The 53,625-nt window shown below is 66.5% G+C and carries 61 protein-coding genes (2 of these 61 running past the window's edge); 35 read left to right on the top strand and 26 right to left on the bottom strand.

The window, feature by feature from the left end:
- Together H5V43_RS13105 and H5V43_RS13110 are read right to left on the bottom strand one after the other, a co-directional pair.
- Positions 1–223: the 5' portion of a hypothetical protein gene (locus H5V43_RS13105; protein ID WP_025548253.1), read on the bottom strand. The gene continues 152 nt to the left of window position 1, outside the view; 223 of the gene's 375 nt are visible here — the first part of the coding sequence; the start codon lies at positions 221–223; its stop codon lies beyond the left edge, outside the window.
- A complete protein-coding gene (locus H5V43_RS13110; protein ID WP_025548252.1) occupies positions 220–900 on the bottom strand; it encodes an EI24 domain-containing protein in 681 nt (226 codons plus the stop codon). The genes H5V43_RS13105 and H5V43_RS13110 overlap by 4 nt, the downstream gene beginning before the upstream one ends.
- 110 nt (positions 901–1,010) lie before the next feature.
- On the opposite strand from H5V43_RS13110, the gene H5V43_RS13115 reads away from it, so the two are divergent.
- Positions 1,011–2,012: an adenosine kinase gene (locus H5V43_RS13115; protein ID WP_025548251.1), complete on the top strand. Its 1,002-nt coding sequence runs from the start codon at positions 1,011–1,013 to the stop codon at positions 2,010–2,012.
- Between the two features lie 39 nt (positions 2,013–2,051).
- Here H5V43_RS13115 and H5V43_RS13120 read toward each other — a convergent pair whose 3' ends face one another.
- From H5V43_RS13120 to tsaD, 3 genes are all read right to left on the bottom strand, one after another.
- On the bottom strand, positions 2,052–3,572 hold the full coding sequence (locus tag H5V43_RS13120; RefSeq protein WP_371873103.1) for a lipopolysaccharide biosynthesis protein: 1,521 nt from the start codon (positions 3,570–3,572) through the stop codon (positions 2,052–2,054).
- Positions 3,573–3,635: 63 nt separating this feature from the next.
- Positions 3,636–4,622, bottom strand: a complete 987-nt coding sequence (locus tag H5V43_RS13125; protein ID WP_044661191.1) for an NAD(P)H-dependent glycerol-3-phosphate dehydrogenase — start codon at positions 4,620–4,622, stop codon at positions 3,636–3,638.
- Entirely contained in the window at positions 4,619–5,653 is a 1,035-nt protein-coding gene (gene tsaD, locus H5V43_RS13130; RefSeq protein WP_025548249.1) for a tRNA (adenosine(37)-N6)-threonylcarbamoyltransferase complex transferase subunit TsaD, read from the bottom strand. Before tsaD ends, H5V43_RS13125 begins: the two co-directional genes overlap by 4 nt.
- Positions 5,654–5,698: 45 nt before the next feature.
- Between tsaD and hemC the strand changes: the two genes are divergently transcribed.
- From hemC to H5V43_RS13150, 4 genes are all read left to right on the top strand, one after another.
- Positions 5,699–6,637 (top strand): hydroxymethylbilane synthase, encoded by a 939-nt coding sequence (gene hemC / locus H5V43_RS13135; RefSeq protein WP_025548248.1) that lies wholly within the window; start codon positions 5,699–5,701, stop codon positions 6,635–6,637.
- Positions 6,634–7,302 carry a uroporphyrinogen-III synthase gene (locus H5V43_RS13140; RefSeq protein WP_025548246.1) on the top strand — a complete coding sequence of 223 codons (669 nt, stop codon included), beginning with the start codon at positions 6,634–6,636 and terminating at the stop codon, positions 7,300–7,302. Before hemC ends, H5V43_RS13140 begins: the two co-directional genes overlap by 4 nt.
- Positions 7,303–7,312: 10 nt before the next feature.
- Positions 7,313–8,197, top strand: coding sequence for a hypothetical protein (locus tag H5V43_RS13145; RefSeq protein WP_025548244.1), 885 nt, complete (start codon positions 7,313–7,315; stop codon positions 8,195–8,197).
- Positions 8,198–8,320: 123 nt separating this feature from the next.
- A complete protein-coding gene (locus H5V43_RS13150; RefSeq protein ID WP_025548243.1) occupies positions 8,321–9,070 on the top strand; it encodes an esterase/lipase family protein in 750 nt (249 codons plus the stop codon).
- A gap of 159 nt (positions 9,071–9,229) precedes the next feature.
- Here H5V43_RS13150 and gltX read toward each other — a convergent pair whose 3' ends face one another.
- Positions 9,230–10,558, bottom strand: coding sequence for a glutamate--tRNA ligase (gene gltX, locus H5V43_RS13155; RefSeq protein WP_025548241.1), 1,329 nt, complete (start codon positions 10,556–10,558; stop codon positions 9,230–9,232).
- 5 nt (positions 10,559–10,563) lie between these two features.
- Positions 10,564–12,225 (bottom strand): NAD+ synthase, encoded by a 1,662-nt coding sequence (locus H5V43_RS13160; RefSeq protein WP_193666679.1) that lies wholly within the window; start codon positions 12,223–12,225, stop codon positions 10,564–10,566.
- Positions 12,226–12,356: 131 nt separating this feature from the next.
- Here H5V43_RS13160 and H5V43_RS13165 point away from each other — a divergent pair, with 131 nt between their 5' ends.
- Entirely contained in the window at positions 12,357–13,292 is a 936-nt protein-coding gene (locus tag H5V43_RS13165) for a ribose-phosphate pyrophosphokinase (protein WP_025548240.1), read from the top strand.
- Positions 13,293–13,385: 93 nt separating this feature from the next.
- Here the strand turns inward: H5V43_RS13165 and H5V43_RS13170 are convergent, their stop codons facing one another.
- The gene (locus H5V43_RS13170) at positions 13,386–13,622 is read right to left on the bottom strand and encodes a hypothetical protein (RefSeq protein ID WP_025548238.1); all 237 of its coding nucleotides are present in this window, start codon (positions 13,620–13,622) and stop codon (positions 13,386–13,388) included.
- Positions 13,623–13,676: 54 nt separating this feature from the next.
- The gene (locus H5V43_RS13175; protein ID WP_025548236.1) at positions 13,677–14,105 is read right to left on the bottom strand and encodes a VOC family protein; all 429 of its coding nucleotides are present in this window, start codon (positions 14,103–14,105) and stop codon (positions 13,677–13,679) included.
- A gap of 127 nt (positions 14,106–14,232) precedes the next feature.
- On the opposite strand from H5V43_RS13175, the gene hisN reads away from it, so the two are divergent.
- Positions 14,233–15,018 carry a histidinol-phosphatase gene (hisN, locus tag H5V43_RS13180; RefSeq protein WP_025548235.1) on the top strand — a complete coding sequence of 262 codons (786 nt, stop codon included), beginning with the start codon at positions 14,233–14,235 and terminating at the stop codon, positions 15,016–15,018.
- 116 nt (positions 15,019–15,134) lie between these two features.
- Here hisN and H5V43_RS13185 read toward each other — a convergent pair whose 3' ends face one another.
- Positions 15,135–17,330: an AsmA family protein gene (locus tag H5V43_RS13185; RefSeq protein WP_193666680.1), complete on the bottom strand. Its 2,196-nt coding sequence runs from the start codon at positions 17,328–17,330 to the stop codon at positions 15,135–15,137.
- Positions 17,331–17,488: 158 nt separating this feature from the next.
- Here H5V43_RS13185 and rpmI point away from each other — a divergent pair, with 158 nt between their 5' ends.
- The 7 genes from rpmI (at position 17,489) to H5V43_RS13220 (ending at position 23,542) form a co-directional block, all read left to right on the top strand.
- Positions 17,489–17,692 carry a 50S ribosomal protein L35 gene (rpmI, locus tag H5V43_RS13190; protein WP_007689506.1) on the top strand — a complete coding sequence of 68 codons (204 nt, stop codon included), beginning with the start codon at positions 17,489–17,491 and terminating at the stop codon, positions 17,690–17,692.
- 14 nt (positions 17,693–17,706) lie between these two features.
- On the top strand, positions 17,707–18,069 hold the full coding sequence (rplT, locus tag H5V43_RS13195) for a 50S ribosomal protein L20 (protein WP_022682430.1): 363 nt from the start codon (positions 17,707–17,709) through the stop codon (positions 18,067–18,069).
- Between the two features lie 200 nt (positions 18,070–18,269).
- Entirely contained in the window at positions 18,270–18,890 is a 621-nt protein-coding gene (locus H5V43_RS13200) for a LysE family translocator (protein ID WP_025548232.1), read from the top strand.
- 60 nt (positions 18,891–18,950) lie between these two features.
- The gene (locus tag H5V43_RS13205; RefSeq protein WP_007689499.1) at positions 18,951–19,298 is read left to right on the top strand and encodes a GIY-YIG nuclease family protein; all 348 of its coding nucleotides are present in this window, start codon (positions 18,951–18,953) and stop codon (positions 19,296–19,298) included.
- Positions 19,299–19,320: 22 nt separating this feature from the next.
- Complete coding sequence (pheS, locus tag H5V43_RS13210) at positions 19,321–20,424, top strand: phenylalanine--tRNA ligase subunit alpha (protein WP_025548230.1); 1,104 nt, start codon at positions 19,321–19,323, stop codon at positions 20,422–20,424.
- On the top strand, positions 20,421–22,835 hold the full coding sequence (gene pheT, locus H5V43_RS13215) for a phenylalanine--tRNA ligase subunit beta (protein WP_193666681.1): 2,415 nt from the start codon (positions 20,421–20,423) through the stop codon (positions 22,833–22,835). Before pheS ends, pheT begins: the two co-directional genes overlap by 4 nt.
- The gene (locus H5V43_RS13220) at positions 22,832–23,542 is read left to right on the top strand and encodes a DUF4386 domain-containing protein (protein WP_025548228.1); all 711 of its coding nucleotides are present in this window, start codon (positions 22,832–22,834) and stop codon (positions 23,540–23,542) included. Before pheT ends, H5V43_RS13220 begins: the two co-directional genes overlap by 4 nt.
- Here H5V43_RS13220 and H5V43_RS13225 read toward each other — a convergent pair.
- Entirely contained in the window at positions 23,490–24,014 is a 525-nt protein-coding gene (locus H5V43_RS13225; RefSeq protein ID WP_025548227.1) for a hypothetical protein, read from the bottom strand. The genes H5V43_RS13220 and H5V43_RS13225 overlap by 53 nt on opposite strands.
- A 161-nt stretch (positions 24,015–24,175) precedes the next feature.
- Here H5V43_RS13225 and H5V43_RS13230 point away from each other — a divergent pair, with 161 nt between their 5' ends.
- A complete protein-coding gene (locus tag H5V43_RS13230) occupies positions 24,176–25,060 on the top strand; it encodes an aldose 1-epimerase family protein (protein WP_193666682.1) in 885 nt (294 codons plus the stop codon).
- A gap of 66 nt (positions 25,061–25,126) precedes the next feature.
- Positions 25,127–26,692, top strand: coding sequence for a peptide chain release factor 3 (locus H5V43_RS13235; protein WP_025548226.1), 1,566 nt, complete (start codon positions 25,127–25,129; stop codon positions 26,690–26,692).
- A 188-nt stretch (positions 26,693–26,880) separates the two neighbouring features.
- Here the strand turns inward: H5V43_RS13235 and metW are convergent, their stop codons facing one another.
- Both metW and metX read right to left on the bottom strand, forming a co-directional pair.
- The gene (gene metW, locus H5V43_RS13240; RefSeq protein WP_044661176.1) at positions 26,881–27,468 is read right to left on the bottom strand and encodes a methionine biosynthesis protein MetW; all 588 of its coding nucleotides are present in this window, start codon (positions 27,466–27,468) and stop codon (positions 26,881–26,883) included.
- On the bottom strand, positions 27,465–28,616 hold the full coding sequence (gene metX, locus H5V43_RS13245; protein WP_044661175.1) for a homoserine O-acetyltransferase MetX: 1,152 nt from the start codon (positions 28,614–28,616) through the stop codon (positions 27,465–27,467). The genes metW and metX overlap by 4 nt, the downstream gene beginning before the upstream one ends.
- Positions 28,617–28,673: 57 nt before the next feature.
- Between metX and H5V43_RS13250 the strand changes: the two genes are divergently transcribed.
- The 3 genes from H5V43_RS13250 to H5V43_RS13260 all read left to right on the top strand — a co-directional run bounded on the left by H5V43_RS13250 (position 28,674) and on the right by H5V43_RS13260 (position 31,697).
- Complete coding sequence (locus H5V43_RS13250; RefSeq protein ID WP_193666683.1) at positions 28,674–29,633, top strand: 2-hydroxyacid dehydrogenase; 960 nt, start codon at positions 28,674–28,676, stop codon at positions 29,631–29,633.
- Positions 29,634–29,694: 61 nt separating this feature from the next.
- Complete coding sequence (gene hisC, locus H5V43_RS13255) at positions 29,695–30,792, top strand: histidinol-phosphate transaminase (protein ID WP_048577880.1); 1,098 nt, start codon at positions 29,695–29,697, stop codon at positions 30,790–30,792.
- Positions 30,792–31,697, top strand: coding sequence for a prephenate/arogenate dehydrogenase family protein (locus H5V43_RS13260; protein WP_193666684.1), 906 nt, complete (start codon positions 30,792–30,794; stop codon positions 31,695–31,697). Before hisC ends, H5V43_RS13260 begins: the two co-directional genes overlap by 1 nt.
- Positions 31,698–31,735: 38 nt before the next feature.
- Here the strand turns inward: H5V43_RS13260 and H5V43_RS13265 are convergent, their stop codons facing one another.
- From H5V43_RS13265 to ftsE, 4 genes are read right to left on the bottom strand one after another with little or no spacing between them, the layout of a single operon-like run.
- A complete protein-coding gene (locus tag H5V43_RS13265) occupies positions 31,736–32,431 on the bottom strand; it encodes a lysophospholipid acyltransferase family protein (RefSeq protein WP_099186445.1) in 696 nt (231 codons plus the stop codon).
- Between the two features lie 15 nt (positions 32,432–32,446).
- Positions 32,447–32,977, bottom strand: coding sequence for a YdcF family protein (locus H5V43_RS13270; protein WP_044661170.1), 531 nt, complete (start codon positions 32,975–32,977; stop codon positions 32,447–32,449).
- The gene (locus H5V43_RS13275; RefSeq protein ID WP_193666685.1) at positions 32,974–33,888 is read right to left on the bottom strand and encodes a cell division protein FtsX; all 915 of its coding nucleotides are present in this window, start codon (positions 33,886–33,888) and stop codon (positions 32,974–32,976) included. The genes H5V43_RS13270 and H5V43_RS13275 overlap by 4 nt, the downstream gene beginning before the upstream one ends.
- Positions 33,888–34,598: a cell division ATP-binding protein FtsE gene (gene ftsE, locus H5V43_RS13280; protein ID WP_044661168.1), complete on the bottom strand. Its 711-nt coding sequence runs from the start codon at positions 34,596–34,598 to the stop codon at positions 33,888–33,890. Before ftsE ends, H5V43_RS13275 begins: the two co-directional genes overlap by 1 nt.
- A 169-nt stretch (positions 34,599–34,767) precedes the next feature.
- Here ftsE and H5V43_RS13285 point away from each other — a divergent pair, with 169 nt between their 5' ends.
- Entirely contained in the window at positions 34,768–35,604 is an 837-nt protein-coding gene (locus H5V43_RS13285) for an MJ0042-type zinc finger domain-containing protein (protein ID WP_193666686.1), read from the top strand.
- Positions 35,605–35,712: 108 nt separating this feature from the next.
- Here H5V43_RS13285 and H5V43_RS13290 read toward each other — a convergent pair whose 3' ends face one another.
- From H5V43_RS13290 to H5V43_RS13300, 3 genes are read right to left on the bottom strand one after another with little or no spacing between them, the layout of a single operon-like run.
- Positions 35,713–36,636 carry a pirin family protein gene (locus H5V43_RS13290; RefSeq protein ID WP_193666687.1) on the bottom strand — a complete coding sequence of 308 codons (924 nt, stop codon included), beginning with the start codon at positions 36,634–36,636 and terminating at the stop codon, positions 35,713–35,715.
- Complete coding sequence (locus H5V43_RS13295) at positions 36,633–37,340, bottom strand: glutathione S-transferase (protein ID WP_044662973.1); 708 nt, start codon at positions 37,338–37,340, stop codon at positions 36,633–36,635. Before H5V43_RS13295 ends, H5V43_RS13290 begins: the two co-directional genes overlap by 4 nt.
- A gap of 51 nt (positions 37,341–37,391) precedes the next feature.
- Positions 37,392–37,676, bottom strand: coding sequence for a BolA family protein (locus H5V43_RS13300; protein WP_044661165.1), 285 nt, complete (start codon positions 37,674–37,676; stop codon positions 37,392–37,394).
- Between the two features lie 44 nt (positions 37,677–37,720).
- On the opposite strand from H5V43_RS13300, the gene H5V43_RS13305 reads away from it, so the two are divergent.
- The 7 genes from H5V43_RS13305 (at position 37,721) to H5V43_RS13335 (ending at position 44,423) form a co-directional block, all read left to right on the top strand.
- The gene (locus H5V43_RS13305) at positions 37,721–38,338 is read left to right on the top strand and encodes a J domain-containing protein (RefSeq protein ID WP_193666688.1); all 618 of its coding nucleotides are present in this window, start codon (positions 37,721–37,723) and stop codon (positions 38,336–38,338) included.
- Positions 38,339–38,423: 85 nt separating this feature from the next.
- Complete coding sequence (locus tag H5V43_RS13310; RefSeq protein ID WP_193666689.1) at positions 38,424–39,710, top strand: Hsp70 family protein; 1,287 nt, start codon at positions 38,424–38,426, stop codon at positions 39,708–39,710.
- A gap of 88 nt (positions 39,711–39,798) precedes the next feature.
- Positions 39,799–40,806 carry a cobaltochelatase subunit CobS gene (gene cobS / locus H5V43_RS13315; protein ID WP_061940867.1) on the top strand — a complete coding sequence of 336 codons (1,008 nt, stop codon included), beginning with the start codon at positions 39,799–39,801 and terminating at the stop codon, positions 40,804–40,806.
- 1 nt (position 40,807) lies between these two features.
- Positions 40,808–41,230: an OsmC family protein gene (locus H5V43_RS13320; protein ID WP_193666690.1), complete on the top strand. Its 423-nt coding sequence runs from the start codon at positions 40,808–40,810 to the stop codon at positions 41,228–41,230.
- Complete coding sequence (locus H5V43_RS13325) at positions 41,227–42,012, top strand: tyrosine-protein phosphatase (protein ID WP_193666691.1); 786 nt, start codon at positions 41,227–41,229, stop codon at positions 42,010–42,012. Before H5V43_RS13320 ends, H5V43_RS13325 begins: the two co-directional genes overlap by 4 nt.
- Positions 42,012–43,838, top strand: coding sequence for a cobaltochelatase subunit CobT (cobT, locus tag H5V43_RS13330; RefSeq protein WP_061940874.1), 1,827 nt, complete (start codon positions 42,012–42,014; stop codon positions 43,836–43,838). Before H5V43_RS13325 ends, cobT begins: the two co-directional genes overlap by 1 nt.
- 114 nt (positions 43,839–43,952) lie before the next feature.
- Positions 43,953–44,423: a GreA/GreB family elongation factor gene (locus H5V43_RS13335; protein ID WP_193666692.1), complete on the top strand. Its 471-nt coding sequence runs from the start codon at positions 43,953–43,955 to the stop codon at positions 44,421–44,423.
- Positions 44,424–44,601: 178 nt separating this feature from the next.
- On the opposite strand, the gene H5V43_RS13340 is transcribed toward H5V43_RS13335, so the two are convergent.
- From H5V43_RS13340 to H5V43_RS13350, 3 genes are all read right to left on the bottom strand, one after another.
- Positions 44,602–45,093, bottom strand: a complete 492-nt coding sequence (locus tag H5V43_RS13340) for a Dps family protein (protein WP_048577868.1) — start codon at positions 45,091–45,093, stop codon at positions 44,602–44,604.
- A gap of 119 nt (positions 45,094–45,212) precedes the next feature.
- Entirely contained in the window at positions 45,213–45,779 is a 567-nt protein-coding gene (locus tag H5V43_RS13345) for a TMEM165/GDT1 family protein (RefSeq protein WP_193666693.1), read from the bottom strand.
- Between the two features lie 16 nt (positions 45,780–45,795).
- Complete coding sequence (locus tag H5V43_RS13350; protein WP_025552368.1) at positions 45,796–46,128, bottom strand: hypothetical protein; 333 nt, start codon at positions 46,126–46,128, stop codon at positions 45,796–45,798.
- 218 nt (positions 46,129–46,346) lie between these two features.
- On the opposite strand from H5V43_RS13350, the gene rpmG reads away from it, so the two are divergent.
- Positions 46,347–46,514, top strand: a complete 168-nt coding sequence (rpmG, locus tag H5V43_RS13355) for a 50S ribosomal protein L33 (protein WP_007687342.1) — start codon at positions 46,347–46,349, stop codon at positions 46,512–46,514.
- 311 nt (positions 46,515–46,825) lie between these two features.
- Here rpmG and H5V43_RS13360 read toward each other — a convergent pair whose 3' ends face one another.
- Positions 46,826–48,700 (bottom strand): PhoX family protein, encoded by a 1,875-nt coding sequence (locus tag H5V43_RS13360; RefSeq protein WP_193666694.1) that lies wholly within the window; start codon positions 48,698–48,700, stop codon positions 46,826–46,828.
- A 2-nt stretch (positions 48,701–48,702) separates the two neighbouring features.
- Between H5V43_RS13360 and H5V43_RS23785 the strand changes: the two genes are divergently transcribed.
- A complete protein-coding gene (locus H5V43_RS23785; RefSeq protein WP_255308956.1) occupies positions 48,703–48,825 on the top strand; it encodes a hypothetical protein in 123 nt (40 codons plus the stop codon).
- A gap of 72 nt (positions 48,826–48,897) precedes the next feature.
- Here H5V43_RS23785 and H5V43_RS13365 read toward each other — a convergent pair whose 3' ends face one another.
- Positions 48,898–49,260: a response regulator gene (locus tag H5V43_RS13365; protein ID WP_170825584.1), complete on the bottom strand. Its 363-nt coding sequence runs from the start codon at positions 49,258–49,260 to the stop codon at positions 48,898–48,900.
- A 78-nt stretch (positions 49,261–49,338) separates the two neighbouring features.
- On the opposite strand from H5V43_RS13365, the gene H5V43_RS13370 reads away from it, so the two are divergent.
- Genes H5V43_RS13370 through H5V43_RS13390 form a run of 5 tightly spaced genes read left to right on the top strand, consistent with a single transcriptional unit; the run spans position 49,339 to position 52,593 of the window.
- Positions 49,339–49,635 (top strand): DUF3572 domain-containing protein, encoded by a 297-nt coding sequence (locus tag H5V43_RS13370; RefSeq protein WP_044661152.1) that lies wholly within the window; start codon positions 49,339–49,341, stop codon positions 49,633–49,635.
- Positions 49,632–50,288: an HAD family hydrolase gene (locus H5V43_RS13375; protein WP_193666695.1), complete on the top strand. Its 657-nt coding sequence runs from the start codon at positions 49,632–49,634 to the stop codon at positions 50,286–50,288. The genes H5V43_RS13370 and H5V43_RS13375 overlap by 4 nt, the downstream gene beginning before the upstream one ends.
- Complete coding sequence (locus H5V43_RS13380) at positions 50,285–50,746, top strand: RidA family protein (protein WP_066552904.1); 462 nt, start codon at positions 50,285–50,287, stop codon at positions 50,744–50,746. Before H5V43_RS13375 ends, H5V43_RS13380 begins: the two co-directional genes overlap by 4 nt.
- Positions 50,730–51,455: a glycerophosphodiester phosphodiesterase family protein gene (locus H5V43_RS13385; protein WP_193666696.1), complete on the top strand. Its 726-nt coding sequence runs from the start codon at positions 50,730–50,732 to the stop codon at positions 51,453–51,455. Before H5V43_RS13380 ends, H5V43_RS13385 begins: the two co-directional genes overlap by 17 nt.
- Entirely contained in the window at positions 51,448–52,593 is a 1,146-nt protein-coding gene (locus H5V43_RS13390; protein ID WP_193666697.1) for a GNAT family N-acetyltransferase, read from the top strand. The genes H5V43_RS13385 and H5V43_RS13390 overlap by 8 nt, the downstream gene beginning before the upstream one ends.
- Before the next feature lie 187 nt (positions 52,594–52,780).
- Here H5V43_RS13390 and H5V43_RS13395 read toward each other — a convergent pair whose 3' ends face one another.
- Entirely contained in the window at positions 52,781–53,077 is a 297-nt protein-coding gene (locus tag H5V43_RS13395; protein ID WP_044661147.1) for an SEL1-like repeat protein, read from the bottom strand.
- A gap of 196 nt (positions 53,078–53,273) precedes the next feature.
- Between H5V43_RS13395 and H5V43_RS13400 the strand changes: the two genes are divergently transcribed.
- Positions 53,274–53,625, top strand: partial view of a multidrug effflux MFS transporter gene (locus H5V43_RS13400; protein WP_137709675.1) — the 5' portion only. Its footprint extends 923 nt past the window's final position; the window shows 352 of its 1,275 coding nt (coding positions 1–352); the start codon lies at positions 53,274–53,276; its stop codon lies beyond the right edge, outside the window.

A 53,625-nucleotide genomic window follows, 5' to 3' on the forward strand; every position in this document is an offset into this window, starting at 1 on the left:
GCTTGCGCATGGTGCTTTCGCGAATGTCGAGCCGGGGTTGGCCGAACAGGTGCATGAGCTGCTTCGCGTCCGATCCGATCAGCGGACCGGGGCGGGTGAAGGCGCTGGCCGGCGGACCGGCGGGCGGGCGGGCGATCTGGGTCGCGGGCGGCGGCACGACGCCTCCGCAAGCGGCGAGGGTCAAGAGCGAAGCCAGGACGAGCGCCGGATGAGGACGGGTCATGGCATGTTCCTTCGGGCACCGTGCAGCATGTGGACCGCCATAGCCGCGCTCCAGATCGGTGCAAGCAGGTTGAGCAGCGGCACGAGGAAGATCAGCGCCGAAGCGAGGCCCATGAGCCACCGGCTGCCGCGCGGGATCGGCGGCAGGTCGGGATGGCGGGGCTCGACCATGTCGGCCATGTCCCGGCCCAGCAGAGCGGCGTTCAGGATCAGGAACAGGCCCAGCGTGCCGATGCCGGTCGCCAGCAGCAGCAGATAGGCCGGCAGGGCAAGCAGGTTCCAGCCGACGGCCCGCAGGATGGAGCGCAGCGCGAAACGAAGGCTGCGGCCCCAGCCGACCGGCCGGGCGCGGGCGGCCGCCGCGGGGTAGCTGTCCCGTTCTACGGCAATGACGATGTCGTCGGCAAAGAGGCTCATGATCGCCATGGCGGTGGCGCGGAACAGCAGCCAGCCGGCGGCGATCACGCCGATGGCGGTCGCGGTCGCCTCCGCCACCCCGCCCCAGCCCGCGCCCGGCATCCAGCCATAATGCAGGCGGGCGGCGTGGATGCCGGTCCACAAGGCGGCGGCGAGGACCGCGAAGGCGAGCAGGGTCAGGAGCAGCGTCCTGAACAGCAGCCGGAGGGCGGCACCGTGGAAGATGGAAGGGAATGCGCGAAGGACGGCGGCAAGGACCATGACACCGCTATTCCCGCCCTGGCGCGCAGCGTCAATCAGCGCCGTTGCGCAGCGCGCCCCGGATCGGTAGAGACGGCGGGATTTTTCCCCTTATTCACGAAGGATTTTGCGTGACCGCTGCTGCCCCCACGCTTGATGTTGTCGCCATCGGCAATGCCATTGTCGACGTGCTCGCCCGGAGCGACGACGCTTTCCTGGCCGAACATGCCCTGACCAAGGGCGGCATGCAGCTGATCGACGCGGAAACGGCGGAAAGCCTTTATGCCGACATGGGCGCGGGCAAGGAGATCAGCGGCGGATCGGCGGCGAACACGCTGGCGGGGCTGGCCGCGCTGGGCAAGAAATGCGGCTTCATCGGGCAGGTCAATGACGACCAGTTGGGCGCCGTCTTCGCCCATGACGTGCGCGCGCTCGGCATACGCTACGATACGCCGGCGATGCAGGGCGACGTGCCGACGGCCCGCTGCCTGATCCTGGTGACGCCCGATGCGCAGCGGACGATGAACACCTTCCTGGGGGCGTCGCAGTTCCTGCCCGAGACGGCGCTGGACCTGGACCTTATCCGTTCCGCGTCCATCCTCTATCTCGAAGGCTATCTCTGGGATCCGGAGCAGCCGCGCGCGGCGATGCGCGCCGCCATCGACGCGGCGCGGGGCGCGGGGCGGAAGGTCGCCTTCACCCTGTCGGACAATTTCGTGATCGACCGCCACCGCGCCGACTTCATCAACCTGATCGACCAGGGGCTGATCGACATCCTCTTCTCCAATGAAGGCGAAATCCAGTCGCTGGCCGGGGTGCATGATTTCGACGCCGCCGTGGCCGCCATCGCCGCGAAAGTGCCGATGCTGGTCTCGACCCGCAGCGAAAAGGGCGCGATCGCCATGGTCGACGGCGTGCGGTACGAAGCGCATGCGGCGCCGGTGGCCGAAGTGATCGACACGACCGGTGCGGGCGACCTGTTCGCGGCGGGTTTCCTGGCGGGCCATCTGGAAGGGCTGGAGGTCGAGAAGTGCCTGAAGCTGGGGGCGGCGGCGGCGGCCGAAGTGATCTCCCACTGGGGCGCGCGGCCGGAGGACGACCTGAAGGCGATCCGGGCGAAGACGCTGGGGTAAGATGGGAGGCCGGGCGAAAGTCCGGCCTTTTCCTTTGCGTCAGGCCGGCTTCTGCTTTCGGAACAGCGCGCGGTCGTCGGGGCCGAACCCCCAGCGCCAGATGACGAAGCCGTAGACGCCGAGGATGGTGAAGACGCCGAAGACAAGCTCCACCCACTCGAAATGAGGTGGCAATGCGACGAAAGCCGCGCCAACGATGCAGGCGACGCCGGAAGCGCTGAGCAACGGCCAGCGCCAGGCGTTGACCCTGGCGCCCAGCAGGTTCGACAGCAGGCGCGCCTTGACCAGCGCACTGACGCCCAGCGCTATGCTGAGCGCCAGCGCCGGCGCGGCGGCGATGGCCATGTCGTGCAGGCCCAGGCGCCGCGCCACGAAGATCAGAGCGAAGCTGAGCGCCGCCTGAAGCCCGATCATCAGCAGCGAGATCATCAGATTGCGGTGCCGCGCGATATAGACCAGCGCCGATTCGCTGACCACGGCGGTCGCCGCCACGACTTCGGCCAGCAGCAGGAAGGCGAGCGCACCCGTTCCGCCGACGAAATGGGGGCCGACCAGCCCCATCACCGCTTCGCCCGGAATGCCGAGCGCAAGCGCGATGCCCGCCTGCGCCGCGATGATCCAGAAGCCGACCTGGCTCACCTGCCGCGCTATGGCGGTGAGATTGCCCTCCGAAAGATTGCGGGTGATGACCGGGCCCAGGATCGGGTCGAAGCTGGTCTTCAGTTTCTGGGGCAGGGAGGCGACCTGCTGCGCCACATAATAGATGCCGACCACGGCGGGGCTGACGAACAGGCCGAGGATCGCCATGTCCAGCCGGCGCGACCCCCATTCCACGCCGTCCGCCGCCGCCAGCGGCAGATTGCGGCGCGCCAGCCGCCACAGCCGTCCAAAATCCGGGCGCCAGCCATAGGGAATGCCGTAATGGCGGGTCATCGGAATGATCGAGGCGACCAGCGCGGCGATCATCGAGACCACATAGGAGAGGATCAGCCCGTCGCGGGTCGAATAATAAGCGAAGCCGAAGGCGCCGATGCTGATCGCCCAGGGTTCGATGATGGACCGGGCCCGCACCGTGGCGCCGATGTCGAAGCGATAGGCGCAGGCGGCCAGCGCCACGTCGGACCCGGCGACCGCGATCACGATCAGGGCGAGCAGGCGGTCGAGGCCGTTGATGCCGCTGTTCGGGAACATGGCCTGGGGGAAGGCGACCAGGAGCGCGCTGCCGATCAGGGAGGCGATCAGCGTCACCACCATGGCGTCGGTCACGACATGGCTGTGCGGCCGCTCGGTCTGGGCGAGCGCGCCCGCGAGGCCGCGTTTCAGGCCGAGCGTCGCGAGCTGGGCGACGAACTCCACCACCAGCACCGCATAGGCGAAGCGGCCCAGCGCGTCGGCGCCATACCAGCGGCCGGCGATGAACAGGAACGGCAGGCGCGCCGCGAGGCGGAGCAGGAAACCGAACACATTGGTCCGTCCACCCTTGGCAAGCGCCGCAATATCGTCCTGCTGCGCGGGAGAGGCCCCTTCAGCCGCCAAAGAATTATGATCCCCCTGTGACATCAATGCTGTCGCGTCATTTTGTGGAGCCGGACTGTAGCAACAAATGATGATAGGGCGATGAATTTATTCGGCGCGCAGCGGACGGGCGAGCAGCGCATCCATCACTTGGGCGAGCGGCGCGGCATCTTCCAGCAGGGCGCAGACCGCCTCGACCACGGGCATTTCGACATGGGCGGCGCGGGCGGCTTCCCGCAGCACGGGCGCGGTAAAGGCCCCTTCCGCGACGGTCCGGCGGTTGGCCAGCAGGTCGCTGGCAGCCCGCCCCTCCCCCAGCCCCTTGCCGAGCGAGAAGTTGCGGCTGTTGGTCGAGGAACAGGTAAGGACGAGATCGCCCAGTCCGGAAAGGCCAGCCAGCGTTTCGGCGCGGGCGCCCCTGGCCAGACCGAAGCGGGTCATTTCGGCAAAGCCCCGGCTGATCAGCGAGGCGCGGGCATTGAGGCCCAGGCCCGCGCCCTCCGCGACGCCGCAGGCGATCGCGAGGACGTTCTTCACCGCCCCGCCAATCTCCGCGCCGACGACATCGTCGGACAGATAGGGGCGGAAGGCAGGCCGCGCAATGCGGCCCGCAATCTTCGCGGCAAGAGCGGCGTCGGCGCAGGCGAGGGTGATCGCGGTGGGCAGGCCCCTGGCGACCTCATGCGCGAAGGTCGGCCCCGAAAGGACGGCGATGGGCGAGGTCGGCTGCGCTTCCATCGCCACCTCGGACATCAGCAGGCTGGTGCCCGCCTCGATCCCCTTGGAACAGAGGACGAGCGGCGTGCCCGCCGGCGCCTGCGCCACGACGGTGCGCAGATGCTGGGCAGGGCTGACGATCAGCAGCAGATCGCGGTCGGCCATGGCGGCCATGTCGCCGGTCGCCTCGATCGAGGCGCTGAGCGGGATATGGGGCAGGTAGAGCGGGTTCTGGCGGTCGCCGTTGACCGCCGCCACGACTTCGGGTTCCAGCGCCCAGAGGCGGACATGCCGCCCATCCGCCGCCAGCGTCTGGGCCAGCGCGGTGCCCCAGGCGCCTGCTCCGATGACGCCTGCCTTCAGGGAGGGAGCCTTCATGCTTTCACTCCTGCGCCGCGCGCCTTTTCCGCGCCGGGGTCCAGCGGCCAGCGCGGGCGCGCCGGGACCGTGAGGTCGTCGATCAGGCCCGCCGCATAGCGTTCCGCCCCGGCCCATGCGATCATCGCCGCATTGTCCGTGCAGAGCCAGAGCGGCGGCGCGACAAAGGGCAGATCGTGCTTTGCGGCGAGCGCTTCCAACGCGGCGCGGATCGACTGGTTGGCGGCGACGCCCCCCGCGACGACGAGGGCGGTGATGTCCTGAAGGCCCGCCAACTGCCGCTCGGTGCGGTCGATCAGGCAGTCGATGACGGCCTGCTGGAAGCTGGCGGCGATGTCCTCGGTCGAATATCGGCCGGACTGGGCCGCGCGCATGACCGCGCTCTTGAGGCCGGCGAAGGAGAAATGCGGCTCGGCGGTGCCGACCAGCGGGCGTGGCAGGGGAACGGCCCTCGAATTGCCATCGGCGGCGGCCTTCTCCACCGCTGGCCCGCCGGGATAGCCCAGTCCGAGCAGCTTGGCGGTCTTGTCGAAGGCCTCGCCGCTTGCGTCATCGATGGTGGTGGCCAGGCGGGCATAGTCGCCCGGCCCCCGCACATGCAGCAACTGGCAATGGCCGCCCGACACCAGCAGCAGCAGATAGGGGAATTGCAGCGTCGGATCGGCCAGGCGCGGCGAAAGGGCATGGCCTTCCAAATGGTTGACCGCGATCAGGGGCTTGTTCGCGGCATGGGCGAGCGCCTTGCCGGTGACGAGGCCGACCATCACGCCGCCGATCAGGCCGGGGCCGGCGGTGGCGGCGATCACGTCCACATCGCCAAGCGTAAGGTCGGCGTCCTTCAGAGCCGCCTCTATCAAGGGCGAAAGCGCCTCGACATGGGCGCGGGCGGCGATTTCCGGGACGACGCCGCCATAGGGGCGATGCGCCTCCTCCTGCGTGGCGAGGCGGTGGGCCAGGATCTTGCCCTCCGCCGTCACCAGCGCCGCCGCGGTTTCGTCGCAGCTTGATTCCAGGCCGAGGATGATCGTCATTGCCGCTTCCATCTAATGCCCGCGATCATTAGAGCAAGCGGGATCATGCAAAAGCCTTCCCGTCCGCCCCACACGCCCCTTCGCCTTGGCACGCGTGGCTCCCCGCTCGCGCTGGCGCAGGCCCATATGACGGTGGCGGCGCTGCGGGCGCGCCACGGCTGGGACGAGGGGGCGGTCGAGATCGTCGTGGTGCAGACCAGCGGCGACCGCATTCAGGACCGGGCGCTCGCGGAAATCGGCGGCAAGGCGCTTTGGACCAAGGAGCTGGACCGCGCGCTGGCCAGTGGGGAGATCGATTTCACCGTCCATTCGATGAAGGATGTGGAGACGATCCGGCCCGCCGAAATCCGCATCGCCGCCATGCTGCCCCGCGCCGATGTGCGCGACCGCCTTGTGGGCGCGGACAGTTTCGCGGCGCTCCCCGAAAGGCCGGTGGTGGGCACCAGCTCGCCGCGCCGGGCGGCGCAGGTCAGGCGGCTTCGGCCCGACGCGGAGGTCATCCTGTTCCGCGGCAATGTCGCGACGCGGCTCGCCAAGCTGGAAAGGGGGGAGGCGCATGCGACCCTGCTGGCGGCGGCCGGGCTCGACCGGCTGGGCCAGGGCGATGTGGGCGTCACCATCCCCGTCGAGGTCATGCTGCCCGCGCCGTCCCAGGGCGCCGTGGGCATCGAGACGCTGAGCGACAATGAAGCGGTGCTCGATCTGCTGGCGTCGATCAGCGACGCCGACACCTTCGATTGCGTGATGGCGGAGCGCGCGGTGCTGGCCGGGCTCGGCGGCACCTGCCATTCGCCCATTGCGGCGCTGGCCCGGCTGGAGGATGGGCGGGTCCATCTGCGGGCCGAGATCATCAGCCCCGACGGGCAGGAGACGGTCAGCGATGCGCTGCGGATCGGGCGGGACGATGCCGCCGCCGCGGAAAGGATGGGACGCGCTTTGCTGGACAGGGCCAGCCCGACGCTGCGGGCTTTGTTCGAGGCGTGAGGCCCCTCGTCATCCTGCGGCCTGAACCGGGGGCGGGCAAGACCGCGGCGCGGGCGGCGGAACTGGGGCTGAAAACGCGGGTCTTTCCGCTGTTCGCGCCCCGGGCGCTGCAATGGGAGGCCCCTGCCCCGGAAAGATTCGACGCCCTGTTGCTGACCAGTGCCAATGCGACCCGGCTGGCGGGGGAAGGGCTGGCCCGCTATCGGAAGTTGCCCGTCTATGCGGTCGGACAGGCGACGGCGAAGGCGCTGGAGGAAGCCGGATTCGCAGATGTCGTCGCCGGGGATGGCGACGGCACCTCCATTGCGCGGCGGATCGCGGCGGACGGGCATGGCGATGTGCTGCATCTGGCGGGGCGGACGGTGGCGCCGATCGACGCGGGCGCGCTGCGGATCGAGCGGGTCGTCGTCTATGAAATGCTGCGGACCGGCGATGAGGGATGGGCGGAGCGGCTGGAGGCCGGCAGCGTCCTTCTGGTCCATTCCCCGCGTGCCGGCGAATTGCTGGCGCGCCATGTGGGTCCGGGGCTGCGCAGATCACTCCACCTGATCGCCATCAGCCCTGCGGCGCTGGTCGCCTGCGGCACCGGATGGGCCAGCGCTCAGGCGCCCGATAAGCCCGATGATGAGAGGATGCTGGCCCTTGCCGTCCGATTATGCGAATGATTCGCCTCATATGGAAGAAAAGCCCTTGATGAGCGACACGGATGGCCCGTCCGGCGGCGTAGCGGCGCCGCCCCCGGCGCGACGCGGATCCTGGCTGCTGGTGCTGCTGGTCTTGCTCGCCTTTGCGGTCGGGGTCGTGCTGACCGTCCTCGCCCTGCCGCGCATCCAGCGGTGGAATGCACCGCAACGGCCGTCGGTGCTGAGCGATCCGTTGCTGAATGCCGCCGCGCCGGGCGTGCCGATGCGGCCGCTGTCCGCCGATGCCGGGCAGATGCTGGACGCGCGCGTCGTGCAACTGGAGGAACGGCTCAACCGCATCACGGTGGAGGCGCAGGCGGCGTCGGGCAACGCGGCGCGCGCGGAGGGCCTGCTGGTCGCCTTCGCGGCGCGGCGGGCGCTCGATAGCGGGACGCCGCTCGGCTATATCGAGGGCCAGTTGCGCCTTCGTTTCGGACAGGCGCAGCCGCGCGCGGTGGCGACCATCATCAACGCCGCGCGGGAACCGGTGACGCTGGCCGACCTGCGCGCCGGGCTGACGGCCCTGGCCGACCGGGTCACCGTCCCGCCCGCCGACGCGAGCTGGTGGGAAGCGCTGGAACATGAGGCGCGGGAGATCATCACCATTCACCGGGCGTCCACCCCCTCTCCCCGGCCGCAGGCAGCGCTGGACCGGGCGCTGCGCTATCTGGACGGATCGCAGGTCGGCGCGGCTCTCGCCGAGGTGGAGCAGATGCCGGGACGCGCGGCGGCAGACCGCTGGATGCAATATGCGCGGCGCTACATGGAAGCGCGGCGGGCGCTGGACCTGATCGAAACGGCCGCGATATTGGAGCCGCGCCAATTGCGAGCGGCCGACGGCGCGCCGGTGGCGCAGACCTCTCCATTGGCGCCCTGATCCTTCCATAAGCCACTGTCACAAACGGCGAACCGTTCATGCCCGTGGACAAATCTCCATGGACTCGGGAGCCTGTGTCATGAGAATGTCATTTTTCCTGTTGGAAGAAGGAAAGACATTTTCGTGCCGCCCTATGCCGACGCCATTGCCAGTTTCTGGAAGAGCCGCCTGGCCAGCGGACCTCGCGCGGCCGAGCGGCCGTCGCTCCAGCATCTGTTGGGTAATGCATCGGTGCCTTTCGATCTGGCGCGGACACGGGCGCAGGCTGCCCAACTGGCGCGGGCCATCCATGGCGATGGGCGGCAGGTCCTGCTGATCCCGGGCCTGCTCGCAAGCGAGCAGCGGATGGAGCCTTTACGCGCCGTGCTGAACGCGGCGGGTTATGAGGCGCATGGCTGGGGCATGGGCCGCAATTTCGGACCCAAGCCGGACAGTCTGGAACAGATCGACCGCCGGGTGGACGCCATAAGGCGTGAGACCGGAGCGCCCGTCACTCTGGTGGGCTGGAGCCTGGGCGGGCTGTTCGCGCGGGAATATGCCAAATTCGCCATGCATAAGGTCGGCGGCGTCGTGACGATGGGTACGCCCTTTTCCGGCGATCCCCGCGCCAATCATGCGTGGCGGCTCTACCAGCTCGTTTCCGGATTTCCGGTCGACCGGCCGCCCTTCACCTGCCGGCGTGAGGAAAAACCGCCGGTGCCGACCGTGGCGCTCTGGTCGCGTCGGGATGGCGTGATACTGCCCCAATGCGCCAAGGGGCGCGTCGGCGAGCGGGATCGGGCAATCGAGGTCGACTGCACCCATATGGGCTTCGCAGCCGCGCCGGAAGGGATTTTGGCCGTGGGCCGGGCGCTGGAGCTTATGCAGCGGTAGGGCTTTCGGAGCGCCGGGATAGTGGCCCGGGTGGAGAGCGGACAGGCCTGCTTTCTCCCACCGGTCTTGCTTGGGACTGTGGCGCAAAAACAGGCATAAAGGGCTTCGACAAGCTCGGCCCGAACGGTCTTCTGGTCCGCTCCTCACCAAATCTCCCGATCAGACCGACAGACGCGCCAAGGCTTCTTCCCGCCCGATCAGCGGCAGGAGCTGGCCCATGTCCGGTCCATGGTCCAGTCCGGTCAGTGCCCGGCGCAGCGGCAGGAACAGCGCCTTGCCCTTGCGGCCGGTTTCCGACTTCAGCGCTTCGGTCAGGGTTCGCCAGATGGCGGCATCGAAGCTCGCCTCCGCCAGCCGGGCATGCGCCAGGGCCAGGAAGTCGCGATCTTCGTCCGCCGGGAATGGCGCGTCGATCGGGCCGGTGACGATCCGCCACCAGTCAGCCGCCCCCGCCACGGTTTCCAGATTGGGGCGGATGGCCTCCCAGGCCGCTTCGTCCATGCCCTGGAGCAAACGATCCGCAACAGCCGCATAGGGCAGCAGGTGGACGATCTTCTGGTTGAGGCTCGCCAGTTCCCCTTCATCGAAGCGCGCTGGCGCACGGCCGAAATGGGCGAAGTGGAAGCTGTCGATCAGCGGTTGCAGGTCCGTAAAGGGTTCCACCGGCATGGCACTGCCCAGCCGCGCCAGCAGGGAGGCGATGGCCATCGGTTCAAGACCGCTCTCGCGAAAATGCGCGACGCCAAGCGACCCCAGCCGCTTGGAAAGCTTGCCTTCGCTCCCGGTCAGCAGCGCTTCATGGGCGAAGGCGGGCAGTGTCGCGCCCAGCGCCGCGAACATCTGGATCTGCGTCGCAGTGTTGGACACATGGTCTTCCCCGCGCAGAACATGGGTGACGCCCATGGCGATGTCGTCGATCACCGACGGCAGCATATAGAGCCAGCTTCCATCGGCGCGGCGGATCACCGGATCGGACAATAGTTTCGGGTCGAAGCGCTGGTCGCCGCGGATCAGGTCGGTCCAGCCGATGGGCAGGTCATGATCCAGTCTGAAGCGCCAGTGCGGCCGACGCCCTTCGGCTTCATAGGCCGCAATCTGGTCCGCGCTCAGGGACAGCGCCGCCCGGTCATAGACCGGCGGCAGGCCACGACCCAGCAGCACCTTGCGGCGCAGGTCCAGTTCCTGCGCGGTTTCATAGGCCGGATAGACATGACCCGACGCCTTGAGCGCTTCGAACTTTTCCTCATAGAGGGCGAAGCGGTCGGACTGCTTCTCCTCCCCGTCCCAATGCAGGCCGAGCCAGTTCAGGTCCGCCTTGATGCCATCGGCATATTCGGGGCGCGAGCGTTCGAGATCGGTGTCGTCGAGGCGCAGCAGGAACTGGCCGCCATATTTGCGCGCGAACAGCCAGTTGTGCAGCGCGGCGCGGATATTGCCGACATGGAGGTTGCCGGTGGGCGACGGAGCGAAGCGGGTGATGACTGTCATGCGGTCTACAGCGTGCGGAAGGCGTTGGTGATCGGGTAGCGGCGGTCGCGGCCGAAATTGCGGATGCCAAGCTTCACGCCCGGGGGCGACTGGCGGCGCTTATATTCCGCGACATAGAGCAGCCGTTCGATACGGGCGACCGTGTCGCGTTCGAATCCGCGGGCGACCAGTTGCTCGACCGACAGTTCCTCCTCCACCAAACCGTAGAGGATGGGGTCCAGCACCTCATAGGGGGGCAGGCTGTCCTCGTCCTTCTGGTTGTCGCGCAATTCGGCGCTGGGCGGCTTGGTGATGACGCGCTCGGGCATGACGGGGCCATTGGGGCCGAACCCCTCGCCCAGCGACGGGACATTCTCGTTGCGCCAGCGGCAAAGGTCGAACACCGTCGTCTTATAGGCGTCCTTCAGCACCGAATAGCCGCCCGCCATGTCGCCATAGATGGTGGCATAGCCGACCGACATCTCGCTCTTGTTGCCGGTGGTGAGCAGCATATGACCGAATTTGTTGGACAGGCCCATCAGCGTCACGCCCCGGATGCGGGACTGGATATTCTCCTCCGTCAGGTCGCGCTGGCGGCCGGCGAAGACGTCGGCCAGCATCGCATCGAAAGCCTCCACCGCGGGTTCGATGGGGATGCTGTCGTAGCGGACGCCCAGCAGGCGGGCGCATTCGATGGCATCGTCCAGGCTTTCCCGGCTGGTGAAGCGCGATGGCATCATCACGCACCACACCCGGTCGGCGCCCAGCGCGTCCACCGCGACGGCAGCGGAAAGGGCCGAGTCGATGCCGCCCGACAGGCCAAGCACGACTCCGGGAAAGCGGTTCCCGTTCACATAGTCGCGCAGGCCCAGGACCATGGCGTTGTAGATGTCGGCGGGGCGATCATCGAGCGCGTGACGCTCGCCGGGAAGGCAGACCCACTGGCCTTCCCATTTTTCCCATTGCGTCAGGACCAGCGCCTCTTCCCAGTCGGGAAGCTGGTGCGCCAGGCTGAGGTCGCCGTTCATGACGAAGGAGGCGCCGTCGAACACCAGTTCGTCCTGCCCGCCAACGCGGTTCAGATAGACGAGCGGCAGGCCGGTTTCACGAACCCGGGTCCCGGCGACGGCGTTGATGCGGCGGTCGTCCTTGTCGACCTCGAACGGGGAGCCGTTGGGGCTGATCAGGATTTCCGCGCCTTCCGCCCGCAAATGGGCGGTGACGAAGGGAAACCAGATGTCCTCGCAGATCGGGACGCCGATGCGAACGCCCCGGAACTCGATGGGCGCGGGCAGCGGACCGGGGGCGAACAGGCGCTTTTCGTCGAAGGTGCCGTAATTGGGCAATTCCCGCTTCTGCCGGATGGCGGTGACCGCGCCATTCTCCAGCAGGGCGACGACATTGAACAGGACGCCTTGCGACGCCACGACCGTGCCCACCAGCATGGCGGGGCCGCCGTCGGCGGTCGCCTGCGCCAGCCGGTCCAGCTCATGATTGGCCCGGTCCACCAGCGCGGGCTTCAGCACCAGATCCTCGGGCGGATAGCCGATCAGTTGCAGTTCGGGATAGACGATGAGGTCCGCCTCCATCGCCCGCGCACGCCATTCCAGCATCGCGTCGGCATTGGCGGACAAGTCGCCCACCGACTGCGTCATCTGGGCCAGGGCTATCACGAGTTTGTCGGTCATGGTCCGCGCCCCTAGAGCATTTTGCAGCAGCGCGCAAAAGCGCCTTTTCAGGAGGGGCCTCCGCCGCTAAAGGGGCCGCGTTCCGACAGCGTCACCAATTTGTCACGCCATTTAGTTCTAGGGGTTTGGCCATGAAGCTCATGACCGGCAATTCCAACAAGCCGCTCGCGGCCGCCATCGCCGACTATATCGAGATTCCCCTGACCGACGCGAGCGTCCGCCGCTTCGCCGACGAAGAGGTTTTCGTGGAAATTCACGAGAATGTCCGCGGCGAGGACGTGTTCGTGATCCAGTCGACCAGCTATCCGACGAACGACAATCTGATGGAGCTGCTGATCATGATCGACGCGCTGAAGCGCGCGTCGGCCAAGCGAATCACGGCGGTGGTCCCCTATTTCGGCTATGCCCGGCAGGATCGGAAGCCCGGCCCCCGCACGCCGATCTCGGCCAAGCTGGTCGCCAATCTCATCACCACCGCAGGCGCCAACCGCGTACTGTCGGTGGACCTGCACGCCGGGCAGATCCAGGGCTTCTTCGACATTCCGACCGACAATCTGTTCGGCGCGCCGGTCATGTCGGCCGACATCCAGGCGCGCTTCGGCGACCGCAACCTGATGGTCGTGTCGCCGGACGTGGGCGGCGTGGTGCGCGCCCGCGCCCTTGCCAAGCGGCTGGACAACGCCCCCCTCGCCATCGTCGACAAGCGGCGCGAGCGCGCAGGCGAATCGGAGGTCATGAACATCATCGGCGACGTGAAGGGCCGCTTCTGCGTGCTGATCGACGACATCGTCGATTCGGCGGGCACGCTCTGCAACGCCGCAGCCGCGCTCAAGGCGGCGGGGGCTGAGGAGGTGGCCGCCTATGTCAGCCATGGCGTGCTGTCGGGCGGCGCGGTGGCGCGGGTCGAGGCGTCGGAACTCAAGGAACTGGTCATCACCGACTCGATCCAGGGTACGGATGCGGTCTGCGGCGCGAAGAGCATCCGCCATCTGCCGATCGCTCCCCTGTTGGGCGAGGCGATCAAGCGCATCGCGGACGAAAGCTCCGTTTCCAGCCTGTTCGACTGAGATCGCCGCCAGGAAGCCGAAAAAAGGCTGCCGATGATCCCATCGGCAGCCTTTTTCATGTCCGTTCGGCAAAGTCGCGCGGCGCGACTTTGCTCAGTTGCGCGGAAACAGCAGCAGCGGCAGGCTGCACACCAGCGCCATCGCCAGGAAGATGCGCTGGCTGAGTGAAATGCCGAGCGGCTTGTCGCGCCACAACCAGGGGCAGGTCAGCAGGGCCAGCATGAACAGGATGTTCGCCAATGCGGGCGAACCGTCGGCCGGCAGATCCTGCCACAGCGCCAGCCCTCCGAACAGGGCCATGAAACTTACAATCCAGCCGACCAGCGCCACCAGCAACTCCTTCGAGACATATCGAAGGATAGGACGGCGCGAACCGCCGGAAGTTTAGGCGGAATGCGCCCAGGGGTCGTAAGTGCCGAAGCTCCAGACATTGCCCTCTGGATCGAGCGCTTCATAGCCGCGACCGGGATAGCCGTCATTGTCGTGCGGCTCGCTGACCACGACGGCGCCTTCATTCCGTGCGTGAAGGCAGTGGGCGTCGGCGTCGGGCACGACCACATAGATGCAGGTGGTGACGCCGCCCAGTTCCCTGGGCGTGCTCCAGCTATAGAGCGATTCCATCGCTCCGTCGCGGACGCTGCCCAGCATGACCATGCCCTCCCCCAGCACCAGCTGGGCATGATGGACGATGTGCGGGTCGTCCACATCTTCGTAGCTGGCCTGCACTTCGAAACCAAAAGCCCGGCAGAGAAACCGGATGGCGGCGGGCGCATCGGCATAGCGCAGGCCGGGGATGACGGGGGAACCGGGCATCACATCCCTCCTTCAGGGAATCGGAGAGGCCCAGCCTATCCTTTAACTTCGCCCGTCGCGACAGTCCTTTGCATTTTCACGGCGGTCGACCGTTCCGCCGGGCGGGAAAATGCTCTAGGCCCATGGCATGACGACCCGCGACGATCTGGCCCTTGCCAACCGCCTTGCCGACGCCGCCCGCGCGGCGATCCGCCCCTTTTTCCGCGCGCGCTACGACATGGAATTCAAATCCGACAAGTCCCCTGTGACGGAGGCGGACAGGGCTGCGGAAGCAGCGATCCGCGCGATCCTGGAGAAGGAACGACCGCAGGACGGCATCATCGGGGAGGAATATGGCGCGAGCCGCGAGGATGCGGAACGGGTATGGATCCTCGATCCCATCGACGGTACGCGCAGCTTCATCGCCGGGCGGCCGATCTTCGGCACGCTGATCGCGCTGACCCAGGCGGGTTGGCCGACCGTCGGGATCATCGACCAGCCCATTGCGGAGGAACGCTGGGCGGGAATGATGGGGCAGCCGACGACCTTCAACGGCAAGCCGGTGACCACCCGCGCCTGCCGCGCCCTGGACGAGGCGATCCTGGCCTCCACCGCGCCGCAGCTTTTCCCGGGCTGCAGCGGCGAGCATTTCTCACGCCTTGCGGGGCAGTGCCGCGACACCGTCTGGGGCGGGGACTGCTATAATTATGGGCTGGTCGCGTCGGGTCATGTCGACATCGTGGTCGAGGCGGGTCTCAAGCTGCACGATCTGGCGGCGCTGGTGCCGGTGGTGGAGGGCGCGGGCGGGCGGATGTGCGACTGGACCGGCGAGCCGCTCACGCATGACAGCGACGGTCAGGTGATAGCGCTGGGCGACGCCGCGCGGCTGGATGACGTGCTGGAGGCGTTGGCCGAGGGGCATGAGGGTCATTAGGGCGCTAATTATTTCAGGAGGGTGTATCACTCGTCCAGCTCGGACGGCGATCTGTTAGCTGGGAAATGAGCCTATCGCCGCTCAGCACCCCGCGATTGGTGCAGGGCGCCAGTGCATCAGAAGATGCCCAGGAATTTCTTCTTCTGGCTCTTATTTTCGCGGGCATTGCCCTTACCGGCTTCATCCTTGGCCGTGGTGCCGCGGCCGACATCGTCGCGGGGCTTGCCGCCCTTGGTGCGCTGGGCGGCGGCCGTCGCGCCGGCAAGGACCGGACCGCAGGCAGCGCTCTTCGCATCCCCGACATCGACGAAGGCAAGTACCGAGGCAAGCGGCGTGGCGGCTATGCCGAGCGCCGCAGCCGCGCCGCCGCGCGCGACCAGTTCGGGGCTGATCACGTCGATGCCCGGCTTGGCGAAATATCCGGTGATGCCGACAGGCGACTGACCCGAGAACAGGCTGAACTTCTTGCCGTCGGCGCGGAAGGCGAGGTCCAGGCTTTCGTTGCGAAAGGAGAAGCCGCCCCTGCCCAGCATCACATTCTTGCGCGTGTCGATGATGATCGGATCGGCGGCGGCCACGCCGTTGCGCACGGTGAAGGCGATCAGGCCGCAATTGATCTCCACCGGGTCCTTCAGCTTCTTCTGGAACATCTTGGTGATGAAGGTGCCGATGTCGAGTTCCGCCAGTTGGACGTTGCGCGCCCACATGGAGCCCGCCGGCAGGATCACGGCGATGCGACCGTTGGACGTGCTGAGCGAATCGTGCAGCGTGTTGCCGAGGCCGGTCATCTGGACGCGCGCCTTGATCGTGCCGGTGGTGCCGGATTCCTCCACGCCCCAGCGGGAAAGCAGCTTGCCCATAGGCGTGGGCGACAGTCGGATGTCGTAGCTGGTGCGAACGGGTTCTGTCCGGGCATTGATGCTGATGTCGGAACTGACATGACCGCCCGACATGTCGAATGTCAGCGGCGACAGCCTGAGCAGGCTGCGGTCGAGCGAGAGCGTCAGGCCGATATTGGACACCGGCAGATTGTCGGCGCGGACCCGGCGGACGTCATAGCGGACGCGCGCATCGAAATTGCGCAGCGCCTCCACCCGCAGCGGCGCGTCGGGCAGGACGCGCGGCGTGCCGCCCACCGTCTGGATCGCGCCCGCCTTGCCCTGCCTCTCCAGCCGCTGGGGGTCATAGCCGATGAACGGGCCGACATCGACGATGTCGAGGCTTTGGGTGGCGAGGTCGGCCTTCAGCAGCAGGCGGTCGTCGGGCAGGGACACGGTCATGCGCCCCGCCAGATCGCTGTCGCCGAAACGGCCCTTGAGATGGGTGAACCGCCACTCCTCGCCAGCCTTGGTCAGCGCGGAGGTGAAGCGATAGGCGCGCGTTTCGGGAATGGCGACGCCCAGGAAATCGAACAGCCGCGCAAGATTGGGGCCATGGGTGAGCAGGCGCAGGTCCGCCCCCTCGATCTCCGTCGCGCCGGGAAGCGTGCCGCTGACCTCCAGCACGGTCGCGCCAGCCTCGGCCCGGAGGGCAAGCCTGTTCCGGCCGCCCGTCACCGTCTGGTTGGGCGAGAGCAGACCGCCGCGCAGCCTGAAGGGGCGGCCCCGCATCGTGCCCGTGCCGGAAAAGCGCACGTCGCTGGCAAAGCGGGTGTCCTGCGCCCTCACCGTCTCGAATCCGATGTCGGCGTCGAGCTGCATGCGGGGGTCGCGATAGCGCAGCGTCGTACCGGCCAGGAGGGCGCGGCGGATCAACGGCAGGTTGAGCGGCTCGCCCTTCCTGCCGGGATCACCGAAGGTCCATGTGTTGCTCCTGCCGTCGCGCGACCATTCCAGATCGGCGGCGGCATTGCGCAGTTCGAGCCAGCGGACCTTGTACTTGTCCCCGAAGAGAAGGCTGAGGGGCGCGATCCGGCTATCGATCAGATCGGCGCGGAAAAAGGCGGGCCGGCTGGCCCAGGGCGTATTGGCGACGGCGATATGCTCGGCGCGGAACTTGATCGTGATGGGGTCGAAATAGAGCTGGAAGTCGCCGCCGACGCGCACGGCGCGTTCAAGGCGGTTGCCGAGCATCCGTTCGAAGGGATGCTTGAGGAAGCGGCCCTTGGTGATGAAGAGCATGAGCCAGAGCGCGAAGAGAATGCCGACGATCCAGAGCAGGATGCGCACCGGCAGGGGGAGCCTTCGCCAGCCCTCTCTCGCGCGCTGGACATAATGGCCCGTGCCGCGGGGGCGCGGCATTTCGCTTGTCGGCCTATCCGGCCGATCGGGGCTTGCCGGCATGTCCGGCCGGAGGGGATCGGCGTCGGCCATGGCGGTTCAACGCCGATCCGCCTTTTTGGGTCCGAATCGCTTGCGTTCGGGGATGCTTCCGACTATGGGCCGCCCTTCGCGATATTTGGAAGGACCGCCCGGCTAACTAGGGCTGCCGTGGCTGTCCGTAATCGTCGCGCTTTGAAAAGGAGACGAAAATGCCCAAGCTCAAGACCAAGAGCGGTGTGAAGAAGCGCTTCAAGTTCACCGCTTCCGGCAAGGTCAAGCACGGCGTCGCTGGCAAGCGTCACCGCCTGATCAGCCACAATGCGAAATATATCCGCCAGAATCGCGGCACCTCGGTCATGTCCGACGCCGACGTGGCTCATGTGCGCCTCTGGGCGCCCTATGGCCTGAAGTAAGGGAGGGCTGACCAATGGCACGTGTCAAGCGTGGTACGACCACCAAGGCGAAGCATAAGAGGATATTGGATCAGGCGAAGGGCTATTATGGCCGTCGCAAGAACACGATCCGCATCGCCCGTCAGGCCGTCGAAAAGGCCGGCCAGTACGCCTATCGCGACCGCAAGGTCAAGAAGCGGACCTTCCGCGGCCTGTGGATCCAGCGCATCAACGCCGGTGTCCGCGCCGAGGGCCTGACCTATTCGCAGTTCATGCACGGCCTGAAGCTGGCCGGCGTGGATCTGGACCGCAAGGTCCTGGCCGACATTGCGATGCACGAAGGCGAGGCGTTTAGCGCCATCATCGCCCAGGCGAAGGCTGCGCTGCCCGCGGCCTGAGCTTAGAACGGTCGCAAGATCGTCCAAAGGGGCGCCGGGGCAGATGCCTTCGGCGCCCTTTTTGATTGGCGTGAACCCCCATCTCCGCTCACCCTGGGCGAAGTCGAAGGTTCTGCTGAGCCGCAGGCGAACGGTTTCGCCAGGCTCAAGCGCTGGCTTCGGCTTCGCTCAGCCCGAACGGTATTGAAGGAATATCCCTCATGTCGCTGCATGTCTGGTGGCTTTATGTCACGGCGGTTTTCCTGATCTCGGCCACGCCGGGACCGAACATGCTGCATGTGATGACGCAGAGCATTCATCATGGCCCGCGTCGCGCGCTTGCCACCATGGCGGGGCTGATGAGCGCGATCCTGCTGTGCCTGATCGCCTCCGCGCTCGGGCTGGGGGCGTTGCTGAAAGCCTCTCCGCGCCTGTTCGACGGGTTGCGCTATGCAGGTGTCGCCTATCTGATCTGGCTGGGCGTCAAGGCCTGGCGCGCGCCGGTGGGTGAAGCAGGCGAGGTGGGCGCCACGCGGGCGCGGTCGCTGCGGGCGCTCTATGGCACCGGGTTGCTCACCGGCCTCAGCAATCCTAAGCTCATCATCTTCGCGGCCGCGCTGTTTCCGCAGTTCATCGATACCGATCGGCCCTTTGCGGTGCAGCTGGGCATATTGGTGGCGAGCTTCGTCGCCATCGAGTTCGGCTGGCAGTGCGTCTATGCGCTGGGTGGCATGAAGCTCGCCCGCTGGCTGGCGCCCGCGAACCGGCAGCGGTTGTTCAACCGGGGAACGGGGTTGATGTTCATCGGCTTCGGCGGGGCGTTGCTGGGGGCGCGGGCGTAAGTCCCCGCTTTTCCACCTCGTCATTCCCGCGAAAGCGGGAACCCATCTCCCGAGGAATGCATGAAACGCGAAATCAGCCCAACGGTCTACATATTGGCGAGCCGCCGAAATGGGACGCTGTACACCGGCGTTACCTCCGACCTTGTAAAGCGTCTATACGAACATCGAAACGGCTTGATTGAAGGCTTCACGAGCGACTACGGCGTCAAGCGCCTTGTCTGGTTCGAAATGCATGACGCGATCGATGGCGCGATATTGCGGGAAAAGCGGATCAAGAAATGGAACAGGCAATGGAAGATCGAGCTGATCGAGGCTGGAAATCCCGAATGGGATGATCTGGCCCTGGCTTTCGGCTTTGAACCCCTCCGCGAGAGGGCAGGAGATGGGTTCCCGCTTTCGCGGGAATGACGGGAAAGTGGAACGACGTTCGATGACTGAGATTGCCAATCTGAAAGCCGGCCTGATCGCGGATATTGCCGCCGCCGACACGCTCGACGCGCTGGAGGCGCTGCGGGTCGGCGCCTTGGGCAAGAATGGCGTGGTGACGGGGTTGCTCAAGACGCTGGGCCCGATGAGTCCGGAGGAGCGGCTGGAGAAAGGCCCCCCGATCCAGGATTTGCGGGAGAGCGTGACGGCGGCGCTGGCGGAAAGGAAAGCGGCGCTGGAGCAGGCGGCGCTCGATGCGAAGCTCGCGGCCGAGAAGATCGACATGACCCTGCCCGCCGACACCGGTCCACAGGGGTCCGTGCATCCGGTCAGCCAGGTGATGGACGAACTGGCGGAGATTTTCGCCGATCTGGGCTTCTCCGTGGCGACGGGGCCGGAAATCGAGGACGACTGGCATAATTTCACCGCGCTCAACATTCCGGAGACGCATCCGGCGCGGGCGATGCACGACACTTTCTACTTCCCCGACACCACCGATGGGAATGGGGACGGGAAGAAGATGCTGCTGCGCACCCACACCTCCCCAGTGCAGATCCGGACCATGATGAACGGCGAACCGCCGATCCGCATCATCGCGCCGGGCCGCGTCTATCGGTCGGACAGCGACGCGACGCATACGCCGATGTTCCATCAGATCGAGGGGCTGGTGATCGACAAGGGCATCACGCTCGGTCATCTCAAATGGACGCTGGAGACTTTCCTGAAGGCCTTTTTCGAGCGCGACGACATCGTCCTGCGCCTGCGGCCCAGCTATTTCCCCTTCACCGAACCTTCGGTGGAGGTCGACGTCGGATATACGCTGGTGAACGGCCAGCGGGTGATCGGGGGCGACGGCGACGCGCCGGGTGGCGGCTGGCTGGAGGTGCTGGGCAGCGGCATGGTGAACCGGCGGGTGATCGAGGCCTGCGGGCTCGATCCGGATGAATGGCAGGGCTTTGCCTTCGGGACGGGCGTCGACCGGCTCGCCATGCTGAAATATGGGATGAACGACTTGCGCGCTTTCTTCGACGGCGATCTGCGCTGGCTGAAACATTATGGCTTTTCGGCGCTGGATGTGCCCACTTTGAGCGGGGGAGTGGGCGCATGAAGTTCACGCTGAGCTGGCTCAAGACGCATCTTAATAGCGATGCGGACCTGCCGACGATCCTCAAGGGGCTGACGAACATCGGTCTTGAGGTCGAGGGCGTGGAGAATCCGGCGGAGAAGCTGGGCGCCTTCCGCATTGCGAAGGTGCTGACGGCGGAGCGTCATCCGCAGGCGGACAAGCTGCAGGTGCTGACCGTGGATGCGGGCGACGGCCCGTTGCAGGTGGTCTGCGGCGCTCCCAATGCACGCGCCGGGCTGGTCGGCGTGTTCGGGACCGAGGGCGCGGTGGTGCCGGTCAACGGCATGGTGCTGAAAAAGACCGCCATTCGCGGCGTCGAATCCAACGGCATGATGTGCTCGTTCCGGGAGCTGGAACTGGGCGAGGATCATGACGGGATCATCGAACTCAGCGCCGATGCGCCGGTGGGACGGGTCTATGCGGAATGGGCGGGGCTGGACGATCCGGTCATCGACGTGTCGATCACGCCCAACCGGCAGGACTGCATGGGCGTGCGCGGCATCGCGCGCGACCTGGCGGCGGCGGGGCTGGGCACGCTGAACGCGCTGATCGTGCCGACGATCGAGGCGGCGGGGCCCGGGCCGGACGTGCGGATCGAGGATGCGGAGGGCTGCCCCGCCTTCTTCGCCCGGACGGTGCGCGGCGTGAAGAACGGCAGTTCGCCCGAATGGATGGCGAAGCAGTTGAAGGCCATCGGGCAGAAGCCGATCAGCACGCTGGTCGACATCACCAATTACATCATGATCGATCTGGGCCGGCCGCTGCACGTCTATGACATGGCGACGCTGAAGGGCGGGCTGGTGGCGCGGCGCGGCAGGCCGGGCGAGCAGGTGCTGGCGCTGAACGGCAAGACCTACACGGTCGATGAGAGCATGACCGTGATCGCCGACGACGAAGCGGTGCACGACATTGGCGGCATCATGGGCGGCGAGCATTCGGGCGCCACGGAAACCACGACCGACGTGCTGATCGAATGCGCCTATTTCACGCCGGAACGGATCGCGGTGACGGGGCAGAAGCTGGGGCTGACCAGCGACGCGCGCGGACGGTTCGAGCGTGGGGTGGACCCGGCCTTCCTGGACGACGGCCTGTCGATAGCGACCTATCTGGTGACGCATCTGTGCGGCGGCAGCGCCAGCGAGGCGACGCGCGCCGGCAGTCCGCCGCTGGCCGTGAAGACCGTGACCTACGATCCGGCGCAATGCCTGGCGCTTGCCGGCGTCGACGTCGCGGATTCGGAGCAGAAACGCATTCTTGAAAGCCTGGGATTCGAGGTGGAAGGCAATGACGCCACCTTCGAATATCAGGACGGCGTGCCGGTCACGACCCCTGCCACATGGACCGTGACGGTGCCGAGCTGGCGGCGTGATGTCGACGGCTGGCCCGACATCGTCGAGGAGGTGGTGCGCATCGTCGGGCTGGATCAGGTGCCCTCCACCCCCCTGCCCCGCGCCCCCGGCGTCGCCAAGCCGACCGCCACGCCGGAACAGGCCATCGAACGGCGCGTGCGCCGGACGGCGGCGGCGCGTGGGCTGGCCGAAGCGGTCAACTGGTCCTTCATTTCGGAGAAGGAGGCCGCCGCGGTCGGCGGCGGGGCATGGACCCTCGCCAACCCGATTTCGGAGGATCTGAAGGTCATGCGTCCTTCCCTGCTGCCCGGCCTGCTTTCGGCCACGCGGCGGAATGTGGACCGCGGCGCGGCTTCGGTGCGGTTGTTCGAGCTGGGCCGCCGCTATCTGGCGGACAAGGAGCGGCCGACCGTCGGCTTCGTGCTGGCGGGCGAGAAGGTGGCGCGGGGCTGGCAGACCGGGAAGGCGCAGCCCTTCTCCGCCTTCGACGCCAAGGGCGAGGCGATCGCGCTGCTCACCGCCGCGGGCGCGCCCGTCGCCAATCTCCAGAGCTTCGGCGAGGCGTCGGGCGCCTATCATCCGGGCCAGTCGGGCACGTTGCGGCTGGGGCCGAAAACGGTTCTGGCGGAGTTCGGCGTGCTGCATCCCAGCCTCGCCAGGCAGTTCGGGCTGACCGGCGCGGTGGTCGCGGGCGAGATCTTCCTCGACGCGATCCCCGCCCGACGGGCCAGCGGCTTCATGCGCCCGCCCTATGCGCCGCCGGCCTTGCAGGCGGTGAAACGCGATTTCGCGTTCCTCGTCGATGAGGCTGTCGAAGCCGACGCACTGGTCCGTGCGGTCAGGAACGCGGACAAGAAAGCGATCGTTGACGCGCGGCTGTTCGACGTCTTCGTCGGCCCCGGCGTGGATGAGGGCAAGAAGAGCCTTGCCGTCGAGATCACGCTGCAACCCGGCGACAAGAGCTTTTCCCAGGAAGAGCTGGACGCGATCAGCGCGGCCGTGGTGAAGGCGGCGGAAAAGCTGGGCGGCACTCTGCGGGGATGAGGCTGTTCGCCGGGATCGAGGGGAAAGCGCGGCTTGCCGGTCTCTTCCTTCTCGGCGGCATGGCGGCGCGCGGCGTGGGTGAGGCCATGATCCGCGCCGCTCTGGTCGTGCCCGGTTCCGGGCGGGAAACGGCGCGGAACATAAAGGACTTTCCCTGGGCCTATCGCGCGGCGGAGGCGACCGATCTGGCGATGGCCTGCGCCATGCTGGGGGCGACCGTACTGCTTTATGCGCTGTTCGCGCCGGGCGGGAGGCATGTTGCGCGGATGGCGGCTTTGCTTTCCGTCATCGGCATTGCGACGCTGGGGGCAGGCAGCCTTCTCTCCATCGCGCCGCTCATCCTGCTGGACGGGGCGCCGCATCCGGGCATCGGCATGGCGCAGACCTATTCGCTCGTGGAACTGACGCTGCTGCTGCGGGATCAGGTTCAGCACGTCGCACGCATCTTCCTGGGGCTGTATCTGCTGCTGATCGGTCTGCTGGCTTTCCGCTCGCGGCGGTTTCCCCGCGCATTGGGCGCGGCGCTGATGTTCGGCGGCTCGGTACAGGCGGTGGCGCGCCTGATGGCGCTGATCGCGCCGGACCTGGCCGACGCGACGGTGATTCAGGCGGACATCGTGGCGGTGCTGGCGGAGGCGGTCTTCGCGCTATGGCTTATTTTTTCGGCTCGTCGGCCTTTTCCTGCGCCGTCGGCGGCGGACTCATGATCTTGCAACCCTTGGCGTCGGCCAGGCCGCGCAAATAGCCGCGCCGGGCTATGCCGGCGGTGACCGCGGCTTCCAGACGACGCTCGGCAGGGGCGGCGCCGCTGATCTCCCGCACCAGGCCGCGAAAGGGGATGATCGAATTGACGATCGTCTTGCCGACCGCTTCGGCTATCTTGCCGGTGCGGTTCTCATTCGCCTTCTGCCCCACGGTGAAGTCGGGGCCAAGCACCGCGTTGAGTTCGTCGAGCGAGGTCTTGAGCGCCTTGCAGCTCCGCAAGGGCGGGCGCTTATAGGGGTCTTCGACCGCCTGCTGGAGCACATCGGGAATCTTGTCCTTGTCGATGCCGACATCCCGCGCGGGCTGGGTCGCGATGGTGCCCGCCTTCTTCAACGTGTCGTCCTTCTTCTCCTGTTCCTGCGCCAGAGCGCCCGTCGAACAGAGCAACAGCGCAGCCACGCCGATCCATTTCATCCGATTTCTCCCTGCTGCTTCTTCAACCCCTTGAGACTGGGCGTGGTTCCGCGCCGGCCTGGCCGCTCCGGACTCTTTCTTTTCCGCGATTTCCTGACCGGCGGTCGGTTCCGGTCGCCGGGAAATCGCTCTATGCCGGACGGCAAGGGAGATTGCAGCATATGGCGCACGCATTCATCACCATCGATTCAGGCGATCTGAGCGCCGTCGTCAACCCGCTGGGGGCGGAGCTCTGGTCGGTGAAGGACCGGCAGGGGCGCGAATTGATGACCGATGCGGACCCGCGCTGGTGGACGGGACACGCGCCGTTGCTCTTCCCCTTTGTCGGGCGATCGCGCGGGGATGCCTATCGCTTCGAGGGGCGGGATTACGCGATGCCGCAGCATGGCTTTGCGCGGCGCAGGGCTTTCGCGCTGGTGGAGCGGAGCGGTGAGGCCGTGACCTTCCGGCTGGAGGCGGATGCGGAGACGCGGGCGGTCTATCCCTTCGACTTCCGGCTGGACATGCGCTTCGCGGTCGAGGGAGCGGCGCTGCGGATGAAGGCGACGGTGGCCAATAGCGGCGAGGGCGACCTGCCCTTCTCCTTCGGCTATCATCCTGCCTTTGCATGGCCGCTGCCCTATGGCGGGGCGGCGGAGGATCACCGGGTGCTGTTCGAGAAGGCGGAACCCGCGCCGATCCGCAAGGTGGGGGACGAGCCGGGCCTGATCGCGCGGGAAAGCATTGCTTCGCCCGTGGATGGCCAGGTGCTGGCGCCCACCCATGCGATGTTTGAGGGCGACGCGCTGGTCTGGGACCGGCTGGAGAGCCGCAGCCTGTTCTGGGGCGTGCCCGGCAGCAAGGGGCTGAGGATCGATTTTCCCGATACGCCTTGGCTGGGACTGTGGCAAAAGCCGGGCGCGCATTATCTTTGCGTGGAACCCTGGGCGGGGATGGCCGATCCGGTGGGTTTTACCGGAGACGTTTGGGAGAAGCAGGGGATCATGCGGCTGGCGCCGGGGAAGGAACGGGCCTTCCGGTTGGACGTGACGGTGGTGGGCGGCTGAATTCGAGTTGCCTTCCAAAAACGGCCTTACTGGCGCGGCGGCAAAGAATCGCTATATGGGCCGCCCATGAGCATTCCTTCCCGCCGTACCTTCGCCATCATCTCGCACCCCGACGCAGGCAAGACCACGCTGACCGAAAAGCTGCTGCTGGAAGGCGGCGCGATCCATCTGGCGGGGGAGGTCAAGGCGCGCGGGGCGAACCGGCGCGCGCGGTCCGACTGGATGAAGATCGAGCAGCAGCGCGGCATTTCCGTGACCAGCTCCGTCATGACCTTCGAACGCGACGGGGTGACGTTCAACCTGCTCGACACGCCGGGGCACGAGGATTTTTCCGAGGACACCTATCGCACGCTGACGGCGGTGGACTCGGCCGTGATGGTGATCGACGCCGCGAAGGGCATCGAGCCGCAGACGCGCAAGCTGTTCGAGGTGTGCCGGCTGCGCAACGTCCCCATCATCACCTTCGTCAACAAGGTGGATCGTGAAGGGCGCGACGCCTTCGCCCTGCTGGATGAAGTGGCGGACGCGCTGGCGCTGGACGTGTGCCCGATGAGCTGGCCGGTCGGCATGGGCGGCGAGTTCGAGGGGATTTACGACTTCGCCCGGAACCGCCTGCGCCAGCCTTCGGGCGCGAGCAAGGAATTTGAAGGGAAGGAAGCCTCCTTCTCCGGCATCGACGATGATGCTCTGGCCGGGCATCTGTCCGGACAGGGGCTGGCGCGGCTGCGGGAGGAGGCGGAACTGGCGGTGGGCGGCTATGCCGATTTCGACCTTGCCGCCTATCGCCATGGCGACCTGACGCCGGTCTATTTCGGGTCGGCGCTCAAGCTGTTCGGCGTGACCGAACTGATCGACGCGCTGGCCGCCCATGCGCCGCCGCCGCGTGCCCAGCCCGCCGAGCCCGCGCCCGTCGAGCCGGAGAATAGCGAAGTCACCGGCTTCATCTTCAAGGTCCAGGCCAATATGGACCCGCAGCATCGCGACCGAATCGCCTTCATGCGGCTCTGTTCGGGCAAGTTCCGGCGGGGCATGAAGCTGACGCCAAGCGGCAGCGGCAAGCCGATCGCCGTGCATTCCCCGATCCTCTTCTTCGCGCAGGACCGCGAGATTGCGGACGAGGCCTTTCCGGGCGACATCATCGGCATTCCCAACCATGGGACGCTGCGCGTCGGCGATACGCTGAGCGAGAAGGCCGGGGTCCGCTTCACCGGCCTGCCGAACTTCGCGCCTGAAATCCTGCGGCGCGTCGTGCTGAAGGACCCGACCAAGACGAAGCAGCTCCGCAAGGCGCTGGATGACCTGTCCGAAGAGGGCGTGATCCAGGTCTTCTATCCGGAAATCGGGTCGAACTGGATCGTCGGCGTGGTCGGGCAGTTGCAGCTCGACGTGCTGATCTCCCGGCTGGAGGCGGAATATAAGGTCGCGGCCGGGCTGGAGGCTTCGCCCTTCGACACGGCGCGATGGATTTCGGGGGACGACGCCGCGATCAGGGACCTGGTGTCGTTCAACGGCGCCAATATGGCCAAGGATCGCGACGGCAACCTCGTCTTCATGGCGAAGAGCGCCTGGGACATCGGCTATCAGCAGGAGCGGCACCCCAAGGTCAAGTTCAGCGCGACCAAGGAGCGTTGAACGGGGTACGGCCGAATTTGGCCAATTCGAGACATTCCCCTCCCGCAGGCGGGAGGGGTTAGGGGTGGGTGCGAGCGCAGCGAGCTTCCAGCTTAGCCGTTGAAAACTCACGCTGATGTCGCGCCAGCCCACCCCCTAGCCCCCTCCCGCCTGCGGGAGGGGGAATGTCCTGATTCCACCCCTCCCGCTCACCGCCGCAGCAGGAACACCGCATGTTCCGCGAACAGATTGGCGTTCGCATGGGTGGTTTCCCGGTCGCCCTTCAGGAACCATTGGCCGTCTATGGTCCAGCCGCGATCCTTCACCAGGGCGCGGAAATCGTCGACCGTGACATGGTGGATGTTGAGCGTATCGTACCATGTGTCGGGCAGCAGGCGCGTCACCGGCATGCGCCCGCCCCAGAACAGCGACAGCCGCCCGCGCCAATGGGCGAAATTGGGGAAGGATACGAAGGCCTGACGGCCAATGCGCAGCAGTTCCTCCACCACGCGGTCCGGGCGTCGGGTGGTCTGGAGCGTCTGGCTCAAGATCGCATAGTCGAAACTGGCTTCGGGATAAGTGACAAGGTCGGTGTCGGCGTCCCCCTGCACCACCGAAAGTCCCCGGCCAACGGCGGCGGCGACATTGTGCGGGTCGATTTCAAGGCCGCGCGCGTCGACCCGTTTGGTGTCGCGCAGCGCCGCCATCAGCGCGCCGTCGCCGCAGCCCACGTCCAGCACCCGCGCGCCGGGGGTCACGGTACGGGCAATCAGGGCGAGGTCGGGACGCAGGCTCATGCGCGGCCGCCCTTCAGGAAGCCGTCCACCACCCGGTTCAGTTCCGGGCATTCCAGCAGGAAGGCGTCATGGCCGAACGGGCTGGAGAGTTCGACGAAGCTCGCCTGCGCGCCGCCGGCATTGAGCGCGTGGACGATCAGGCGGGATTCCGCCGTGGGATAGAGCCAGTCCGTGTCGAAGCTGACGAGGCAGAAACGCGCCCTGGATGCCGTAAAGGCCTTGGCAAGGCTGCCGCCATGATCCTCCGCAATGTCATAATAGTCCATGGCGCGGGTGATGTAGAGATAGCTGTTGGCGTCGAACCGCTCGACGAAGCTCAGCCCCTGGTGGCGCAGATAAGATTCCACCTGGAAATCGGCGTCGAAGCCGAAGGTCTTGGACCCATTCGGGTTTTCCGGGCGCCCCTGAAGACGACGCCCGAATTTCTCCGTGAGGCCCGCTTCGGAAAGATAGGTGATGTGCGCGGCCATGCGCGCCACCGCCAGGCCCGCGCTGGGGATCGCGCCGTCCGCATAATAATCGCCGCCGCGCCAGTTGGGGTCGGCCATGATCGCCTGCCGCCCGACTTCGTGGAAGGCGATGTTCTGGGCGCTGTGTCGCGCCGTGGAGGCGATGACGACGCAGCTTTCGACGCGTTCCGGATAAAGGGTGGGCCAGATCAGCGCCTGCATCCCGCCCATGGAACCGCCGATCACGGCATGAAGCCGGTCCACGCCCAGATGATCGAGCAGCATCGCCTGGGCGCGGACCATGTCGGCGATGGTGATCACCGGAAAGCGCATCGCATGGGGATCGCCGGTCGCGGGGTCCAGGCTGGCAGGCCCGCTGGAGCCCATGCAACTGCCGATGACATTGGCGCAGACGATGAAATGACGGGCGGGGTCGACCGGCTTCCCCTCCCCCACCAGCCGCCACCACCAACCGGGCTTGCCGGTGACGGGATGGTCCGAAGCGACATATTGGTCGCCGGTCAGCGCGTGGCAGATGAGGATGACGTTGGAACGGTCCGCGTTCATCCGCCCGTAGGTTTCATAGGCGATGTCCACCGGCCCCAGCGCGGCTCCGCTGTCCAGCCGCAGCGGGCCGGGCAGCCGCGCCTGCCGGCGCAGGCCGAAACGGGTGTCATCGGGAAAGGACGCGCTGGCCATATCGGTTCGGGCTAGGACCGGGGCCGGGCTCTGTCAATCGGCCCTTCCTTCGCCTAGATGACGGGCATGACCGACCATTCTTCCATCCCTATCCTCACCTATGGCCCGCTCTATCCCTATCTGGACGACGGGCTGGCACGGCGCTTTGCGGTTCACGCCCTTGCGGCGGATGCCGATCCGGATGCGCTGCCGCCCGAAGCGCGGGAGGCGCGAGCGCTGGTATCCTTCGGATCGGTCGGCGCCTCCGCGGCGATCATGGACGCCTTGCCGAAGCTGGAGATGATCGGGCTGTTTTCGGTTGGCTATGACAAGGTCGATGTCGATCATGCACGGGCAAAGGGCATCCGCGTCACCAATACGCCGGACGTGCTGACCGATGACGTGGCCGACCTGGCGGTGGGGCTGCTCTATGCGACGGTGCGCAATATCGCGGCCAATGACCGGATGGTGCGGGCCGGGGATTGGGCGCGGGGCGTGAAGCCGCCGCTGTGCGGGCGCGTGACGGGCAAGCGGATCGGGATTTTGGGACTGGGCCGGATCGGGCGCGCCATCGCCCGGCGGCTGGAGCCGGTGGCGGGGGAGATTATCTACCACAGCCGGCGGGCGGTGGCGGATACGACCTGTCGCTATGTGGCCGATGCGCTGGATTTCGCGCGGCAGAGCGATGTCGTCATTGTCGCGACCTCCGGCGGGCCGGAGGCGCGCGGGCTGGTCGATGCGGCGATGCTGGATGCGCTGGGCCCCGAGGGCGTGATCATCAACATCAGCCGGGGCAGCGTGATCGATGAGGACGCGCTGGTGGCGGCGCTGGGGGAAAGACGGATCGCGGGCGCGGGTCTCGACGTGTTCGCGAACGAGCCGCATGTGCCGGAAGCGCTGTTGGCGATGGATCATGTGGTGCTGCAACCGCATCAGGGCAGCGCGACCGTCGAGACGCGCAAGGCGATGGCCGATCTGGTGCTGGCCAATCTGGATGCCTGGGCGGCGGGCGAGCCCCTGCTGACCCCCGTGGTGTGAGAAGCGGACGCCCGCATCCAAGCGCTTTGCGTTTCGCTTCGATGACGCTAAAGCGCGGCGCATGACAAAGCCTGCCCCCAAAGACTGGATCCTCGGCATTTCGCCCTATGTTCCCGGCAAGTCGGCCGCCGATGACGGGCGACCGCTGGTGAAGCTGTCCGCCAATGAAAATCCGCTGGGCACCGGGGAAGCGGCGCGGGCCGCTCTGGTGGCGGCAACGGCGGATCTGGCGACCTATCCCGATCCCGGCGCAGCCAGGCTGCGCGAGGCGATCGCGGCGGCGCATGGGCTGGACCCGGCGCGGGTGATCTACGGCACCGGGTCGGACGAATTGCTGCACATCGCGGCGAGCGCCTATGCCGGGCCGGGGGACGAGGTGCTCTACGTCCGCTACGGCTTTTCTGTGTACGACATCGCGGCGCGGCGCGTGGGGGCGACGCCGGTCATCGCGCCGGACGCCGATTACGCGACCGATGTGGATGCGCTGCTCGCGGCGGTGACGGAGAAGACCAAGGTCGTCTTCCTCGCCAACCCCAACAACCCGACCGGCACCATGACGTCGCGGGAAGAGATTGCGCGGCTGCATGCCGGTCTGCGGCCCGACATATTGTTCGTGCTGGATCAGGCCTATGCCGAATATCTGGACGCGGACGAGGATGATGGCGGGCTGGAACTGGCGAAGAATGCCGCCAATATGTTCGTGACCCGGACATTTTCGAAGATTTACGGGCTTGCCGCCGAGCGGATCGGCTGGGGCTATGCCAGCGCCGAGGTGATCGACGTGCTGCACCGCATCCGCGCGCCGTTCAACGTGACGACGGCCGGGCAGGCCGCTGCGGTAGCGGCGATCGAGGACGCCGCCTGGGTCGAGGCGAGCCGGACACATAACCGGAAATGGCGCGAATGGCTGGCGGGCGAGATCGCCGCGCTGTCCAACCATGGGCTGCGCGCCGTGCCGAGCAAGGCGAATTTCCTGCTCATCCTGTTCGACGGCCGGCTGACGGCCGAGGCGGCGATGAAGGGCCTGTGGGACGAAGGCTTCGCCACCCGCTGGCTGCCGGGGCAGGGTCTGCCCAACGGACTGCGCATCACCATCGGCACCGAGGATCAGATGCGCAAGGTCGCGGCCAAGCTGCGCGCCATGGCGGAAGCCGCCTGATGCTGCCATTCTCGCGCGTCACGATCATTGGACTGGGCCTGATCGGCTCCTCGCTGGCGCGGGCGATCCGCGAAGCCATGCCGACTGTTCGCGTGACGGGCCATGATGCCGATGCCGGCGTGCGGGAGATCGCGCGGGTCATCGATCTGTGCGACGACGTGACCGATACGGCGGGCGCTTCGGTGACGGATGCCGACCTGGTCGTGCTGTGCGTGCCGGTGCGGGCCATGGGCGCGGCGGCGGCGGAGATTGCCGACGATCTGCCTGCGGAGGCGATCATCAGCGATGTCGGCTCCTGCAAGGCCGATGTGCTGGCGCAGTTGAACATTGCCTTGCCGGGGCGCACGGTCATTCCCGCCCATCCCGTCGCGGGCACGGAGAATAGCGGGCCGGAAGCGGGCTTCGCCTCCCTGTTCCGGGGCCGCTGGTGCATCGTGACGCCGCCCGCCGACGCCGATCCGGCGGCGGTCGAGCGCGTGTCGGAGCTGTGGCGGCGCGTCGGCGCGGATGTCGAGACGATGGACCCGGCGCATCACGATCTGGTGCTGGCGGTGACCAGCCATCTGCCGCACCTTATCGCCTATACCATCGTCGGCACGGCCAGCGATCTGGAGGATGTGACCCAGTCGGAAGTCATCAAATATTCCGCCGGCGGCTTCCGCGACTTCACCCGCATCGCCGCGTCCGATCCGACCATGTGGCGCGACGTGTTCCTGGCGAACAAGGATGCGGTGCTGGAGATGCTCCAGCGCTTTTCGGAGGATCTGTCGGCCTTGCAGCGGGCGATCCGCTGGAATGACGGGGATGCGCTGTTCAACCTGTTCACCCGCACGCGGGCGATCCGGCGGTCGATCATCGAACAGGGGCAGGACGATCCCAAGCCCGACTTCGGGCGTTCACATTGAATAGCGGCGTACGCCTGCCTTCGCAGCAGCATATCGGCTTATAAAGGCTCGTTCAGCGCATTGATGGCCGCATGGACGCGAGCTTCCGCTTCCCGTCGATCCAGGCCGGGCGGAACGATCTCGCCCACCTTGTAAGTGATCGTGCCGCTGCGCTTCATGAACCTGCCGCGGGGCGAGACGCGGCCGCTGTCGACCGCGATGGGCACGACCGGCAGGCCCAGCAGCACGTAGAGCCCGGCGAAACCGGCGCGCAAGGCCGGGCTTTCGCCATGAGGAACGCGGGTGCCTTCGGGGAAGAGGCAGATGGCGCGGCCCTCCGCCGTGGCGGCCTTGGCGGCGGCGCGCAGGGCGCGCAGCGCGCTCGCCCCGGCGCTGCGTTCGATGGGGATCAGGCCATAGCGGCGGGCGATGCCGCCCCAGAGCGGAATGTCGAACAGCTCGCGCTTGGCGGCGATAGCGGGACGATCCAGCAGGCAGAGCAGGTCGATCGTCTCGAACATCGATTCATGCTTGAGGATGTAGAGATAGGGACCGTTCTCCAGCCTTCCCTCGACCCGGACCTTCTGCCCCAGCAGCCAGCGCGCGCAGCCCCGATGGAAGCGGCTCCACGCGGTGGCGACGCGGGGAATGGAGCGGGGCGCGACCAGATTGACCGCCATGGCCGCAAGGACGAACAGCAGCGATCCCGGATAGAAGATCGACATGAAGGCGAGGGATCGCAGCGCGGTCAGCATGTCCGGTTGAACCGTTCAGATACCAATAAGCGCCGCCGCCCGGCGCAGCAGATATTTATTATATTCACGCGCCAGCATGGTGAGGCTGGGGCGGCTGGGCACGGCGTCGTAGACCAGCGTGACCCGTTCGGGCAAGGCCTGCCGCAGTTCGAGCGCGGAACGCCGCATGTGCCAGTCGGTGGTGATGAGGCGCACCGTCTTGAAATCCCGCCGTTCCAGCCAGTGCGCTGTCTCTATGGCGTTGGACCGGGTGTCGATGGCTTCGCGGCCAAGCGTGATGCAACAGGAGAAGAGGCGTTCAGGCGCCTTATATTGCGCGGCCAGCTCCGCCGGGCGGACCGAGCGGTCGACGCCTGAGATCAGCATCCGCTTGGCCGCGCCGTCCTGAAGCAGGGAAAGGCCGCGGTCGATACGCCCGGCCCCGCCGGTCAGCACGACGATCGCGTCGGTCTGGCGACCGTCCAGCGGCTGGGGCAGGAAGATCGCGAACCAGGCGAAGCCCAGCATCCATCCCAACAGGGTGACGGCGATGAAGCGGACGATCACAGCAGCCGCCCCAACGACCGCAGCACCGTCCAGCGCGCCGCGATCCGCGCCAGCAGCACGCAACCCATGGGTATCGCGGCCAGCGCGGCCCAGCTTGTCCACGGCAGCTGGACGCCGCTCAGCAGCTCCGATCCCGTCGCCAGCAGCCGCGCGCCCAGCAGCAGGATCACCAGCAATGCGCAGGCAAAGCCGAGCGCGCCCCCGAACAGCGCGTCGAGGCCGATGCGCCGCTGGAACAGCCGGGCGATCTGCACGTCGGTCGCACCCATCAGGTGCAGCACGTCGATGGTGCCGCGATGGCTGTCATGCGCGGCGCGGGCGGCAAGGACGACCACCGCGCCGGTCGCCAGCGTCATCAGCACGATGATGCCCGCGGCCAGCCAGCCAAGCGCGGAAAGCAGATCCGCGAGCGGCGCGAGGAAGGCGGCATGGGGTTCGATGCGGGCCTTTGGCGAGAGGGCATGGAGCTGTCGGCGGAGCCGCTCGACCTTTGCGTCCGTCTGGCCCGGCGTGAGTTCGATGTCGATCAGCGCCGGTATCGGCAGGTCGCCGCTGGCCGCATCCTGCCCAAGCCAGGGACGGATCTGCTCCGCCAGCGCGGCGGACGGGACCGGACGAACGGCGCGGACGGTCGCGTCCTTGCGCAGTGCGGCGGCTATGGCGGCGCTGAGGCGCTCGCGCTGTTCGGCATTGGCTTCCACGATCTGCACCGTCGCGCGCCCGGCAAGGTCGGCGCCCATCGCCTTCACCGCCGCGCCCAGGCCCAGGCCGGCGGCGGCCGACAGGACCGTCAGGAACATAATGATGGCGATGATCCAGGGCATGGGGCCGGCCACCCGCCCCTCCGGCAGCAGCCGGTGGCGCGCGGCGGCGGCGGCGCGGCGATTGCCCATGGTGCCGGGGGACGCCATCAACCGGCCGCCTGGGGTCGGGGCGGGTAGCGCAGCGATCCGGTCGGATCGGACAGACGGCCCTTGTCCAGCTTCATCATCTGCGCGCTGCCCACCTGCGCGATCAGCGGCAGGTCGTGGGTGGCGACGACGATGGTGGTGCCCAGCCGGTTGAGCGCTTCGAACAGGGTCATGAGGCGGCGGGCCATGTCGGCGTCGACATTGCCGGTCGGCTCGTCCGCCACCAGTATTTCCGGGCGGCCGATGACGGCGCGGGCGATGGCGACGCGCTGCTGTTCCCCGCCCGACAGGGTGGCGGGGCGGGCCTGGCCGCGATCGCCCAGCCCCACCCAGTTCAGCATCTCGCTGACGGGCAGGTCGATCTCGCTCTCCTCCATGCCCGCGACCCGCAGCGGCAGGGCGATATTGTCATAGACCGACAGATGCGGGACCAGCCGGAAGTCCTGGAACACCACCCCGATGCGCCGGCGGAACCCCGGCAGGCGCTTGCGGGGCAGTGTCACGACATCCTCCCCGAACAGGCGGATGACGCCGCGGCTGGGCCGCTGGGCGAGGTAGAGGAGCTTCAGCAGCGATGTCTTGCCCGCGCCCGACGCGCCGGTCAGGAAATAGAAGCCGCCGCTCGCCAGGGAGAAGCTGACGTCGGACAGCGTCTCGCTATCCAGACCATAGCGCAGGCCGACATTTTCGAACTGTACGATGGCCGACATGCGTCTATTTCAGCGCCCGCGCGCTCCCTGCTTCCCCGATGGCCTAGCCATGGCACAGCGGACGGGCGGCCGTAAAGCCCATCCGGCCTGAGTCCGCGAGTCGCGCCCGGGTGGACGGGCATGTTTGAAGCCGCTTGCCCTCGAATCCAACTCATGCCTATGAAGCGTCATGATCCTGGTGTGTCCCAATTGCGCCACGCGCTATATCGTGCCGGACAGCGCCGTCGGCCCGAACGGCCGCCAGGTTCGCTGCGCCGCCTGCAAACATAGCTGGTTCCAGGAAGGCGCCGCGCTCGCCCCGCGAGAGGAAGCATTGGCGACGGCAGGCGTGCCCGAAGTCGCGGCGCCATCGCCTCCGCCTCCACCGCCCCCCCCGGCGGCGCCCCCACCGCCGCCTCCGGTTGAGGAGTCCGCCCCGCCAGCGGTGGAGCCCATCGCAGCGCCCGTGGAGCCCGAACCCGTCACACAAGCCGCACCCCCGGAAACGGCAAGGCCGGACTATCGGTTCGACGATATTTACGGGCGCGCCGAAGCGGATGCGCGCGACGATTGGGCCGAACCCGCGCCGGTAGCGGCGAAGCCCCGGCGCAACCGGCTGAAGATATGGACCTATGCGGCGCTCGCCTTTTGCCTGGCGATCGGCGCGGCCGGCGGGGCGCTCTGGTATTTCGGAACGCCTGGCTGGGCGGTCAATCTGGGCCTGGTGCCCGAGGAAGGCGACCCGGACCTGCTCTTCTATCTTTCCAAGCCTGCCGAGCGGCGCAAGCTGCCGACCGGGGAGGAATATTTCGCCTTTGGAGCGCGGATCGTGAACAGCGGCAAGCAGGTGCTGCCGGTGCCCCCCGTGCTGGTGCAACTGCGCGACAGGCAGAACCGGCTGGTGTTCAGCTGGACCACCAAGGCGGACCGGACCAGCCTGAAACCGGGTGAGGAAGCGTCGATCAACGAAAGCCGGATCGACATTCCGAAAAATGCCGAGAATCTGTCGCTGACTTTCGTGCAGTGATCCGTTCGTCGTTCCTGCGCAGGCGGGAACCCATCTCCTGAACGTGCCGCCTGGGACGACTTATGGGAGATGGATCCCCGCCTTCGCGGGGATGACGATCTCAAAAAATCACGGATAGCTCACCGTCTTCGGCCGTCCCTGGGGGATCGGGATGAATTCCCGGTCGTCGCCAGGGATCAGGGGAAAGCGCATGGCTTCCCAATCCTCGCGGGCCTGCATCAGGCGGTCGGTGGAGGATGACACGAAATTCCACCAGACATGGCGAGGCGTCCGGAACGCCTCTCCCCCGCAAAGTATGACGCGGCCGCCGTCCACGCTCATCAACGTCGCCCTGATGCCGGGCCGCAGGACGTAGAGCGTCTGCGGCTGGAGCATCACCCCGTCCAGCGCCGCGTCGCCGCCGGAGACATAGATCGCCCGCTCCTCCGCATCCGCATCGATCGGGACCGAACCGCCGGGCGAGAGCTGGATGTCGGCATAGATGGTGTTCGCATAGGTGGTGACCGGTGAGGTTGCGCCCCACAGGCTGCCCATGATCACGCGCGCCCGCACCCCAGCGCCATCGATGACGGGCAGGCCGCCTTCACCGACATGCTCGAAGGCCGGGTCCATCTCCTCATAACGGTCGGGAAGCGCGAGCCAGGTCTGGATGGCGGACAGTTTCGACAGCTTTGCCCGGTCCTCGTCCGGCGACCGCTCGCTGTGGACGATGCCCTTGCCAGCGGTCATCAGGTTGACCGCGCCCGGCTCGATCAACTGCTCCGTGCCCAGGGAATCGCGGTGGAGGAAGCTGCCTTCATACATATAGGTGACGGTGGCGAGGTTGATGTGCGGGTGGGGGCGCACGTCCACGCCCTGCCCCGGTTCGATCCGGGCGGGACCGGCCTGGTCGAAGAAGATGAAGGGGCCGACCATGGTGCGATCCTTCACCGGCAGGGAACGATGGACGCGGAAATCGCCCAGGTCATGGGTGGTGGGCGTGATCGTCTGGATGATCGGATCGTTCTGGATGATCGGTTCGGGCGGGGTCATGCTGCGTCCAGTTCGGGATAGTGGCGGAAGACATCTTCGTCGGTGAACGGCAGGCGCCGTTCGCTTGCCAGATAGTCCTGCAATTCGGGCAGCGCCGCAACCCGGTCATGCAGATCGGCAAGGCGCGGGAAGGATGGCGTCAGCGTCGCCATGCGCAGCGGAAAGGCGTAGCGCAATCCCGCGATCAGGTGGAAGAGCGAGAGATCGGCATAGCTCCAGCTTCGGCCTGCCAGCCAGTCGCCCGTCTCCGCGCTCAGGGCATGTTCGAAATAGGTCAGGAATTTGGGGATGCGGCCGGCGCGAAACCCTTGGGCGGCGCGCAGGGCCTCCGCCTTCTGATTCTCATAATAGAGATGGGCGCCGACCGGATGGTGGACGTCATGCGCCTCCGCCACCATATCCATGATGGTGAGCTGCACCTGGGCGAGCCAATAGCGCGGCTTGAGGCCGGTGGGGCCGCATTCATGGCGTTCGGCCAGATAGAACAGGATGTTGGCGGTCTGCGCCACGGTGCGGCCGTCCGTCACCAGATAGGGCGGGGCGAAGGCGGGACCGGCGTCGTGACGCTCCATGTCCGCCATCAGCGCTTCGTCGCCGTCGGTGCGGGCGCGGTCGCGATAGGCGATGCCGCACGCCTCCATCGTCAGCCGCACGAACTCGCCGCGCCCGGCTATGGTGGACCAGTACCAGAAATCATAGGCCATGATGCGCGCCTCCTTCGACGGCGGCACAACGTTCGAACAGGCGCTATGGTGTCATTCGCCCGGCGCGCGAGCCTTTATCGCCAGGGCATGGACCTTTTCGCGCAGCAGGTCGGCCAGCGCGGCATTGACCATCCGCTGGCGAGCGACGCGGTTCTGGCCCGTGAAGCGGCCGGAGACGATCTCCACGGTGAAGTGGCTCTCCCCCGATCCGTCATGCCCGGCATGGCCGCGATGCTTCTCGCTGTCATCGATCACGGCGAGCCGTTCGGGGCTGAGGGCGGCCTGCAGCCGGGCTTCGATTTCGGTGGCGACAGGGCCTTTTAGAATCTCGGTCATCGCCCCTATATAGGCCCTTTATTCCCCGTTGCATCAGGACAATCTTGGCTAGCGATCCCTTCTCGACCCGGCGTTTCAACCGTTTCCACGGCCGCGTGGAAAGCGACCGCCCCTGCGCGGTGCCCGGCTGCGAGGAACCGGGGGAATTTCGCGCGCCGCCCCTGGAAGGAGGCCGGCCGAACCAGGAAGGCCCACGCTGGCGCTGGCTGTGCCTCGACCATGTGCGGGAATTCAACCAGGGCTATAATTTCTTCACCGGCATGAGCCCGGAGGAGATCGCCGCCGCCCAGCGCCCCTATGCGGGGTGGGAGCGGGAAACGCGGGCCTTTTCGTCCAACGCCGCCAGCCCGCCGCCCAGATGGTCGGACTTTCAGGACCCGTTGGACGCCATCGGCGCCAAGTTCAGGGAGCGGATGGCGAAGGCGCGGGCCGACAACCAGACGCGGCAGGACGGGAAATTCCTGTCGCGGGACGACCGGCGGGCGCTGGAGGTGATGGGGTTGCCGATCGACGCCGACCGAAGGGCGCTGCGGCAGCGCTACACCGAATTGCTGCGGCGCTTTCATCCCGATCATAATGGCGGCGACCGGAGCCATGAGGCTTTGTTGCAGGGAGTGATCGAGGCCTATCAATTGTTGAGGAAGGCTGAGGCCTTCGCCTGAACATCGTCGTTCCCGCGCAGGCGGGAATGACTTGTGATCGGTTCATTGCGCTGTCATAGGCGCCGACCCTTCCCCGGAGATTCCTATGACAACCCGCGCCCTGGGCCTTGATTTCGGCACGACCAACAGCGTGGCCGCGCTCGCTGGCGGGGTCGGGTCGGAACTGGTGGAATTTGCCGGCAAGGAAGCAACCGGCGCGGTGTTCCGCTCCGCGCTCTGCTTCTGGCATGACAGCGGCGTGAAGGGCGGCATGGCGCATGAGGCGGGACCATGGGCGATAGCGGAATATCTGGAATTTCCGGAGGACAGCCGCTTCCTGCAAAGCTTCAAGTCGGTGGCGGCCAGCCCGGTCTTCGAAAGCGCGAATGTGTTCGAGAAGCGCTTCCGCTTCGAGGAACTGGGGCAAATGTTCCTCTCCCGCATGGTCGGCCATGCGGGCGGCGCGCTGGACCGGCGGCCGGAGCGGATCGTGGTCGGGCGGCCGGTGGAATATGCCGGATCGCGGCCCGACGAGGCGCTCGCCCGGCGGCGCTATGACGCCATGTTCGCAGGGTTCGGGGACGAGATTCACTATGTCTACGAACCGCTGGGCGCCGCGTTCAGCTATGCCAGCCGCCTGACCGAAGCGGCGACGATATTGGTGGCGGACTTTGGCGGGGGCACCAGCGACTTTTCCATCGTCCGGGTCGAGGCGCCGGGCGCGGCGCGGCGTTGCGTGCCGCTCGGCTCGGCGGGCATCGGCCTGGCCGGGGACCGCTTCGACTATCGAATCGTCGATCATCTGGTGCTGCCGATGCTGGGCAAGGGCGGCAGCTATCACAGCTTCGGCAAGGAACTGGAGATTCCGCGCAGCTATTTTGCCGATTTTGCCGACTGGTCGCGGCTGGCGCTGATGCGCAACCGGCGGACCATGGACGAACTGGCGCGCTTGCAGAAGGCGGCCCATGATCCCGACGCCATCGGGCGGATGATCACGGTGATCGAGAAGGAACTGGGCTATCCGCTCTACGATGCGGTGGGGTCTTTGAAACGGCGGCTGTCGGAGGCGGAGAGCGCGACCTTCCGCTTCGAAGGCGGCGGGCTCACCATCGAAAAGCAGGTGACGCGCGCCGATTTCGAGGGGTGGATCGCGCCCGACATCGCCCGGATCGAAGCCACGGTGGACAAGGCGCTCGACAAGGCGGGCGTGGCGCCCGATACCATCGACCGGGTGTTCCTGACCGGCGGCACGTCCCTGATCCCGGCGATCCGGCGCATTTTCGACCGGCGCTTCGGGAAAGACCATATTGCAACCGGCGGAGAATTGACGTCCATCGCCCATGGGCTGGCGCTGGTCGGGCAGGAGGCCAATTTGGCCGAATGGGCTGCTTGATCCCGGCGTGTTAAGGCCCCACTCTATCGACATGCCTGTCCCTGATGGTTAGGGCAGTGCCGACCAGATCGTTCAAAGAGATTAGAAGATGACCGACATCCCGAACGTCCAGCCCGATACCCGCGCCGAAACGCTGTTGGCCTCGCCCGACCGCGAAGTGGATGCGCGCGACGTGTTCGGCATCGATGTCGACATGAAGATCCCGGCCTTTTCGGAAGCCGACGAGCGGGTGCCCGATCTCGACCCCGCCTATGTGTTCGATCCGGACACCACGCTCGCGATCCTGGCTGGTTTCGCCTATAACCGCCGCGTGATGGTGCAGGGCTATCACGGCACCGGCAAGTCGAGCCATATCGAACAGGTCGCCGCCCGCCTGCGCTGGCCGTGCATCCGCATCAATCTGGACGCGCATATCAGCCGCATCGACCTGGTCGGGCGCGACGCCATCGTCCTGAAGGACGGGCAGCAGGTGACGGAATTCCGCGAAGGCCTGCTCCCCTGGGCGTTGCAGCGGCCGGTCGCCTTGGTGTTCGACGAATATGATGCGGGCCGCCCGGACGTGATGTTCGTGATCCAGCGCGTGCTGGAAACCGACGGCAAGATGACGTTGCTCGACCAGAACAGGGTGATCCGCCCCAATCCCTGGTTCCGCCTGTTCGCTACCGCCAACACCGTGGGTCTGGGGGACACGACCGGCCTTTATCACGGCACGCAACAGATCAACCAGGGCCAGATGGACCGCTGGAATCTGGTGGTGGCGCTCAATTACCTGCCCGCCGCTACCGAGGCGCAGGTGGTGCTGGCCAAGTCCGGCGAATATGACCATGAGGGCGGCCGCAAGGAAGTCGAGAATATGATCAAGGTGGCGGAACTGACGCGTCAGGGCTTCGTCAACGGCGACATATCGACCGTCATGAGCCCGCGCACCGTGATAAGCTGGGCGCAGAATGCGCTGATCTTCAAGAATATCGGCTTCGCCTTCCGCCTGAGCTTCCTCAACAAATGCGACGAGGCGGAGCGGCCGCTGGTGGCCGAATATTATCAGCGCGTCTTCGGCAAGGATCTGCCCGAAAGCGTCGCGCACCGGGCGGCGTGACGTGATCGTCGTCGAACGGATCGATCCGGAGGGCGGGACCGCCCATCGGATCAGCATTCGCGGGCATGAACTGATCGCGGACATGACAGCGCCGGACGGTCATGATGCCGGGCCGGACCCGCATGATCTTTACGATTCGGCCTTGGGCGCGTGCAAGGCGATGACCATGCTCTGGTATGCGCAGCGCAACGGCATTCCGGTGGAGGGCATCCATGTCGGCGTGGTGCGCGATGCGAGCCAGGAGCGGCAGGGCATCTACAAGCTGACCACGCGCATCGCGCTGTCCGGCCCGTTGAGCGCAGAGCAGCATGACAGACTGATCGCCGTCGCCGCGAAATGCCCGGTCCACAAGCTGATGAGCGAGGTCGAAACGCAGATCGAAACCATCGCCGTGCCCATGGTCGGGGAGGGCGAGCGGCCGTGAGCGAGCCTGTCGCCCTGACGCCGGAAAAAGCCCGCCTGCCGCTGGAGAGCGCGTTCAACCTGCGCGACTTCGGCGGCTATGCAACGGCGGACGGGCGCTGCGTGAAGCGCGGCATGCTCTACCGGTCGGGGACGATGGCGCTGCTGACGGACGCGGATGCGGACCATCTCCGCTCGCTCGGCATCAAGGCGATCTGCGATTTCCGCCGCGGCAACGAACGGACCGCCGAACCCACGCTCTGGCATGGGAGCGAGGTCGATTATTTCTGCCGCGACTATGCGGAAAGCAGCGGGCTCCTCGGAGAGATGCTGAAGCGCGACGGCGCGACGGCGGACGATATGCGGCAGACGATGATCGCCCTTTATCGCGTCATCCCGGTCGACCATGCCGAATCCTACCGCGCCATGTTCGCGCGGATCGCGGATGGGCGCGTGCCGTTGCTGATCAACTGCTCGGCGGGCAAGGACCGGACCGGCGTGGGCGCGGCGCTGGTTCTGGCGGCGCTGGGCGTGCCGCGCCCGACAATCGTTCAGGATTATCTGGCGACCAACACCCATGCCGATTGGGACTGGCTGCTGGCGCAGCGCAACACGCTGGTGGCGCGGATGCGGCTGACCAGGACCGACATGCTCGAACCGCTGCTGAAGGCGGAATCCGTCTATCTGGATACATTGTTCGCGACGCTGGATGAAAGCCATGGCGGCGTGGACGGCTATCTGAACGATGTGCTGGGCGTCGACGCCGCGGCACGGGATTCGATGCGCGGAATGTTGCTCGACTGATGGCCGACCGTTCGCCCCTCGACGCCTTCAAGGACGTGCTGTCCGGCGCGGCGCGGTCGATCGCGCGCGACGCGGAGGTGGAGGTGAGCTTCACCGCCGACACGCCGCATATGGCGGGCAAGGCGATCAAGGTGCCGACGCCCGGACGCAATCTGCCCGCCGATCAGGTGGCGCTGGCGCGGGGTTTCGCGGACGCCAATGCGCTGCGGCTGCGGCACCATAATGCGCGGATTCACAACGCCGCCGCGCCTGCCGACGCGACGGCGCGGGCCGTCTATGACGCGGTCGAGCAGGCGCGGGTAGAAGCGATCGGTTCGCGGGCGATGGAGGGGGTAAGGGCGAACCTCAACCATGCGCTCGACCTGAAATTGAAGTCCGATCCGATCCGCCGGGCGCGTTCCGCCGATGAGGTGCCCTTGTCGACCGCGCTGGCGCTCAAGGTGCGCGAGCGGCTGACCGGGCAGGCCGCGCCCAAGGATGTGCGGGCCGGTCTGGCGATGGTCGACCAGTGGATCGAGGACAAGGCGGGCGCGGATCTCGACGCGCTGGCCATGGCCATCGACGATCAGCGCGCTTTCCAGAAGCTGACCTCGGCCATGCTGGAGCATCTCCAGTTGATCGACGCCGACGTGCCGCCCGAAACCGACGAGTCCGAACCGCAGGAAGAGGGGGAGGACGAAGAGCAGCAACAGGAAGACGGCGACAGCGGCGAGGATCAGGCGGGCGACAGCGACGCCTTTGCCGAGGCGCGCGCCGAGGACCAGGGCGGCGACACCGAGGACGGCGAAACCGAATATAGCGACGAGTTCGACGCCGACAGCGAGGAAGGCGCGGAGGATATGGGCGAGGAGGGCATGATGCCCGTCCGCCCGAACCGGCCGATGGGCGACCTGCCGCCGGGCTTCGACTATAAGCCCTATACGCAGCTTCACGATGAGGTCGTGACCGCCGAGGATCTGTGCGACGAGGATGAATTGCTGCGGCTGCGCGGCTTCCTCGACCAGCAGTTGGTGAGCCTGCAGGGCGCGGTGACGAAGCTCGCCAACCGGCTCCAGCGGCGGCTGATGGCGCAGCAGTCGCGGAGCTGGGACTTCGATCAGGAAGAGGGGCTGCTCGACGCGGCGCGCTTGGCGCGGATCGTGATCGATCCGACGCGCTCGCTATCCTACAAGATCGAGCGGGACACCGAGTTCCGCGATACGGTCGTGACGCTGCTGATCGACAATTCGGGGTCGATGCGCGGGCGGCCGATCTCCATCGCCGCGATCAGCGCCGACATCATGGCCCGCACGCTGGAACGTTGCGGGGTGAAGACCGAGATATTGGGCTTCACCACCCGCGCCTGGAAGGGCGGGCAGAGCCGGGAGGACTGGCTCGCCGCCGGGCGTCCGCCGATGCCGGGGCGTCTCAACGACCTGCGCCACATCATCTACAAGAAGGCCGATGAACCCTGGCGCCGGGCGCGCAAGAATCTGGGCCTGATGATGCGCGAGGGGCTGCTCAAGGAGAATATCGACGGCGAGGCGCTGCTCTGGGCGCATAACCGGCTGATCGCCCGCAATGAGGAGCGCCGCATATTGATGGTGATCTCCGACGGCGCGCCGGTCGACGATTCCACCCTGTCGGTGAACAGCGGCACCTATCTGGAGCGCCATTTGCGGCAGGTGATCGAGTGGATCGAGAACCGCTCGCCCGTGCAGCTCGTCGCCATCGGCATCGGCCATGACGTCACGCGCTATTATCGCCGCGCGGTGACCATCATGGATGCCGAACAGCTCGGCGGGACCATGGTGGAGCAGCTCGCCGGACTGTTCGACGAAGATTAGAGGCCCTGCTCGTTCGGGCTTCCGCGATGTCGAAGCCCGGACCTTCCCTTGAAAAGAAGATCGGCAGTTTCGACCTCGTGTCAGCGCGAACAAGCGTTTTGACAGGAGAGTGCAATGAGTGTCGCCTTTCGTCGCGAGAGTGACGAGGAGCATCTGGAACCCACTTTCGAGATTCCGTTGCCGCCCGGACCCAATTGGGTGACGGCGCGCGGCCTGCGGCTGACGCGGGAGAAGGTGGAAGCGCTGGAGGCGGTCGATACCGAAGCCATGGCTGAGGAGGACGCCAAGAAGCTGAAGCGCGAGCTGCGCTATTGGCGCACGCGCCTGGCGACGGCGGAATTGCGGCCGGTGCCGGATGCGGAGGCCGTGGCCTTCGGCAGCCGCGTCACCTACCGGTTGAACGGCAAGGAGAAGCGGGTCGCCATCGTCGGAGACGATGAGGCGGAGCCGGCTGAAGGACGCATCGCCTTTTCCGCGCCGCTTGCCCGGGCGATGATGGATGCGGAAGAAGGCGAAAGCGTCGATTTCGGCGGTAAGCCGGGCGCGATCATGATCCTCGCGATCGAAGCGATATTGGAGGAGTAGACCTCGCAATATGCCGGATTGTGTTCCTGCGAAGGCAGGAACCCAGTTCGGACGGCAGGACTGGGCTCCTGCCTTCGCAGGAGCACGCTGCAAAAAGATCGGTATCGTTCAAACGGATAAATGCTGATCAAAAAAAAGAAGCCCTCCAGTTTCGGCTGGAGGGCTTTCGTCTATTCAATCAAGCGTTGCGGCCAGCTTCGAACAGGAACCAGGCGCGTTCCTCGGCCTCGTCGGTCCAGTCGTCGATAATGCCCTCGGTCGCATTGTCGCCCGCTTCGGTCGCGGCCGCCTTGGCGGCGCGCAGCGCCTCGACCAGCTTCAGATTGTCCTCGCGCAGCTCATTCAGCATGTCGCCGGGGCTTACATAATCGGCGTCATTGTCGACCAGCGACTGGTGACGCGAAATGTCTCCGATGGAACGCAGCGTCGTGTTGCCGGTCTTGCGCACCCGCTCCGCGATCAGGTCGGTGGTCGCCAGGATCTGCGTCGCCTGCTCGTCGAACATCAGATGATAGTCGCGGAAATGCGGGCCGGATACATGCCAGTGGAAATTCTTGGTCTTGAAATACAGCGCATAGCTGTCGGCGAGCACGCCGTTCAGCGCCTCTGCGACCGACTTGGTGGCGTTGCTGCGCAGGTCCGTCGGGGTCTTGAGATCGGGGGCTGTCATGCTTGGCTCCTGCTGGGGGACTTGGTTTCGGACATATAATGGTCTGTCCCCGATAAGGTGCCATGACAAGACAGGAATTTTGCCGGGATAATGCCGGTCAGTGTGATGCAGCCAATCGATCAGGCGAGATGCAGGGCCGACACCGCCGCCGCCATGCCCGCCAGCAGCACCAGCACGCCACCACCCAGCCGGATCGCGCGAAGCGGCAGCGCCTTGAACGACGGCCCGCGCATCAGAATGGCGGGCACGGTCGCGGCGATGATGCCGATCGCCCCGCCCGTCGCGGCCAGGAAAGGATCGGCGGTCCGCACGGCGATTCCCAGGATCAGGAACTGCGCGCCGTCCCCGAAGCCGAGGATGAAGAGGCCGAGCGCGCTGGTCGGAAAGGGCCCCAGCCGCCAGCTTGCCAGGGGATCAGGCCGTTTCGTCGGCCAGAACATGCCGACCGCCAGGAAGATCAGCGCCAGCGCCAGGAAAAGGAGCCGCCCGTCCGTACCCAGCATCGGCGCGATGAAGGCGCCTGCCGCCGCGCCGATGGCCGCATTGGCGAGCGCCGCCGCCACGATCCCCGCTATCACCGCTCCGTCGCGGCGGAACCGTTCGGCCAGCGCAAGCGCCAGCAACTGCCCCTTGTCGCCCGTCTCCGCCAACAGACAGCCGAGCAATGCGATCAGCAATGCATCCATTCAGCCGGCCAGACAGTCAGACGGTCAGGTGCGCGCCGGGCCCTACCGCCGGCTTGGCGGCGACGGGCATGGCGATGACGTCCGCCTCCGGCATTTTGGCCGCGATCGCGTCGCGCATCAGGTCGAGATAGGACATGATGACCGGTCCGGCGCCTTGCAGCGACAGCGCCGATTGCAATGTGCCGGCCAGGCTTTCCACGCTGTCGAGGTGAAAGGCGCGGGCAATATGGCGAATGCGGTCGATCTCGTCGCGCAACCGCACGACCGATACATGGCCCCTTTCCCCCGCAAGCTCGTCGACCCGCCTCAGCAGATCGGCAAGAATGGCCAGCATCGGATCATGTCGCATGGAGAAGACTCCCCCGTCCTGTAACTCCGGCTCCCTGATAGAGCGAAGCGGGTTAAGGCCGCGTAAAGTGTAGCATAACCCCCGCGCCTGGGCCACGAGCCTTGACATGGGGCCGAATCTGCCTCATGGGGCACCGCTGAAACGGGGCGGTCCCTTCCTCGCAAGAGAATTGGGGCCGCTCTTCTTTTTCACGATATTCACGACCAGGGACTAAGGCCATGGCCAAGCCAGCAACCGTCAAGATTCGCCTCGTCAGCTCGGCTGACACCGGCTTCTTCTACGTCACCAAGAAGAATCCGCGCACCAAGACCGAGAAGCTGAGCTTCCGGAAGTACGATCCCGTCGTGCGCAAGCATGTCGAGTTCAAGGAAGCCAAGATCAAGTGATCTGACGGCGGCTGCGGTCGCCCGACGATTACCGGTTCGCGGCGTCATGCCCGAACGAAGAGGCCCGTCCCCCTGGGGGAACGGGCCTTTCCTTGTTGGCTGGAAATGCGGGTTGGGGGCGGATTTTGGGTGGTTTCCTGCCATTCCCCCTCCCGCAGGCGGGAGGGGGCTAGGGGGTGGGCTAGCGCGACATCAGCGGGAATTTGCAACGGTCTAAGCTGGAAGCTCGCTACGCTCGCACCCACCCCTACCCCTCCCGCTTGCGGGAGGGGAATGTCTTGGATTAGCCGAAATCCGCCAAGCCGGATCGATCAATTACCGACCGGCTGGCCATCCGTACGGCGCACCACGATGGTCGAGGAGCGTGGCTGCTGCCCCGATACCGGCCAGTTGCCGGTCGGATGCTGGATGTTGATGAAGAAGCTCTTGAGGTCCGGCGTATAGGCGATGCCGGTGATCTCGCAACCCACGGGACCGACCAGGAAGCGCTTGGATGCCTTGCTCGTCTGGTCGACATGGTACATCGAATTGTTGCCGAAGGCCTGGGTCATGTTGACCGCCGCACCGTTCAGCGTGCCCGCATTGCCGGTGAGATTATGATCGGTCTGGACCCACAGGCGGCCCTGCGGATCGATGCGGAGGCCATCGGGGCTGGAGAAATAATCGCCGCTGATGTTCCCCTTCAGGTTCGCTTCGGCCAGATTGGGATTGCCCGCCAGCAGGAAGACTTCCCAGGTGAAGCGGGTCGCCAGCGGCGAATCGCCATTTTCGCGGAACTTCAGGATATGACCGTGCAGGTTGGTCGTGCGCGGATTGGGGTTATCGGTGACGCGGCGGCCGCTATTGTTGGTGAGCGTGACGAAGATCGCCTGGCGGTTCGGCGCGACCGTGATCCATTCCGGCCGGTCCATCAGCGTGCCGCCGGCGACGCGCGCCGCTGACTGGGCGTTGATGAGCACATCGGCCGTACTGTTGAAGCTGACCGTCGTGGGGGTCGGCGGGGTGGTCGACTGGCTGACATTGCCCGGGTCGGAGGCATTGGCGACCAAGCCATTCTGCCCCTGCACCAGCGCCCGCCATTCACCCGTACCATCCGCGTTGAAGCGCGCCACATAAAGCGTGCCATAGTCGAGCATGTCGATGTTCGACGCGCGGTTGCCGGTGCTGTAGGCGCGGTCGGGCACGAATTTGTAGATGCATCCCGGCGTCGAATCGTCGCCCATATAGAAGGCGACGCGGTTGTTGGCATCGTCCATATAGGCGGTATTCTCATGGGAGAAGCGGCCCATGGCGGTGCGCTTCGTCGGCGCGGCCAGCTCCTGATAGGGGTCGATCTCTACCACCCAGCCATAATTGTTGTTGGGCTGCGTCGGGTCGAGATAGTTGTTGGTTGTCTCCTCGCAGGTCAGATAGGTGCCCCAGGGCGTGCGGCCCGAGGAGCAGTTGTTGAGCGTGCCGCGGATGGTCGGGGAGAGCAGGCCCGCGGCGGGGCCGCCGACGCGATAGTCCGTGTTGCCGCTATAGCGCCTGTTGAAGCGCGAGCCCGCCTTGACCGCGAACTTGCCGTCCGTGCCCTTGGCGACCTCCACGACGGAAACGCCGACCGCCGACAGGGCGATGGCCTTCTGGTCGGCCGTGGCGGTGGCGGCATTATAGGCGCCGCTGGAAAAGAGGATGTTGTAATCCGGCAGTTCATGGTTGATCGCCAGCAGGCCGCCGCTGTTGGGGTCGACGCCCGACAGTTCGAAAAATTCCATGCCGTCATGATTGCCGCCCGCCCAGAAATTGGTCTGGGCCGCGCTGCCGGGGAAGCTGCCGGGGGCATAGGCGGTGCCGGTTTCGACCGAGTCGCCTGCTTTCAGCAGCACATCGACGGTGTAGCCGGCGGGAACCGTGACCGTGTCGTTGCCGTTGATCGCGACCGGTGCGAAGTTGATGGCGTAGCTGGGCGCCGGGGCTGGCGTCGGCGTGGGCGTGGGTGTCGGCGAGCCGGAATCGTCATCGTCGCCGCAGGCCGTGAGCGCACCCAGCATCGGCAGCATGGAAAGGCCGAGCAGGCCGTTCTTCAGCACGGTGCGGCGCGCCGGATTGGCGGCAACGATCGATTCCAGGCTGTCTTCGCCGGCAGTGATCTTGGGCTGCGCATCGCGGAAGGCCGCGCGCGCCTCGTCGGTCAGATGAGACATGGATGAATACCCCTGTGTACAATCCGGGCTGTCGGCTGAACGCCGCGCCCTTGGCGACCGCGGCATGGCAGAGCCGCGTGACGACATGGCTGCAAAAGGGAGACGGATCGATGAAAGCCGTATGACCGGGCGGTGACAATCCCGGCTTCAGGCGGCGGAGAGGGAGGATTTCATGGCCGCAACGGCAACCCCGCGCCCTAGAGCAGAGCGTTCACCTGCTCTATGAAGCGCAGCACGGAAATCGGCTTGGACACATAGGCCTGCGCGCCTGCCCCGCGAATCCGTTCCTCATCTCCATGGCCCGCATAAGCAGTAACCGCCATGATCGGCACCGACGACAATTGCGCGTCCCGCTTCAGCGAGATGATGAGGTCGAGCCCGCTGATATGCGGCAGGTGAATGTCGGTGATCACCAGGTCCGGATGGAATTCGCGCGCCTGCGCCAGCAGGTCCCGCCCGTCGCGCAGCGGCAGCACCTCATGCCCGTGCGCGCGCAGCAGGTCACAAAAAAGTTTGAGATTGAGTTCGTTGTCCTCGACAACGAGCACGCGCTTTGCCACCAGTCACCCGCGTTTGGAGAAATCCGCAAACATAATGGAAGTGCGTCCCCCTAGGCCCGCCCTTCGTTGAGATCAATCATGCGTCCCGACATTAACCATGGCAAGCAACATATCCCAGACGAGACCCGGGAGCCATCCGTTCTGGCCCTGATGGCGCTGGCCTGGACACTGGCGGACGATCGCCGCGCCGACCGGCTGCTGGCGCTGACCGGGCTGGACGCCGATACGCTGAGGAACGGCGTGGGCGATCCGGCGATATTGAGTGCGGTGCTGGGCTTCCTGGCCGATCATGAGCCGGATCTGATCGCCTGTGCCGAAAGCATCGACAGCAGGCCGGAGGCGCTGATCGCCGCAAGGGAGTCCCTGATCGCATGACCCGCCCCCTGATCATCACCGACTGCGACGAGGTGCTGCTGCATATGGTGGTGCCCTTCCGGCAATGGCTGGACGAGAACCACAATGTCCATTTCGACATGCGTGAGCGCGGCTTTGGTGGGGCGCTGCGGCACAAGGACAGCGGCCAGCCGCTGGAGCGCGCGCTGGTGTGGGAATTGCTGATCGGTTTCTTCGATACGGAAATGCATCGCCAGACGCCGATCGCCGGGGCGGTGGAGGCGATGCGCCGCCTGAGCGGGATCGCGGACATCGTTGTCCTCACCAATATCACGGAGCGGCATCACCGGCAGAGGGAGGAGCAGCTCGCGACCCATGGCCTCCCCTTCACCGTCTATTGGAACCAGGGCGGCAAGGGTCAGCCGCTGGCCGCCATCGTCGCGGAGCGCCGGCCCAGCGTCGCCCTGTTCATCGACGACCTGGCCGAGCATCATGGCTCGGTGGCGGACCATGCGCCGGGCGTCTGGCGCCTGCACATGGTGGGTGAGCCGGAGATCGCCGGCACGATAGCCGCCGCGCCGCGGGCCCACGCCCGGATAGACGACTGGGCGGCCGCCGAAACCTGGATCGCGGCCCGATTGGCCGAGGGTCCGGCGCCCGAAACCTTACCGACCACTCAAGGAGCATCCGCATGAGCATCGAAGCCCGCCTGACCGAATTGGGCATCACCCTGCCCGCCGCCGCCGCGCCGGTCGCCGCCTATGTGGCGGCGGTGGAAGCGAACGGCCTGCTGCATATCTCCGGGCAGATCTCGCTGTCCGACGGCCAGTTGATGACGGGCCGGCTGGGCGAGGACCGCGACCTCGACTATGGCGTCAAGGCGGCGCGGGCCTGCGGCCTCAACCTGATCGCCCAGATGAAGGCGGCGCTTGGCAGCCTGGACCGGGTCGAACGGATCGTGAAGCTGGGCGCCTTCATCAGCAGCACGCCCGAATTCACCGACCAGCCCAAGGTCGCCAATGGCGCATCCGAACTGATGGTCGAGGTCTTCGGGGACGCGGGCAAGCATGCCCGCAGCGCGGTGGGCGTGCCGGTGCTGCCACTGGGCGCGGTGGTCGAGATCGACGCGATCGTCCTTGTCCGCCCGGCCTGACGCCTTCCCCTTCCTGATTGCCCGCCCCTTCGCCCATCGCGGGCTGCATGGGGGCCGGATCAGCGAGAACGGCATGGCGGCTTTCGCGGCCGCCATCGCCGGCGGTTTCGGCATCGAATGCGATGTCCGCCTCAGCCGCGATAATGTGGCGATTGTCTTCCACGACGCCGTGCTGCGCCGCATGACGGGCGAGAATGGGGCTGTGCAGGATCATGATGCCGGGGCGATAGACCGGCTGATGCTGCCGGACGGTGGCGGCGTTCCCCGCCTTCGCGCCCTGCTCGACCTGTGCGGGACGGACGTTCCGCTGCTCATCGAGATCAAGGTTGACGGGCGGCATGTCGGACCGATCTGCGTGGCGGTTGCCGACGATCTCGCGCGGCGGCCCAAGACGCCGGCGGCCGTCATGTCCTTCAATCCCGTGGCGATGCGCTGGTTCCGGCGTCACCGTCCCATGGTCGTGCGCGGGCTGGTGATCACGGAGCAGGGCAAGCGCGGCTGGCGCGACAGAATCGGGCGCGCCCTTGCACTTTGGGCGGCGAAACCCGATTTTATCGCCTGTGACATCCGCGACCTGCCTTCCTCCTCATCCGTTGACGCCCGCCGGAGGGGCCTGCCCGTGCTGACATGGACGGTGCGTGGCGAGGAGCAGCGTGCCCGCGCGGCGCTGCACGCGGACCAGATCATCTTCGAGCGGTCGCATGGCTGAGTGCGTGGCGCGCCTTGCCCAGGGCGTGGCCGAATTGCCGCGCGACGAGTGGGATGCCTGCGCGGGGGATGCCAATCCCTTCATGAGCTGGGATTTCCTGACGGCGCTGGAACGGTCCGGCAGCGTCGGCGGAAATAGCGGCTGGCAGCCCCTGCCGCTGGTCATCGACGGGCCGGATGGGCGGATCGCCGGCGCTGCGCCGCTCTATGGCAAGACCCATAGCCAGGGCGAATATGTGTTCGACCATGGCTGGGCCGATGCCTGGGAGCGGGCCGGCGGGCAATATTATCCGAAGATTCAGATCGCCGCGCCCTTTTCGCCGGTGCCGGGCCCCCGGCTGCTGCTGCGCGACGAAGCCCTCGCCCCGGCGCTGATCGCCGGGATCGAGGCGGTGGTGCAGCAGAATGAGCTGTCCTCCGCCCATGCGACCTTCATCGCACCGGAGCAGGTGCCGCTGTTCGAGGCGGCAGGCTGGCTGATCCGGGAAGACAGCCAGTTCCACTGGACCAATCGCGGCTATGGCGATTTCGGCGACTTCCTGGCCGACCTGTCGAGCGCCAAGCGCAAGAATATCCGCAAGGAACGTGAAAGGGCGGTCGAGGGACTGGAGATCGTCCACCTGACCGGCGCCGCGCTGACGGAGGCGCATTGGGACATATTCTGGACCTTCTACCAGGATACCGGCGCGCGCAAATGGGGGCGCCCCTATCTGACCCGCGCTTTCTTCTCCATGCTGGGGGAAAGCATGGGGGACCGGGTGCTGCTGGTGCTGGCGCTGCGGCATGGGCAGCCGATCGCCGGCGCGCTCAACCTGATCGGCGCGGATACGCTCTATGGACGCTATTGGGGCTGTACCGAGGACGTGCCCAATCTGCATTTCGAGCTATGCTATTATCAGGCGATCAACATCGCCATCGCCCGCCGGCTGAAACGGGTGGAGGCCGGCGCACAGGGCGGCCACAAGCTGGCGCGCGGCTATGCGCCGGAACCGACCTTTTCCGCGCATTTCATACCCAATGCCAGCTTCCGCCGCGCCGTTGCCGACTTCCTGGCGGCAGAGCGGCAGGGCGTGCAGCGCGACAGGATGTGGCTGACCGAAAGGACACCCTTTCGAAAGGGCGAGGCACGGCCGGACTGATGCAAAGGGGCTGTGGGCGGACGGTCAGGTCCGATCAAAGGCGCCTCGTGCTCCTGCAAAGGCTGGAGATTAGCCCGTTATTTCCCGGTGGATCATCGCACCGATCCGTTTGCATCGGCGCGGCCGCCCCAGGCTTTTGCCCTGTCGCCATTTCCGGGCGATCAGGCGATGCCCCTGCTGGAAATGCCTAGGCAGCCCGCAATTGCGTCGCGGCGATCAGCGCACGCGCCTGCCGCTGCGCTTCGGCGATTTCGCGCGCCGACATTTCCCCGGCCACTTCCGCGCGCATCGTCTGCCCTTCCTCGCTGCCCTTGAGCGCAGCGAGATTGAACCATTTATGCGCTTCGATCAGATCGACGGGCAGACCGCCCGTGCCACAGCTATAGGCGACACCCAGATCGAAACAGGCCTCCGCCGTTCGGTCGGCTGCCCCCGCGAAGCGGCTTTCCATCAGAAACTGCGCACTCTTCAGTCCATTAGCCATAACCGAATCCCCCTCATGGATTTCGACGCGATGGTTTTCGACGAGCGGCAGGCTGCACCGGCAGCGGATAAAAAATGGTTAACATGGCAGATACCATAGATCGGAGCCGCGATGATGCCATGGGCGGCAAAGGCAATGCCCCGCGAAGGCACTAAAGGGGTGGCGCGTCCGCGCGATTGTCCCCATAGCCACCGGCATGACCGATCAACGCGACGTCGCCGCAGCACAGCCGAAAAAGGACATAGCGTTCCATGAGTTCGTGATGCTCTGCGCCTGCCTGATGGCGATGAACGCGCTGTCGATCGATCCCATGCTGCCCGCCTTGCCCGACATCGGCCGGGATCTTTCGGTCCCGCACCCCAATGACCGGCAGTTGATCATCAGCGCCTATTTCATGGGATTGGGGGTCGGATCGCTATTGTTCGGCGTGCTGTCCGACCGATATGGGCGAAAGCGGGTGCTGGGCAGCGCGATGGCGCTGTTCATCCTCGCCTCCATCGCCTGCGCGGGCGCGCACAGCTTCGCCATGATGCTCGTCGGCCGGGCCA

The sequence above is a fragment of the Sphingobium fuliginis genome (assembly GCF_015074805.1).
Classification (GTDB): Bacteria; Pseudomonadota; Alphaproteobacteria; order Sphingomonadales; family Sphingomonadaceae; genus Sphingobium; species Sphingobium fuliginis.

Excerpts from the sequence above, each read along its gene's own strand:
- H5V43_RS13110 (WP_025548252.1), bottom strand. The coding sequence starts at position 900 with ATGGTCCTTGCCGCCGTCCTTCGCGCATTCCCTTCCATCTTCCACGGT.
- H5V43_RS13120 (WP_371873103.1), bottom strand. The coding sequence starts at position 3,572 with ATGTCACAGGGGGATCATAATTCTTTGGCGGCTGAAGGGGCCTCTCCC.
- H5V43_RS13125 (WP_044661191.1), bottom strand. The coding sequence starts at position 4,622 with ATGAAGGCTCCCTCCCTGAAGGCAGGCGTCATCGGAGCAGGCGCCTGG.
- tsaD (WP_025548249.1), bottom strand. The coding sequence starts at position 5,653 with ATGACGATCATCCTCGGCCTGGAATCAAGCTGCGACGAAACCGCGGCG.
- hemC (WP_025548248.1), top strand. The coding sequence starts at position 5,699 with ATGCAAAAGCCTTCCCGTCCGCCCCACACGCCCCTTCGCCTTGGCACG.
- H5V43_RS13145 (WP_025548244.1), top strand. The coding sequence starts at position 7,313 with ATGGAAGAAAAGCCCTTGATGAGCGACACGGATGGCCCGTCCGGCGGC.
- gltX (WP_025548241.1), bottom strand. The coding sequence starts at position 10,558 with ATGACAGTCATCACCCGCTTCGCTCCGTCGCCCACCGGCAACCTCCAT.
- H5V43_RS13160 (WP_193666679.1), bottom strand. The coding sequence starts at position 12,225 with ATGACCGACAAACTCGTGATAGCCCTGGCCCAGATGACGCAGTCGGTG.
- H5V43_RS13165 (WP_025548240.1), top strand. The coding sequence starts at position 12,357 with ATGAAGCTCATGACCGGCAATTCCAACAAGCCGCTCGCGGCCGCCATC.
- H5V43_RS13175 (WP_025548236.1), bottom strand. The coding sequence starts at position 14,105 with ATGCCCGGTTCCCCCGTCATCCCCGGCCTGCGCTATGCCGATGCGCCC.
- hisN (WP_025548235.1), top strand. The coding sequence starts at position 14,233 with ATGACGACCCGCGACGATCTGGCCCTTGCCAACCGCCTTGCCGACGCC.
- H5V43_RS13185 (WP_193666680.1), bottom strand. The coding sequence starts at position 17,330 with ATGGCCGACGCCGATCCCCTCCGGCCGGACATGCCGGCAAGCCCCGAT.
- rpmI (WP_007689506.1), top strand. The coding sequence starts at position 17,489 with ATGCCCAAGCTCAAGACCAAGAGCGGTGTGAAGAAGCGCTTCAAGTTC.
- rplT (WP_022682430.1), top strand. The coding sequence starts at position 17,707 with ATGGCACGTGTCAAGCGTGGTACGACCACCAAGGCGAAGCATAAGAGG.
- H5V43_RS13200 (WP_025548232.1), top strand. The coding sequence starts at position 18,270 with ATGTCGCTGCATGTCTGGTGGCTTTATGTCACGGCGGTTTTCCTGATC.
- H5V43_RS13205 (WP_007689499.1), top strand. The coding sequence starts at position 18,951 with ATGAAACGCGAAATCAGCCCAACGGTCTACATATTGGCGAGCCGCCGA.
- pheS (WP_025548230.1), top strand. The coding sequence starts at position 19,321 with ATGACTGAGATTGCCAATCTGAAAGCCGGCCTGATCGCGGATATTGCC.
- pheT (WP_193666681.1), top strand. The coding sequence starts at position 20,421 with ATGAAGTTCACGCTGAGCTGGCTCAAGACGCATCTTAATAGCGATGCG.
- H5V43_RS13220 (WP_025548228.1), top strand. The coding sequence starts at position 22,832 with ATGAGGCTGTTCGCCGGGATCGAGGGGAAAGCGCGGCTTGCCGGTCTC.
- H5V43_RS13225 (WP_025548227.1), bottom strand. The coding sequence starts at position 24,014 with ATGAAATGGATCGGCGTGGCTGCGCTGTTGCTCTGTTCGACGGGCGCT.
- H5V43_RS13230 (WP_193666682.1), top strand. The coding sequence starts at position 24,176 with ATGGCGCACGCATTCATCACCATCGATTCAGGCGATCTGAGCGCCGTC.
- H5V43_RS13235 (WP_025548226.1), top strand. The coding sequence starts at position 25,127 with ATGAGCATTCCTTCCCGCCGTACCTTCGCCATCATCTCGCACCCCGAC.
- metW (WP_044661176.1), bottom strand. The coding sequence starts at position 27,468 with ATGAGCCTGCGTCCCGACCTCGCCCTGATTGCCCGTACCGTGACCCCC.
- metX (WP_044661175.1), bottom strand. The coding sequence starts at position 28,616 with ATGGCCAGCGCGTCCTTTCCCGATGACACCCGTTTCGGCCTGCGCCGG.
- H5V43_RS13250 (WP_193666683.1), top strand. The coding sequence starts at position 28,674 with ATGACGGGCATGACCGACCATTCTTCCATCCCTATCCTCACCTATGGC.
- hisC (WP_048577880.1), top strand. The coding sequence starts at position 29,695 with ATGACAAAGCCTGCCCCCAAAGACTGGATCCTCGGCATTTCGCCCTAT.
- H5V43_RS13260 (WP_193666684.1), top strand. The coding sequence starts at position 30,792 with ATGCTGCCATTCTCGCGCGTCACGATCATTGGACTGGGCCTGATCGGC.
- H5V43_RS13265 (WP_099186445.1), bottom strand. The coding sequence starts at position 32,431 with ATGCTGACCGCGCTGCGATCCCTCGCCTTCATGTCGATCTTCTATCCG.
- H5V43_RS13275 (WP_193666685.1), bottom strand. The coding sequence starts at position 33,888 with ATGGCGTCCCCCGGCACCATGGGCAATCGCCGCGCCGCCGCCGCCGCG.
- ftsE (WP_044661168.1), bottom strand. The coding sequence starts at position 34,598 with ATGTCGGCCATCGTACAGTTCGAAAATGTCGGCCTGCGCTATGGTCTG.
- H5V43_RS13285 (WP_193666686.1), top strand. The coding sequence starts at position 34,768 with ATGATCCTGGTGTGTCCCAATTGCGCCACGCGCTATATCGTGCCGGAC.
- H5V43_RS13290 (WP_193666687.1), bottom strand. The coding sequence starts at position 36,636 with ATGACCCCGCCCGAACCGATCATCCAGAACGATCCGATCATCCAGACG.
- H5V43_RS13295 (WP_044662973.1), bottom strand. The coding sequence starts at position 37,340 with ATGGCCTATGATTTCTGGTACTGGTCCACCATAGCCGGGCGCGGCGAG.
- H5V43_RS13300 (WP_044661165.1), bottom strand. The coding sequence starts at position 37,676 with ATGACCGAGATTCTAAAAGGCCCTGTCGCCACCGAAATCGAAGCCCGG.
- H5V43_RS13310 (WP_193666689.1), top strand. The coding sequence starts at position 38,424 with ATGACAACCCGCGCCCTGGGCCTTGATTTCGGCACGACCAACAGCGTG.
- cobS (WP_061940867.1), top strand. The coding sequence starts at position 39,799 with ATGACCGACATCCCGAACGTCCAGCCCGATACCCGCGCCGAAACGCTG.
- cobT (WP_061940874.1), top strand. The coding sequence starts at position 42,012 with ATGGCCGACCGTTCGCCCCTCGACGCCTTCAAGGACGTGCTGTCCGGC.
- H5V43_RS13335 (WP_193666692.1), top strand. The coding sequence starts at position 43,953 with ATGAGTGTCGCCTTTCGTCGCGAGAGTGACGAGGAGCATCTGGAACCC.
- H5V43_RS13340 (WP_048577868.1), bottom strand. The coding sequence starts at position 45,093 with ATGACAGCCCCCGATCTCAAGACCCCGACGGACCTGCGCAGCAACGCC.
- H5V43_RS13345 (WP_193666693.1), bottom strand. The coding sequence starts at position 45,779 with ATGGATGCATTGCTGATCGCATTGCTCGGCTGTCTGTTGGCGGAGACG.
- H5V43_RS13350 (WP_025552368.1), bottom strand. The coding sequence starts at position 46,128 with ATGCGACATGATCCGATGCTGGCCATTCTTGCCGATCTGCTGAGGCGG.
- rpmG (WP_007687342.1), top strand. The coding sequence starts at position 46,347 with ATGGCCAAGCCAGCAACCGTCAAGATTCGCCTCGTCAGCTCGGCTGAC.
- H5V43_RS13360 (WP_193666694.1), bottom strand. The coding sequence starts at position 48,700 with ATGTCTCATCTGACCGACGAGGCGCGCGCGGCCTTCCGCGATGCGCAG.
- H5V43_RS23785 (WP_255308956.1), top strand. The coding sequence starts at position 48,703 with ATGAATACCCCTGTGTACAATCCGGGCTGTCGGCTGAACGCCGCGCCC.
- H5V43_RS13370 (WP_044661152.1), top strand. The coding sequence starts at position 49,339 with ATGCGTCCCGACATTAACCATGGCAAGCAACATATCCCAGACGAGACC.
- H5V43_RS13375 (WP_193666695.1), top strand. The coding sequence starts at position 49,632 with ATGACCCGCCCCCTGATCATCACCGACTGCGACGAGGTGCTGCTGCAT.
- H5V43_RS13380 (WP_066552904.1), top strand. The coding sequence starts at position 50,285 with ATGAGCATCGAAGCCCGCCTGACCGAATTGGGCATCACCCTGCCCGCC.
- H5V43_RS13390 (WP_193666697.1), top strand. The coding sequence starts at position 51,448 with ATGGCTGAGTGCGTGGCGCGCCTTGCCCAGGGCGTGGCCGAATTGCCG.
- H5V43_RS13395 (WP_044661147.1), bottom strand. The coding sequence starts at position 53,077 with ATGGCTAATGGACTGAAGAGTGCGCAGTTTCTGATGGAAAGCCGCTTC.